The following is a 57,671-nucleotide window of genomic DNA, read 5'->3' on the forward strand; positions in this document are numbered from 1 at the left end:
TTCATCTTGATCGTCTTCGCCTGCTCGTCGGTGAGCAGCGAAGCGTCGAACCTGTCCCACGGAATGTCCTTCTCCATGTCCCAGCGGACGGCTTCGAGCGACCTGTAAAGTTCCGGATAAAGCATGGTGTTCATGATGGTCCCACCCCTGTTCTGCGCAATGCGACTTCTCTAAACGTGACTGTTGCCGCGCAAGCGCGCCACGCGCGCTTTTTGCAGCCAAGACTGTAATTTTACGCGGGAAACCGGCCCGCCGGACGCCGATTCCTCGTCCGGCAGCCAGGCGGCCGCGTTGCCGCCGTTGGGCATGCCGCCACCCGCTCCGTTCGGACGAAGCCGGCCGCGCTTGCCTGAGTGGGGGCCGGCGCTGGCCGGCTCGTTGGCGCGCCCGTCCCCTGCCCCAGGCGGGTGCCCCGAAAGGTCCCCGTGCGGATGCCGGATCGGCGGGCTGCTCGATATGGTGTATACGGCGGCGGCCATGATAGCACGCGTGCATGACGGTTCCGAGACGCCCGCCCGGTCGCGTGCCGCCAACCAAGGTGCGGCGATCGGTCGCGGCCGACCGTCGCGAAAACACAACCTGACAGTACGCCTGCGCGTGTCAGACCCGCATTTCGCCGGTCGCGAGGCCGTCTTCGGGCGGCGTGCCGGCCGCCGGCGCGCTGCCGCCGTCCGCATGCGCGATCCAGTCGGCGAGTGTCTCCCGCTGCGCCCGGCCGTCGCGGTAGCCGAGCTCGATCAGCTCGCGCGTGAACGCCTCCTCGAACAGCAGGTAACTGGCGAACGACGCGCCGGCCGGCTGGCTGCCGCCGATCGCACCGAGCAGCCCGCGCATCGTCGCCGGCATCTGCTTCAGGTGCTTCGCGGCAATCAGCTCGATGCGCTCGGACGGCGCGATCGCGAGCACGTCGACGTGCCGCCAGCCGCTGTCGACTTCGACCTGGTGCGGCAGGTGCTCGATCATCCGGTTGATGTGCTCGATCCGTTCGATGTCCGAGCCGATCGAGTCGAGGAACACGCTCGCGAGCACCTGCTGGCCGATCTGCGCGAGCGTCGGATAGCCGCGTGCCCGGCCCGCGCCGTTCGCGGCCGGAATCTCGGGCCGCGGATCGGCCGCGCCGATGACGACGATCCGGTGCGCGCCGAAGTGGATCGCCGGCGACAGCGGCGCGATCTGCCGGATCGAGCCGTCGCCGAAGTACTCGATCTGCCCGTCGAGCACGAGCGGCACGGCCGGGAACACGAACGGAATGGCCGACGACGCGAGCAGGTGCGACGCCGACAGGTCGACGAGCCGCGCGGTGCGTTGCGCGCGCCGCCACGCCTGGATCGGCTCGGCGGCCTGGTAGAACGTGAGATGCCGGCCGCTCGAATAGCTGAGCGCGGTGATCGCGAGCGCGTGCAGCAGGCGCGCCTCCAGCATCTGCTCGATCCGGTGAAAGCTCAGCTCGCGCTGCAGCAGGTGCGCGAGCGGCGTGTTGTCGAGCAGCCCGCGCGGCGAGCGGCGAGCCGCCCAGCCGAACGTCATCGTCGCGAGCCAGCGCGCGCCGGCGGCCGCGATGCCGAGCCAGTCGGTGCGGTACACGTATTCGGCGCGCAGCGGCTCCCAGAATTCGAGCAGGCGCCGCACGCCATGGGAAAAGTCGTCCGCGTGGCTGGCGATCGACGTCGCGTTGATCGCGCCGGCCGACGAGCCGCACACGACCGCGAACGGCAGCGTGTGCCGCCGCGGATCGGCCTCGCGCGCGATCTCGGCCAGCGCCTTGAGCACGCCGACCTGGTAGGCGGCGCGCGCGCCGCCTCCCATCAGAACGAGCGCGAGTCGCATGATCGACCTGCTACCTGCGCCGCATCACGTCGAGCGCTTCGGCGGACGCGTTTCGGGCGACGAAGCGGCCGCCGCGCGGGCCGCGGCCGAGCCGGACGGCTTCGCACGCTTCGCGGCGGGCTTGCGCGGCGCAGCCGCGGCCGGCTTCGCCGCGGATTCCGGCGCGGCAGCGGCCTGCGGCGACGCGGCGCCCGGCGCGGCAGGCTGCATGCCCGGCTGCGCCATCGCGAGGCTCGCGAGCTGGTTGAATTGCGTCTGCAGCAGGTTCCACCAGCCGGCCGGGTCGAACGGCTGCTGCGCGGGGTCGCCCGCCGGCGCATCCGCATCGGACGCCGCGGCGGCCGATGCCGCAGGGTCGGGCGCGGCCTCGCCCGCCGATGCGGGTTTCGCGGCCTGCGCGGCGGCCACGGCCGCTTCCTCGGCCGCCGACATCGAGCTTTGCGCGAACGCGCCGAACGCGCGCAGCGTCGCGAGCGTCGCGCGCTGCACCTCGAGCGCCTGGATCGCCGACTGCAGCATCCCGAGATTGAGCTTCAGCCACTGCTCGACCGCACGCAGATCGGTGATCCGTTTGTCGAGCTCCTCGACGTTCGTGAGCGGCGCCATCATGTCGGACATGCTCGACAGCGACGGCGGCAGCCCGTGCGCGGCGCCCGGAAACGGCGCCATCCCGCCGAACGGCGACATCCGGATCATGTCCCACATCCGGTCCATCATGTCGGCGGGCTGGAACCCGGCAAAGCCAGCGAAAGGGTTGGCGCCGGAGGTATCGGTCGTCATACGGGCATCCTGGTTGACTGGGGGAGCGAGGCGGCCGCCGTGCGTCGCGCAGCCGCGCGTGGTTCGATCATAGCGCGCACGTCAGAACGGCGCGTCGCCGGGAAACGCGGGCGGGCGCCGCTCGCGCAGCGAACGGATGCCTTCCTGCACGTCGGGCCCCGAAAAACCCATGAATTCGAGCGCGAGCGACGTATCGAAGGTCGGCCCGGCGGTGCGCAGCCAGTTGTTCAGCGCGTACTTGGTCCAGCGGATCGCCGACTGCGACCCGTGCGCGAGCCGCTCGGCCACTTCGTATGCCTTCGGCAGCAGGTCGGCCGGCTCGACCGCGAGCGAGACCAGCCCGATCCGCTCGGCCTCCTCGCCGCTCACGGGCTCGCACAGCATCAGGTAGTACTTCGCCTTCGCCATCCCGCACAGCAGCGGCCACACGATCGCCGCGTGGTCGCCGGCCGCGACGCCGAGCCGCGTGTGGCCGTCGATGATGCGCGCGTCCTTCGCGGCGATCGAGATGTCGGCGAGCAGCCCGGCGACGAGCCCCGCGCCGACGGCCGGGCCATGCATCGCCGACACGATCGGCTTGCTGCAGTTGATCACGTTGTAGACGAGGTCGCGCGCCTCGCGCCATACGCGGGCGCGCACGTCGAAATCGTTCGCCATGTCCTCGACGAGCGCGAGATCGCCGCCCGCCGAAAAGCCCTTGCCTTCGCCGCGGATCACCGCGACGCGCGTGTCGGGATCGCGATCGACGTCGCGCCAGATGTCGGCGAGCTCGCGATGCATGCGGGCGTTCGCGGTCGCGAGGCCGCTGCGGTTCGCGCCCTCGCCGCTCATCACGATGTCGAGCACGCCATGATCGCGGCGCGTCACCTTCAATGCTTCGTAACCGCCGTACGCGGCAAGATCGGCCATCTGCTGCTCCTTGTTCGACGTGCTCGAACGCTTGAATCGAGTGTAGCCAAGCCCGCGCGGTCAAACATCGGGCGAAACCCGGCGCGCGGGCCGAAGCCGGGTTTCGCCGCTGCGTGGCGTGCGCCGCGCGGCTTATGCCGCGCCGTCGGGCGGGGCGACCGACTGCTCGATCGCGCCGAAGATCGACTTGCCGGCCGCGTCGAACATCTCGATGCGCACGGTATCGCCGTAGCGCATGAATTCGGTCTGCGGCGCGCCGTGCTCGATCGTCTCGAGGCAACGCTTCTCGGCGATGCAGCAGTAGCCGCGCTTCGCGTCCTTGTTCGATACCGTGCCGGAGCCGACGATCGAGCCGGCACGCAGGTTGCGCGTCTTCGCCGCGTGCGCGATCAGCTGGCCGAAGTGGAACACCATGTCGGTGCCGGCGTCGGGCTGGCCGACCTTCTTGCCGTTCCAGTGGACGATCATCGGGCGGTGCACGCGGCCCGCGCGCCACTCGTCGCCGAGCTCGTCGGGCGTGACGGCGACCGGCGCGAACGCGGTGGCCGGCTTGCTCTGGAAGAAGCCGAAGCCCTTCGCGAGTTCGGCCGGAATCAGGTTGCGCAGCGACACGTCGTTTGCGAGCGTGACGAGCCGCACGGCCTTCAGCGCGTCGTCGGGCGACACGCTCATCGGCACGTCGCCGGTGATCACCGCGACTTCCGCCTCGAAATCGATGCCCCATTCCTCCGACGGGCACACGACGTCGTCGCGCGGCCCCAGGAAATCGTCGCTGCCGCCCTGGTACATCAGCGGATCGGTCCAGAACTCGGGCGGCATCTCGGCACCGCGCGCGCGGCGCACCAGCTCGACGTGGTTCACGTACGCGGAGCCGTCGGCCCACTGGAACGCGCGCGGCAGCGGCGCCATGCAGTCGGCCGGATCGAATGCGAACGCGTTGCGCGCGCGGCCGTGGTTCAGCGCGTCGTACAGGTCGCGCAGTTGCGGCGCGTAGAACGCCCAGTCGTCGAGGACGCGCTGCAGCGTCGGCGCGATCGCATCGGCAATCGCCGCGGTGTGCAGGTCGCGCGACACGACGATCAGCTGGCCGTCGCGCGTGCCGTCCTTCAGCGAAGCAAGTTTCATAGGGGATTGGCCGTTTTAGTGACGATGGAGGGAATCTATTTTACGATGGTGAATCCATGCGGCGCGCGATGATGACGCACGCCGTTTTCGCCCCGTTTCCCGACGCATTTTCGCGCACCCGTTGCCCATGCCCGCCAGCCCGCTTCCCGACGACGATCTCGCCGACTCCGATACCGACGACGCCGCGTCCGGCGACCACGGCGAGAAGGTCCGTTCCGGCATCCAGTCGATCGAGGTCGGCTTCCGCCTGCTCGACGTGCTGACGAGCGAGCCGCGCGCGATGATGCTGCGCGATCTCGCGCAGCGCGCGGGCATGAGTCCGGCGAAGGCGCACCGCTATCTGGTCAGCTTCTCGCGGCTCGGCGTCGTGTCGCAGGATCCCGTCTCGGGCCGCTACGAGCTGGGCGGCTTCGCGTTGCAGATGGGCCTCGCGCGGCTCGCGCGCGTCGACGGCGTGAAGCTCGCGCGGATCGCGCTGACCGAATTCCGCGATCGCCTCGACCAGACGGTCGGCATCGCGGTATGGGGCAACCAGGGGCCGACGATCGTGCACTGGATGGAATCGAGCCATCCGGCGAAGGCGTCGCTGAAGCTCGGCGACGTGATGCCGCTGCTCGGCTCCGCGACGGGGCTGCTGTTCGCCGCGTACCTGCCGCGCAGCAAGACCGCCGCGATGCTCGAGCGCGAGCTCGCCGATACGCGCCGCTCGCCGCACCACGGCGGCCCGCGCACGCTCGACGAAGTCGAAGCGGTGCTCGCCGACGTGCGCGCGCACCAGGCCGCGCGCGTCGAAGGGATGCTGCTGCCGACGATCCACGCGTTCTGCATGCCGGTGTTCGACGCGGTCGGCGAACTCGCGCTCGCGATCGTCGCGCTCGGCCAGGAAGGCTCGTTCGACATCGCGTGGGGCGGCGAGATCGACACCGCGCTGCGCGCCTGCGCACGGAAACTGTCTTACGAACTCGGCTATAGTCCCGACGCACGCGACGCCTGACGCCTCCGGTTCACGCCACGTCACGCATCGCGAACGCGCGGCGCATCCGGCGGTCCGATTCCTGTGGCGCGCGGCGCGCGCCCGACGTCAAGCAAGCGCCCCGATCCCGTTCCGATGCCCATACAGCCTGCCGACCTTCGCCCGAGTCACGCCCTGCCCCGCCGCTGGTTGCGCGTGGGCGTCGCGCTCGTCGCCGTGCTGGTGCTGCATGCGCTCGCCGGGTTCTGGCTGATGCGCAACCGCGAATCGTTCACGCCGCCGCCGCCCGCGGACATCCCCGTGCAGATCGAATTGCTGAAACCGCAGCCGATCGAGCGCCAGCCGGCGCCGCCGGCGCCGAAGCCGGTCGAACGCCCGGCCGCGCCCAAGGCCGCCGCGCCGCAGGCGGCCCCGCCGAAACCCGCGCCGTCGCGCGAGCCGGTCCTCACGTCGACGCAGACGGCCGAGCACGGCGAACCGCCGGCTGCCGCCGCATCCGCGGCAAGCGGTACGCCGGGCGCCTCGGGCGCACACGCCGCATCGGCCGCCAGCGCCGGCGCCGCGACACCGGGCCCCGCGACGACCGGCGTGAAGTTCGCCGTGCCGCCGTCCGGCGACCTGCAGTACGACACGTTCTACAACGGCATGCAGAACATGATCGGCACGATCCACTGGCGCACCGACGGGCACACCTACGACCTGTCGGTATCGATGCCCGTGCCGTTCGTCGGCCCGTTCACCTATCGCAGCGAAGGCCGCATCGACGCGTTCGGCGTCGCGCCCGACCGTTACGTCGAGAAGCGCGGCAAGCGGCCGGAAGACATCGCGATCTTCAACCGCGAGATCCGCCAGGTCGTGTTCACGCGCACGCCGAACAACGCGCCGCTGCCCGACGGCGTGCAGGACCGCTTCAGCATGCTGATGCAGTTGTCGGGGCTCGTACGCGGCAATCCCGCCGCCTACAAACCGGGCGTCACCCAGCAATTCTTCGTGATCGACAACAACAGCGGCGAGACCTGGCCGATCACCGTGATCGGCGACGAGCAGGTGCAGACGCAGGCCGGCATCGTCGCCGCGCGGCACTTCATGCGCCTGCCGCGCCGCGAAGGCGACACGCGCCGCATCGACATGTGGCTCGCGCCGTCGCTCGGCTGGCTGCCCGCGCGGCTCGTGCAGAGCGAGCCGAACGGTGCGCAGATCGAGCTGCTGTGGCACGGCCGCCTCGCCGCACCGGACGTGCCTGCCGAACCCGCACCGCCAGGCGGCGCAACGAACGCGCCCGCCGCCGCACCGGCCGCCGATGCATCGGCCGCGCCGCCCGCGCCACCTGCGCAAGCGGCACCGCCCGCGACGATGCAACCGCCTGCCTCATCGGCTGTCACACAGTGAACGCGCACGAATCGGCAATTTCGACCGACTACAGATTTCCGAAAAATGGCCGATGACACTCTTTAACAACTATTTCAGTCCACCGGCTCACAATGAGAAACGTTTGATAGACATCGGCTTCTAACCGATACACCCCACGCAAACGGGAGAACGGGGTGTGCAGCGCAAGCCCCTTGAAACCGGCAAGGCTCGCCCCACCTAGGGGACAACAAGGCCAGATGCCACTGCGAAGAGGAGTGCCGCCATGCAAATGATCTACAACAGCCCCAACTACTGCGTCGTCGAATTTGCGCCGCAGGCCGGCCATCACCTGATGAATGCCGGCGGATACGAAATCGTCGACAAGAACGCGCAGCGCGAAATCTTCATCGACGGCGAACTTGCCGAGCGATTCCGCGCGCACGTGAAGCAGCTGATCGAGGATGAACCGTCGCTCGACGAAGTCGACGAATTCCTCGGACAATTCGACAGCCTGATGATGATGCCCGTCGTGCTGCACTGACGACTCGCGGCCCGGCGCGTCGCGCGGCCGGGCCATTCGCCGCGCCCCGCGCGGCGCCGCGTGCACTCCGATCCTGCCCCCGTCCGGTTCGCCGGCGGGGGCTTTCATTTGACGGGCCGTCTTGACGGGCCGTCCGGCCGGCGCGGCGAGCGACGGCGACCGCTTGACGCACCGGCTACAATGACGGTTTTCCGTCTTCGCCGGTCTTTCGCCCATGTCTGCGACTCCTCTCGCCGCTTCCGTCCCGCTCGACGCGCCCTACACGCGCGGCGCCGCCCTGCCCGCGCTGCTGAAATCGCGCATCCTGATCCTCGACGGCGCGATGGGCACGATGATCCAGCGCTACAAGCTCGACGAGGCCGCGTATCGCGGCGAGCGCTTCAAGGATTTCCCGCGCGACATCAAGGGCAACAACGAGCTGCTGTCGCTCACGCAGCCGCAGATCATCCGCGAGATCCACGACCAGTACTTCGCGGCCGGCGCCGACATCGTCGAAACGAACACGTTCGGCGCGACGACCGTCGCGCAGGCCGACTACGGGATGGAAGATCTCGTCGTCGAGATGAACGTCGAATCGGCGAAGCTCGCACGCGAATCGGCCGCGAAATACGCGACGCCGGACAAACCGCGCTTCGTCGCCGGCGCGATCGGGCCGACGCCGAAGACGGCGAGCATCTCGCCGGACGTCAACGATCCGGGCGCGCGCAACGTCACGTTCGACGAGCTGCGCGACGCGTACTACCAGCAGGCGAAGGCGCTGCTCGACGGCGGCGTCGACCTGTTCCTCGTCGAAACGATCTTCGACACGCTGAACGCCAAGGCCGCGCTGTTCGCGCTCGACGAGCTGTTCGAGGACACCGGCGAGCGCCTGCCGATCATGATCTCGGGCACCGTCACCGATGCGTCCGGCCGGATCCTGTCGGGCCAGACGGTAGAAGCGTTCTGGAATTCGCTGCGTCACGCGAAGCCGCTCACGTTCGGCCTGAACTGCGCGCTCGGCGCGGCGCTGATGCGCCCGTACATCGCCGAGCTCGCGAAGCTGTGCGACACCTACGTGTCGTGCTACCCGAACGCGGGCCTGCCGAACCCGATGAGCGACACCGGTTTCGACGAAACCCCCGACGTCACGTCGGGCCTGCTGAAGGAATTCGCGCAGGCCGGGCTCGTGAACCTCGCGGGCGGCTGCTGCGGCACGACGCCCGAGCACATCGCCGAGATCGCGAAGGCGCTCGCCGGCGTGAAGCCGCGCCGCTGGCCGAACCAGTACAGCGACAACGCCTGACCCGACCGCCCCAGTCCTTCATCACCAGAATCCGCACCGCCATGACCGATCACATGATGCGCCTTGCCGGCCTCGAGCCGTTCAACGTCACGCCCGGGACGCTCTTCATCAACGTCGGCGAACGCACCAACGTCACCGGCTCGAAGGCGTTCGCACGGATGATCCTCAACGGCCAGTTCGACGAGGCGCTCGCCGTCGCACGCCAGCAGGTCGAGAACGGCGCGCAGGTGATCGACGTCAACATGGACGAAGCGATGCTCGATTCGAGGGCGGCGATGGTACGCTTCCTCAACCTGATCGCGTCGGAGCCCGACATCGCGCGCGTGCCGATCATGATCGACTCGTCGAAGTGGGACGTGATCGAGGCCGGCCTGAAGTGCGTGCAGGGCAAGGCGATCGTGAACTCGATCTCGCTGAAGGAAGGCGAGGATGCGTTCCGCCACCACGCGAACCTGATCCGCCGCTACGGCGCGGCCGCGGTCGTGATGGCGTTCGACGAAACCGGCCAGGCCGACACCTACGAACGCAAGACCGAGATCTGCAAGCGCTCGTACGACTTCCTCGTGAACGAAGTCGGCTTCCCGCCGGAAGACATCATCTTCGACCCGAACATCTTCGCGGTCGCGACCGGCATCGACGAGCACAACAACTACGCAGTCGACTTCATCGAGGCGACCCGCTGGATCAAGCAGAACCTGCCGTACGCGAAGGTGAGCGGCGGCGTGTCGAACGTGTCGTTCTCGTTCCGCGGCAACGACCCGGTGCGCGAGGCGATCCATACCGTGTTCCTGTATCACGCGATCCAGGCCGGGATGGACATGGGGATCGTGAACGCGGGCCAGCTCGGCGTGTACGCGGATCTCGATCCCGAACTGCGCGAGCGCGTCGAGGACGTGATCCTGAACCGCCGGCCGGATTCCACCGATCGCCTGCTCGAGATCGCCGACAAGTTCAAGACCGGCGCCGCGAAGAAGGAAGAAAACCTCGAATGGCGCAACCAGCCGGTCGAGAAGCGGCTCGCGCATGCGCTCGTGCACGGGATCACGAACTTCATCGTCGAGGACACCGAAGAAGCGCGCGCGAAGATCGCCGCCGCCGGCGGCCGCCCGATCAACGTGATCGAAGGGCCGCTGATGGACGGGATGAACGTCGTCGGCGACCTGTTCGGCCAGGGCAAGATGTTCCTGCCGCAGGTCGTGAAGTCGGCGCGCGTGATGAAGCAGGCGGTCGCCCACCTGATCCCGTTCATCGAGGAAGAAAAGCGCCTGCTCGCGGAAGCGGGCGGCGACGTGCGCGCGAAGGGCAAGATCGTCATCGCGACCGTGAAGGGCGACGTGCACGACATCGGCAAGAACATCGTGTCGGTCGTGCTCCAGTGCAACAACTTCGAAGTGGTCAACATGGGCGTGATGGTCCCGTGCAACGAGATCCTCGCGAAGGCGAAGGTCGAGGGCGCGGACATCATCGGGCTGTCGGGCCTCATCACGCCGAGCCTCGAGGAAATGGCGTACGTCGCGTCCGAAATGCAGCGCGACGACTACTTCCGCGTGAAGAAGATCCCGCTCTTGATCGGCGGCGCCACGACGTCGCGCGTGCACACGGCCGTGAAGATCGCGCCGCACTACGAAGGCCCGGTCGTCTACGTGCCGGACGCGTCGCGCTCGGTGTCGGTCGCGTCGAACCTGCTGTCGGACGAAGGCGCGGCGAAGTACCTCGACGAGCTGAAGTCGGACTACGAACGCATCCGCGACCAGCACGCGAATCGCAAGGCGCAGCCGATGGTCACGCTCGGAGAGGCGCGCGCGAACAAGACCAAGGTCGACTGGGCGAACTACACGCCGGTGAAGCCGAAGTTCATCGGGCGGCGCGTATTCAAGAACTACGACCTGAACGAGCTCGCGAACTACATCGACTGGGGCCCGTTCTTCCAGACCTGGGACCTCGCGGGGCCATACCCGGCGATCCTGAACGACGAGATCGTCGGCGAATCGGCGCGGCGCGTGTTTTCCGACGCGAAGTCGATGCTCGCGCGGCTGATCCAGGGCCGCTGGCTGACCGCGAACGGCGTGATCGCGCTGCTGCCGGCGAACACGGTGAACGACGACGACATCGAGATCTACAGCGACGAGTCGCGCTCGGAAGTGCTGCTCACGTGGCGCAACCTGCGCCAGCAGAGCGTGCGCCCGGTCGTCGACGGCGTGATGCGGCCGAACCGCTCGCTCGCCGATTTCATCGCGCCGAAGGAATCGGGCGTCGCCGACTACATCGGGATGTTCGCGGTGACGGCCGGCCTCGGCGTCGACGCGAAGGAAAAGCAGTTCGAAGCCGACCACGACGACTACAGCGCGATCATGCTGAAGGCGCTCGCCGACCGTTTCGCGGAAGCGTTCGCGGAAGCGATGCACGCACGCGTGCGGCGCGAGCTGTGGGGCTACGCGAGCGGCGAGACGCTCGACAACGACGCGCTGATCGCCGAGAAGTACGCAGGCATCCGCCCGGCGCCCGGCTACCCGGCCTGCCCCGACCACCTCGTGAAACGCGACATGTTCGACGTGCTGCACGCGGACGAGATCGGCATGAGCGTGACGGATTCGCTGGCGATGCTGCCGGCGGCGAGCGTGTCGGGCTTCTACCTCGCGCATCCGGACAGCCGCTATTTCTCGGTCGGCAAAATCGGGCAGGATCAGCTCGAGGACTACGCGCAGCGCATGGCGCTGTCGCTCGACGACGCGCGCCGCGCGCTCGCGCCGCAGCTCTGATCGATGCAAACGAGAGGCCCGGCCTCCTTTTGATCAGACAAAAGAAAAAGCCCGCTCGAAAGCGGGCTTTTTCGTGTCTGGCGAACCTGTCGACCCGCCCGGCAAGGAAGCTCAGAAGCCCCAGTGCACGTCGGCCTGACCGGCCTTCGCCTCGCGCAGCATCGTCAGGAACGGCGCGACGCGCTGGGCCAGGCTCGGCGGCACTTCGTGGTGCGCGTGGTCGGCTTCGTCCTCGTGGAAATGGCCGGCGTGCTCCGCACGCTCCTGCTTCGCCTGCGCGACCGCGCCTTCCAGCTTGGCGATCGCGTGGTCCAGTTCGTCGTGCGTGATCACACCGCGCTCGCCCAGCTGCTTGCCGACGAGACCCAGCACATACACGGCGAAATCCTTCAGCACGTCGAGATCCTGTGCCGCCTTGCTCTTGAACGTAATCATGACAATTCCCTTTTCATCTTGTTGTGCCTGCGCGGCGCGGTTGGGGAACGCCGACAGACCGGCGTCCGGCCTCGCGGACGCGGGCCGCCTGAGCGGCATATTAGCACCTGTTAAAATTCTGCGATCCCTGAAACGCGCGCTTAAAAAGCGCGCCGGCGGCCCGGCGTTTCCGGCCGCCACCAACGAAGCCTTCTACCAGCATGCTGCCAGCACACAAACAGACCCTCGAAGCCCTGCTCGCGGATAGCGTCAAGCAGGTCGCACACGCGCTGAAAGGCGCCGACGCGGCATTCGTCGCCCCGGCCATCACGCTGGAGCGCCCGAAGGTCGCCGCGCACGGCGACGTCGCGTGCAACGTCGCGATGCAGCTCGCGAAGCCGCTCGGCACGAACCCGCGCCAGCTCGCCGAACGGATCGTCGCCGCACTCACCGCGCAGCCGGCCGCGCAAGGCCTCGTCGAAGCCGCCGAGATCGCCGGCCCCGGCTTCATCAACCTGCGCCTGTCGGCCGCCGCGAAACAGGCGGTGATCGCCGCCGTGTTCGACCAGGGCCGCGCGTTCGGCACGTCGGATCGCGAGAAGGGCAAGCGGGTGCTGCTCGAATTCGTGTCGGCCAATCCGACGGGCCCGCTGCACGTCGGCCACGGCCGCCAGGCCGCGCTCGGCGACGTGCTCGCGAACGTGATCGCGAGCCAGGGCTACACGGTGCACCGCGAGTTCTACTACAACGACGCGGGCGTGCAGATCGGCAACCTGGCGATCTCGACGCAGGCGCGCGCCCGCGGCCTGAAGCCGGGCGACGCGGGCTGGCCGGAAGCCGCGTACAACGGCGAGTACATCGCCGACATCGCGCGCGACTACCTGAACGGCGAAACGGTCGCCGCATCGGACGGCGAGCCGGTCAAGGGCGCGGGCGACGTCGAGGATCTCGACGCGATCCGCAAGTTCGCGGTCACGTACCTGCGTCGCGAGCAGGACATGGACCTGCAGGCATTCGGCGTGAAGTTCGACCAGTACTACCTCGAATCGTCGCTGTACAGCGAAGGCCGCGTCGAGAAGACGGTCGACGCGCTGGTCAAGGCCGGGATGACCTACGAGCAGGACGGCGCGCTGTGGCTGCGCACGACCGACGAAGGTGACGACAAGGATCGCGTGATGCGCAAGTCGGACGGCACGTACACGTACTTCGTGCCGGACGTCGCGTATCACGTGACGAAGTGGGAGCGCGGCTTCACGAAGGTGATCAACATCCAGGGTTCGGACCACCACGGCACGATCGCGCGCGTGCGCGCCGGCCTGCAGGGGCTGCACATCGGGATCCCGAAGGGCTATCCCGACTACGTGCTGCACAAGATGGTCACCGTGATGCGCGACGGCCAGGAAGTGAAGATCTCGAAGCGCGCGGGCAGCTACGTGACGGTGCGCGACCTGATCGAATGGTCGGGCGGCGCGGCGCCGGGCCAGGAAGCGGCGCCCGACCTGATCGACGAGGCGACCATCACGCGCGGCCGCGACGCGGTGCGTTTCTTCCTGATCTCGCGCAAGGCCGATACCGAGTTCGTGTTCGACATCGACCTCGCGCTGAAACAGAACGACGAGAACCCGGTCTATTACGTGCAGTACGCGCATGCGCGGATCTGCTCGGTGCTCAACGAACTGAAGTCGCGCTACAACGTCGACGTCGCGCAACTGCCGGGCGCCGACCTGTCGCAACTGACCAGCGCGCAAGCGGCATCGCTGATGCAGAAGCTGGCCGAGTACCCGGACATGCTCACGCACGCGGCGAACGAGCTCGCGCCGCACGCGGTCGCGTTCTACCTGCGCGATCTCGCTGGCGAATTCCACTCGTTCTACAATGCGGAGCGCGTGCTGGTCGACGACGAAGCGCCGCGCAATGCGCGCGCCGCGCTGCTCGCCGCGACCCGGCAGGTGCTCGAGAACGGCCTGGCAGTGCTCGGCGTATCCGCGCCCGCCAAGATGTAACGGATGTCAGCGCGGCCCGAACCGGGCCGCGAATGGCCGCGGCAGCGCCCGCCGCCGGATGCCCGTCATCGGATGCCCGCCGTCGGATGCCCGTCGCAGCCTTTTCACGATTCTTTTTGCAGGTGACTCAAGCAATGGCACAACCACGCCGCACTTCGAAACAATCGAAACAAGCCGGAGGAACATTTCTTGGAATCGTGCTGGGCCTGATCGTCGGCCTCGCGATCGCCGTGGTGGTGGCGCTCTACATCACGCGTTCGCCGTCGCCGTTCGTGTCGAAGGTCGCGCCGCCGCCGGCCGACAACGGCGCGAGCCAGCCGCAGCAGTTCGACCCGAATCGCGCGCTGCAGGGCAAGACGCCCGGCCAGCCGGTGCCGCAGGCCGCGCAGCCCGCACCGCCGAACACCGCGCCCGGCCAGGCCGCGAACCAGACCCAGGGCGGCCTGCTGCCCGAGCCGCAGATCGTCGAAGTGCCGCCGTCGGGTAACACGAACGGCGCCACCGGCTCGAGCAACACCGCGTCGAACACGCCGTCGTCGGGCAACGGCGTCGCCGTCGCACCGAAGCCGGCCGACACCACGCCGCCGCCGAAGAAGACGCAACAGGCGCAGCAACAGCAGCAAGGCGGCGAGGACGACCTCGCGCGCTTCGCCGCGCAGAAGCAGGCGCAGCAAGCCGCCGCGCAAAAGCAGCAACAGCAGCAGGCCGCGAACACGCCGAAGCCGACGTCGTCGGCCACGGCCGCGGCGGCCGCGAAGCCGCCGACCGCGAACGACGCGAACACCGGCTACTTCCTGCAGGTCGGTGCGTACAAGACGGAAGGCGATGCCGAGCAGCAGCGTGCGCGCCTCGGCTTCCAGGGCTTCGAATCGAAGGTGTCGAAACGCGACGTCAGCGGCGTGACCTATTTCCGCGTGCGCGTCGGTCCGTTCTCGAAGTTCGAGGATATGAACTCGGCCCGTCAGCGCCTGTCCGATGCAGGTGTCGACACGGCGGTGATCCGCTTCACGAAGCAGTAAGCAGCCGGCCGCACCCACGCAGAACCCGTTACGTTTCGTAACCCGAGCAACCGATTCGACGTCCACAACATGAAAAAACTGCTTAGCACGCTCCTTCTGTCCCTCGGCCTGGCTGCCGGCCTGGCCCAGGCGACGCCCGCCGCACCGGTGTCCGGCAAGGACTTCGAGGTGATGAAGTCGCCGCAGCCGGTGTCCGCGCCGGCCGGCAAGGTCGAGGTGATCGAGTTCTTCTGGTACGGCTGCCCGCACTGCTACGAATTCGAGCCGACGATCGAGGCCTGGGTGAAGAAACAGGGCAACAACATCGACTTCAAGCGCGTGCCGGTCGCTTTCCGTGACGATTTCCTCCCGCACTCGAAGCTGTTCTATGCGGTGTCCGCACTCGGCATCTCCGAGAAGGTCACGCCGGCGATCTTCAACGCGATCCACAAGCAGAAGAACTACCTGCTGACGCCGCAGGCGCAGGCCGATTTCCTGGCCACGCAGGGCGTCGACAAGAAGAAGTTCATGGACGCGTACAACTCGTTCAGCGTGCAGGGCGAAGTGAACCAGTCGGCCAAGCTGCTGAAGGACTACGCGATCGACGGCGTGCCGACGGTTGTCGTCCAGGGCAAGTACAAGACGGGCCCGGCTTACACGAACAGCATCCCGGGTACCGCCCAGGTGCTCGACTTTCTCGTGAAGCAGGTCCAGGACAAGAAGCTCTGATCCCCGCCCGCGCGTCGGCATGACTACTCCGCTGAAGGTCTTCATCACCGGCGCGTCGAGCGGCCTCGGCCTCGCGATGGCCGAGGAATACGCCCGCCAGGGCGCCACGCTCGCGCTCGTCGCGCGACGCACCGATGCACTCGATGCGTTCGCGCGGCGTTTCCCGACGCTGTCCGTCTCCGTCTATTCCGCCGACGTGCGCGACGCCGATGCGCTCGCAACGGCCGCCGCATCGTTCATCGCCGCGCACGGCTGCCCCGACGTCGTGATCGCGAACGCGGGCATCAGCCAGGGCGCCGTCACCGGCCAGGGCGATCTCGCGGCGTTCCGCGACGTGATGGACATCAACTACTACGGGATGGTCGCGACGTTCGAGCCGTTCGTCGGCCCGATGACGGCCGCGCGCCACGGCACGCTGGTCGGCGTCGCGAGCGTCGCCGGCGTGCGCGGACTGCCCGGCTCCGGCGCGTACAGCGCGTCGAAATCGGCCGCGATCAAGTATCTCGAGGCGTTGCGCGTCGAACTGCGCCCGGCCGGCGTCAGCGTCGTGACGATCGCGCCCGGCTACATTCGCACGCCGATGACCGCGCACAACCCGTACCGGATGCCGTTCCTGATGGACGCCGACCGCTTCGCCGCGCGCGCGGCACGCGCGATCGCCCGGCAGCACGCGTTCCGCGTGATTCCGTGGCAAATGGGTGTCGTCGCGAAGGTGCTGCACGTGCTGCCGCGCTGGCTGTACGATCGCCTGTTCGAAAAGGCGCCGCGCAAGCCGAAGGCCGGCGCGCACTGACGATCCGCCGAGACGGCCCGCGCGATGTACGCCGGGCCTTCTCGCTGCGCCGACGCGTCGACGCGCCGGTTTGGCGACGCCTTCCACGGCCTATTCGCCACGTCCGCCGCATGCTTCGACGCGCTGACCCCGCCATCTCCGTCGTCCGCCTTCCCGCCTTCCCGCCGCTTCAGCCGCACCTTCCGCTGCATCGACACCCGTTCCGTCGCGAACGCAGCCGTTTTTCGGTCAATTCGCCGCGTTCCGGCGCCTTTTTTCACGCGTCGCGCGCTTTGACGGTATGCTATTCGCCAGCCGCGCCGGCCCTGCCTGCTTCCGGGCCGCGCCTGCCTCCGTCATCCAGCGAAAAACACGCGCCACGTGGGAGATCCTATGCACGTCAAGCTGTTCGCCGCGGCCGCCGTCGCCGCCGCCCTTGCCGCCCCCGGCCTCGCCGCCGCCAAACCGCTCACCGTCTGCACGGAATCGAGCCCGGACGGTTTCGACGTCGTGCAGTACAACTCGCTCGTCACGACCAACGCATCGGCCGACGTGATCTTCAACACGCTCGTGTCCTACGACGAAGCCACGAAGAAGGTCGTGCCAGCGCTCGCCGACAAATGGGAAACGAGCGCCGACGGCCTCACGTACACGTTCCACCTGCGCCCGAACGTCGCGTTCCAGACCACCGACTATTTCAAGCCGGGCCGCCCGCTCGACGCGGACGACGTCGTGTTCACGTTCACGCGGATGCTCGACGATGCGAATCCGTGGCACAAGGTGGCCGGCGCGAGCGGCTTCCCGCACGCGCAGTCGATGGGCCTCGTGAAGCTCGTGAAGTCGGTCACGAAAGTCGACGACAGCACGGTGAAGTTCGTGCTGAACGAACCGAACGCGACGTTCGTGCCGATCCTGACGATGGGCTTCGCGTCGATCTACTCGGCCGAGTACGCGGACCAGCTGCTGAAGGCCGGCAAGCAGGCCGACCTGAACGCGAAGCCGGTCGGCACCGGCCCGTTCGTGCTGAAGAGCTATACGAAGGACGCGCTGATCCGCTACGACGCGAATCCGACGTACTGGGGCACGAAGCCGAAGGTCGACCGGCTGATCTACGCGATCACGCCCGACCCGTCGGTGCGCCTGCAGAAGGTGAAGGCCGGCGAATGCCAGATCGCGCTGTCGCCGAAGCCGCAGGACGTGCTCGCCGCGAAGGGCGAAAGCGCGCTGAAGGTCGTGCAGACGCCCGCGTTCATGACCGCATTCGTCGCGTTGAACACGCAGAAGAAGCCGCTCGACAACGACAAGGTGCGCGAGGCGCTGAATCTCGCGTTCGACCGCGCAACCTACCTGAAGGTCGTGTTCGACAATACCGCGACGGCCGCGAACAACCCGTATCCGCCGAACACGTGGAGCTACGCGAAGGACGTCGCGCCGTATGCGTACGATCCCGCGAAGGCGAAACAGTTGCTCGCGCAGGCCGGCTTCCCGAACGGTTTCTCGACGACCATCTGGACGCGCCCGACCGGCAGCGTGCTGAACCCGAACCCGAAGGTCGGCGCGGAACTGCTGCAGGCCGACCTCGCGAAGATCGGCGTGAAGGCCGAGGTCAAGGTGATCGAATGGGGCGAGCTGATCAAGCAGGCGAAGCTCGGCCAGCATGACATGCTGTTCATGGGCTGGGCCGGCGACAACGGCGATCCGGACAACTACCTGTCGCCGCTGTTCAGTTGCAACGCGGTGAAGTCGGGCATCAACTTCGCGCGCTTCTGCGATGCGCAGCTCGACAAGCTGATCGCCGACGGCAAGTCGACCGCCGACCAGGCCAAGCGCGCGAAGCTGTACGAAAGCGCGCAGAAGATCATCCACGACCAGGCGCTGTGGATCCCGCTCGGCTACCCGACCGCGGCCGCGCTCACGCGCACGAACGTGAGCGGCTATCGCGTCAGTCCGTTCGGGCGGCAGAATTTCACGACGGTCGCCGTGCAGTAACGCGACCCGCGCGCGTGGCGCGCAAGCGACGGTGCGTCGGGCCGTCGCTTGCGGCCCGCGCGCCGCGCTTGCTACACTGCGCGCTCATTCCTCATACCGGACGCCAGCCAAAGTGAATAACTAAGCCTTCCCGAAATGTTTTCGCCGCCGTGCCACGCACGCCGCGCGCGAAGGTCTTCACGCATTTTCGGAGGTGCTTATGGCTGCTGCCACGCCGACCGGCGCGCTCGTCGCGCTTCATCACGTTTCCTTCCGCTTCGACGACGGCGTCACGCTGTTCGATTCGCTCGACCTGTCCATCGACCGCACGCCGACCGGCATCGTCGGCCGCAACGGCGTCGGCAAGAGCCTGCTCGCGCAATTGATCGCGGGCCGCCGCGCGCCGAGTGCGGGTGCCATCGAGCGGCATACGCAGGTCGTCTACGTCGCGCAGCAGCACGACCGCGACGACACGGCGGCCGCCCCGCGGACCGTCGCGCAGATCGCCGCGCTCGATGCGCCGCTCGGCGCGCTCGATGCGCCGCTCGGCGCGCTCGCGCGTCTCGCCGACGGCCGCGCGGCGCCGCACGACTTCGAGCTGATCGGCGATCGCTGGGATCTCGCGGAGCGGCTGCGCACCGCGCTCGACGCGGCCGGCCTGCACGACGTCCACGCCGACACGCCCGCGCATACGCTGAGCGGCGGCCAGCTCGCGCGCGTCGCGCTGATCGGCGCGCTGCTGTCGGACGCCGGCCTGCTCGTGCTCGACGAACCGACCAACCATCTCGACGCACCGGGCCGCGCATGGCTGCGCGCGGCGCTCGACGGCTGGCGCGGCGGAGTCGTCGTCGTGAGCCACGACCGCGCGCTGCTCGCCGGCGTGCAACGCATCGTCGAGCTGACGCCGCACGGTGCACGCTCGTACGGCGGCAACTACGCGCTCTACCGCGCGCAACGCGACGCGCAACAGGACGCCGCGCAAGCGGCGCTCGACCACGCGCGCACCGAGCGCGGGCGCGTGCGGCGCAGGCTCGAACAGGAACACGACACGATCCAGCGTCACGCGGCCGCGTCGCTGCGCGGCGCGAAGACGGCCAACCTGTCGTCGATGGCGAAACAGCGCCGCAAGGGTGCGGCGCGCAGCATCATGGGACAGGTCCGGCGCCATCAGGACGATTTCAAGACAACGCTCGACGAACGCGTGCAGCACTCGGCCGCGCGCGTCGACGCCGCGGCGCCCGTGCTGGTATCGCTGCCGGGCACCGAGGTCAGCGCACGCCGCCAACTGTTCACGCTCGAACGCGCGCAACTGCCGTGGTGCGTCGCGGGCGACGCCGACGCGATCACGTGGTCGGCGAGCGGCGCGGTGCGCATCGCGCTGACGGGCCCGAACGGCTGCGGCAAGTCGACGTTGCTGAGGATGCTCGCGGGCGAACTGGCGCCGCGCTCGGGCACCTGCACGACGCACGTGAGCGCCGCGTATCTCGACCAGCGGCTCGCGCTGCTGGACCCGGCGCGCTCGATCGTCGAGCAGTTGCGCCTGCTCGATACGCCGCTTGCCGAAGGCGACCTGCGCAGCCGCCTCGCGCTGCTGCAACTCGACGCGACACGGGCGACGCAACCGGCGCGGCAACTGAGCGGCGGCGAACGGCTGAAGGCCGCGCTCGCGTGTGCGTTGTGGCGCGGCACGCCCGCGCAACTGCTGCTGCTCGACGAGCCGACCAATCACCTCGATCTCGAATCGGTGCGCGCGATCGAAGCGGCGCTGGCCGGCTTCCCGGGTGCGATCGTGGTTGCGTCGCACGACGCCGCGTTTCTCGCGGCGCTCGAGCCGACACACACGATGCAGTGGCAGCGCGACGGGTGGCACTACGAACCCGTCGCGTAAGGAGAACGAAGCAGTCTCAGTGGGCGGTACGGAACCGCAGCACGCCGTCGTCGCCCTGCTCGCGCACGAGTTCGCCCGCGAGCCACAGCAGGTTCAGGTGCGCGAGCGCCTCGCCGAGCGCGAACGTCATCTGGTGGATGTCGAGCTCGCGGCGGCGGAACATGATCGGCACGATGTCGGCCGCGCTCCGCGGCTGCTCCGCGCACGCGACACGCACTTCGGCCAGGCGCGCATCGTGATGTTCGCGCAGTTGCGCGATGCGCGTGCGCACGCCGCGAAACGGCTTGCCGTGCGACGGCAGCACGAGCGTGTCGGGCGCCATCGTCTCGTAGCGGCCGAGCGATTCGAGGTACAACGCGAGCGGGTTCGCTTCCGGTTCGAGGTCGAACACCGACACGTTCGTCGAGATGCGCGGCAGCACCATGTCGCCGGAAATCAGCACGCCGTCCGCTTCGCTGTGGAGCGCGCAATGTTCAGGCGAATGGCCGAAGCCGGTGACGACGCGCCACGTGCGCGCGCCGATCGCGACCGCGTCGCCTTCGCGCAGGCGCCGGTAGCGCGGCGGCACGGCCGGCACGAGATCCGAGTAATAGCTGCGGCGGTTGCGCAGCTTGTCGAGCGCGGCCGGATCGGTCAGCCCGTGGCGCGCGAAGTGATCGGCGGCGGCCGCGCCGCCCGCGTTCGAGCCGTTACCGGCCGCCATCAGGCAGCCGAACAGGTATTCGCCGAGCGTCATCCACAGCCGCACGTTCCAGCGGCCCTTGTCGCCGCCTTCGCACAGCCAGTTCGCGAGGCCGAAGTGATCGGGGTGGCAGTGCGTGACGAGTACGCGCAGCACGGGCAGGCCGTCGAGATGCGTGTCGAAGATCTGCTCCCAGTGCGTGCGGATCGCGTCCGACGCGATCCCGCAGTCGACGATCGTCCAGCCAGCCTGCCCGTCGATCTCGTCGCGCAGCAGCCAGAGATTGATGTGATCGAGCGAGAACGGCAGCGGCATGCGCAGCCAGCGCACGCCGGGCGCGACCTCGAACGTGTCGCCCGGGGCGGGCAGCGTATCGGCGAAGGGGTAGTCGAGTTGGTGTTCCAGGGCGTTCATCGGTGGGGCGTCTCGTCGTTATCGGTGCGAATGCGTGCCGGCGGCAGCGCGCGGCGGGCGGTGCGTCGATTCTATCGCCGTCGCGCGAAACAGGTGCCCGACGAGCATCGGCCCGCCAGAAAAAAGTTCGTGTCAGAATCGGTCCCGTACCCGCATCTTTACGCGAAGATGCATCGAACGGCGCCCAACGGCGATCAACACGCCGATTGACGGCCGTTCGCGCGCCACCGCGAAAGTCATTGAAACGCCGACTTGGGCGCTAAAATGGCGAGTGCTTACAGCCCCTTGAACGAGCCTGCACGCGATGAATCACTTCCCCAAACTGCTGTCGTCGCAGATCGGTTTCGACGTCGCGCAGACGATGCTCGAATACTTCGATCGCCATTACCGGATCTTCCGCGAAGCGGCGGTCGATGCGAAGACGCTGTTCGAGCGCGGCGACTGGCACGGGCTGCAGCGGCTCGCGCGCGAGCGGATCACGTCGTACGACGATCGCGTGAAGGAATGCGTCGAGGTGCTGGAAGACGAGTACGACGCGGAGAACATCGACGACGAAGTGTGGCAGCAGATCAAGCTGCACTACATCGGGCTGCTCACGTCGCACCGCCAGCCCGAGTGCGCGGAAACCTTCTTCAATTCGGTGTGCTGCAAGATCCTGCACCGCTCGTATTTCAACAACGATTTCATCTTCGTGCGCCCGGCGATCTCGACCGAGTACCTCGAGAACGACGAGCCGGCCGCGAAGCCGACCTACCGCGCGTACTACCCGGGCACCGACGGGCTCGCGGTCACGCTCGAGCGCATCGTCACGAACTTCCAGCTCGAGCCGGCGTTCGAGGATCTCGCGCGCGACATCGGCTGCGTGATGCAGGCGATCGACGACGAATTCGGCCACTTCGACGAAGCGCCGAATTTCCAGATCCACGTGCTGTCGTCGCTGTTCTTCCGCAACAAGAGCGCATACATCGTCGGCCGCATCATCAACGCCGACCGCGTGCTGCCGTTCGCCGTGCCGATCCGCCACGTGCGCCCGGGCCTGCTCGCGCTCGACACCGTGCTGCTGCGCCGCGACCTGCTGCAGATCATCTTCAGCTTCTCGCATTCGTACTTCCTCGTCGACATGGGCGTGCCGTCCGCGTACGTGGATTTCCTCTGCACGATCATGCCGGGCAAGCCGAAGGCCGAGATCTACACGTCGGTCGGGCTGCAGAAGCAGGGCAAGAACCTGTTCTACCGCGACCTGCTGCACCACCTGTCGCATTCGAGCGACCGCTTCATCGTCGCGCCCGGGATCAAGGGCCTCGTGATGCTCGTGTTCACGCTGCCGTCGTTCCCGTACGTGTTCAAGATCATCAAGGACCACTTCCCGCCGCCGAAGGACACGACGCGCGCGCAGATCATGGAGAAGTACCAGCTCGTGAAGCGCCACGACCGCCTCGGGCGGATGGCCGACACGCTCGAGTATTCGAGCGTCGCGCTGCCGCTCGCGCGGCTCGATCACGCGCTCGTGCGCGAACTCGAGAAGGAAGTGCCGTCGCTGCTCGAATACGAGGACGACAAGCTCGTGATCAAGCACCTGTACATCGAGCGCCGGATGACGCCGCTCAACCTGTACCTGCAGAACGGCACCGACGCGGACGTCGAGCATGGCGTGAAGGAATACGGCAACGCGGTGAAGGAGCTGATGAAGGCCAACATCTTTCCGGGCGACATGCTGTACAAGAACTTCGGCGTCACGCGCCACGGCCGCGTCGTGTTCTACGACTACGACGAGATCGAGTACCTGACCGACTGCAACGTGCGGCGCGTGCCGCCGCCGCGCAACGAGGAAGACGAGCTGTCCGGCGAACCGTGGTATACCGTCGGCCCGCACGACATCTTTCCGGAGACCTACGGACCGTTCCTGCTCGGCGACCCGCGCGTGCGCGACGTCTTCATGAAGCATCACGCGGACTTTTTCGATCCCGCGCTGTGGCAGGCGAGCAAGGACAAGCTGATGCAGGGCGAGTTGCCCGATTTTTATCCGTACGACGCAGCGCTGCGCTTTTGCGTGCGCTACCCCGCGCGCTTCGGCGCGACGGACCGGAACGACGGCGAAGGCGACGCGCAGCGTGCCGCCTGACGCCGGCAACACCGCAATCATGATCGACCCGATTTCCGCCAACGGAATCCACACCGATGACTACCCAAGACAATCCGCTTTCACATCTGTTCGACAACAACGATGCCTGGGTCAAGCGCCAGCTCGCCGACGATCCCGATTTCTTCGCACGGCTCGCCGACCAGCAGGCGCCGGAATATCTGTGGATCGGCTGCTCTGATTCGCGCGTGCCGGCCAACCAGATCATCGGCCTGCCGCCGGGCGAGGTGTTCGTCCACCGCAACATCGCGAACGTCGTCGTGCACAGTGACCTGAACTGCCTGTCGGTAATCCAGTTCGCGGTCGACATCCTGCGCGTGAAGCACATCATGGTCGTCGGCCACTACGGCTGCTCGGGCGTGAACGCGGCGCTGCACAACCGCCGCGTCGGCCTCGCGGACAACTGGCTGCATCACGTGCAGGACGTGCGCGAGCGCCATGCGGCGCTGCTCGACGAATGGCCGGTCGGCGAAGCGCGCTACCGCCGCCTGATCGAGCTGAATTCGATCGAACAGGTCGTCAACGTGTGCCGCACGACGATCGTCAACGACGCATGGGCGCGCGGCCAGTCGCTGACCGTGCACGGGCTCGTGTACGGCGTGCACGACGGCCGGATGCGCAACCTCGGGATGGCCGTGTCGAACTTCGACGCGCTCGACGAGACCTACCGGCGCTGCGTGGCGGCGCTGACCGTACGCGGCCAGCATGCGCCCGACAACGACATGGTCGCGGCGGACGCCGCGCAGATCGACGGCGTCGCGCAGGCGGTCGCCGCCACGCTCAAGCCGTGCGACGACGCGCAGTAACGTGCAATGACACGCCAGCCGCCCGACGGCGGCTGCCGCGCGGGCGCAGCGCGCATCGAACGGATCTGACACCGGCACTGCCACGGCGGCGCCAACCCAAGGAGCGACGGGCATGAAAACCGTATTGATCGTCGGTGCATCGCGCGGCCTCGGCCGCGAATTCGTCCGGCAATACCGGCGCGACGGCTGGAACGTGATCGCCACCGCGCGCGACGCGGCGTCGCTCGACGCGTTGCGCGCGCTCGGCGCGCAGCCGCATGCGCTCGACATCGCGCAGCCCGAGCAGATCGCGGCGCTCGGCTGGAAGCTCGACGGCGAGCGGCTCGATGCGGCCGTGCTGGTGTCGGGCGTGTACGGGCCGCGCACCGAAGGCGTCGAGACGATCACCGCCGAGGATTTCGACGCGGTGATGCATACGAACGTGCGCGGGCCGATGCAGTTGCTGCCGATCCTGCTGCCGCTCGTCGAGGACGCGCGCGGCGTGCTGGCCGTCGTGTCGAGCCGGATGGGCAGCATCGCCGAGGCGACCGGCACGACGGGCTGGCTGTACCGCGCGAGCAAGGCCGCGCTGAACGACGCGCTGCGCATCGCGTCGCTGCAGACGCGCCATGCCGCGTGCATTTCGCTGCATCCCGGCTGGGTGCGCACCGACATGGGCGGCGCGCAAGCCGCGATCGATCCGGAAACGAGCGTGACCGGCATGCGTCGCGTCATCGCCGAATCCGCTTCGGACGTGTCCCAGGCGAACGGCCGGTTCTTCCAGTACGACGGCATCGAGCTCAGTTGGTGAGCGGCGCCGGCAACCGGGCGTTGTTAATTCACATTCCGCATGATTTTGAACCGACCTGACGCGTGCCCGTGCGGCGGCGCGTCCCCCGCGCGCACCGGCACAGCGCCGGCGCCGCGCTATGCGGCCTGCTGCGGCCGCTTCATCGACGGCGGCGAAGCCGCCCCGACCGCGCTCGAATTGATGCGTTCGCGGTACAGCGCGTACGTGCTGGGCGCGACCGCTTACCTGCGCGCGACGTGGGCCGCGCGCACCTGCCCGCCCGATCTCGACGTCGACCCTGAAGCGCCGGACGCGCCGCGTTGGCTGGGCCTCGCGGTCAAACACCACACGCCGCTCGACGACCGGCATGCGGAGGTCGAATTCGTGGCCCGCTACAAGGTCGGCGGACGCGCGTACCGGCTCCACGAGACGAGCCGCTTCGAGCGCGACGAGCACGGATCCTGGCGCTATGTCGACGGCGAAGTAAGTGAACGCTGACAAATAGTTGCCATGTCAGACGCCGGGTAATTCCCGCATTGCACAACCCGATTTTGTCGGGCTACGATGGCCTCGAATTGGTCATGTTGCATGGCAGGGCTTACGGATGGCGTTCAGCAAGGTATTGGTGGGATGGATGGCGGCCTGTGCGCTGTCGGCCGCTCAGGCCGGTACGCTGCCGAGCGCCAATACGGGTGCCGGCGCCAGCGGATCGCTCGCCCATGCCGGGCACTTCGACTACGCCGACGCGAACCTGCCGCAGGTCGCCGCCGACCTCAACGAGCAGGTCCTGCGCATTCCGGCCGACGCGTCGGGCGCCGTCACGCTCGAGGCGACGCTTTTCAAGCCGAACGGCCCCGGCCCGTTCCCGCTCGTCGTCTTCAACCACGGTAAAAATACCGGCGATCTCCATCTGCAGCCGCGCAGCCGGCCGCTCGCGTTCGCGCGCGAATTCGTGCGCCGCGGCTATGCGGTGATCGCGCCGAATCGCCAGGGCTTCGCCGGTTCGGACGGCACGTACCGGCAGGAAGGCTGCAACGTCGGCAAGAACGGCCTCGCGCAGGCCGCCGACGTCGATGCGACGGTGCGCTACATGTCGCGCCAGCCGTACGTCGATGCGTCGCGCATCGTCGTCGCCGGCACGTCGCACGGCGGCCTCGTGTCGATCGCATACGGCACCGAAGCCGCAGCGGGCGTACGCGGCATCATCAACTTCTCCGGCGGGCTGCGCCAGGACCTGTGCGACGGCTGGCAGCGCAACCTCGTCGATGCGTTCGACCAGTACGGCGCGCATACCGCCGTGCGGTCGCTGTGGCTGTACGGCGACAACGATTCGGTGTGGACGCCCGCGCTCGTCGCGCAAATGCACGACGCATACGTGTCGCACGGCACGCAGGCGCAGTTCATCGATTTCGGCCGCTACAAGGACGACGCGCACCGGCTGATCGTCGATCGCGACGGCGTGCCCGTGTGGTGGCCGGCCGTGCACGCGTTCCTCGCCGAACTGAATCTGCCGACCGCGGTGCGCTATGCGGTCGCGGACCCGCGCGAACCGAAGGCCACCGGCTATGCGTCGATCGATGCGGTCAACGCGGTGCCCTACGTCGACGAAGCGGGCCGCGAAGGCTATCGCCGCTTCCTGAACCAGCATCCGAGCCGCGCGTTCGCGGTGTCGTCGGAAGGCGCGTGGTCATGGGCCGAAGGCGGCGACGACCCCATGGCGCTCGCGCTCGACAACTGCGCGAAGCAAGGTGCGGGCGCGTGCCGGCTGTATGCGGTCAACGACCGCGTCGTGTGGAGCGACAACGCGACGCAGACGGCCGACAACGGCGACGATCACCCCCGCGACGTCGATACGCGCGCATTGGCTTCGCGCTGACGCGCGGCCGTCTTTCCCCTCGCTTCGCGCCCCCCGGGCCATTCACGATTAGCGCGGCGCTCCGCCGCCTGCTCGTCAAATCGAGCGCAAACCGCGTAACGCTCGTTTTGACGAGCAATCGGCTTGAATTCGCGCCGGCATGATCTATGATGATCGTTATTTCGATCACAATCGACTTAATGATCGATTTTACGAGCATGAAGGTCAATCAAACTGCAGCCGCCAGCCCAGCCGCCCTCGCGGAAGCTGCGCGCGTTGGAGAAGCACTCGCCCGTCTGCGCATCTCGCGGCGCGTTCAGCAGAACGAGGCGGCCACCCGCGCCGGGCTCTCGCGCAATACCGCCTATCGCATCGAAAAAGGCGACCCTGGCGTCGCGCTGGGGCAGTGGCTTCGGTATCTCGAGGCGATTGCGCCGGGAACCACCCTGCTGGAACTACTCTCCGGAACAGACCCGTCGCTCAAGACACAGGCTGCCCGAGAACGTAGTCGACGCGTACGATCGCTCACGGACAACGAACTCAAGGATCTTGATTTCTGATGGTCGCCGTCGTCAAAAGACTCGCCGTGTTCGCCTATCTCGACGATGACTGGGCACCCGCCGGCCTGCTTCAAATGACCGAAGACGGCGCAGATCTGCAGGCATCGAGCTTCGCATACGGCTTGCGCTATATCGACCGGCCCAACGCCATCGAAATCGACCCGGTGAGCCTGAGTCTCGCGAGAAAGAACGAGATACGCGGCAAGATGAACTTCCCGACGGGCGGGTTGACGCAATTCGCGGTATTCGCGACGCCGCGCCCGATGCATGGGGGCGACGCGTCATCGAAGCCAAACTCAAAGTCAGGGCCAACACGCTGCCCGAATCCACCTATCTTCTCCACGCAGGCAGTCAGCGGATCGGTGCGCTCGATATCCGGGAGAATCTGGACACCCCTCCGGGCCCGCAAGCCGGCAACGGCCTGCACAGCCTCGAGTATCTGATCGATTCGGCCGCACGCATCGAGGAAGGCGAGCCCGTGCCAGCCGAACTCGAAGCCATCTTCGTACAGGGCAGCGGTCTCGGCGGCGCCCGGCCAAAGGCTGCGGTGCGGGACGAAAACGGCGTGCTTTGGCTGGCCAAATTCCCGAGTCGTAGCGACCGGTTGAACGTGGCGGTCATCGAAGAGGCCACGCTTCGTCTTGCGGCCCGGTGCGGCATTCGGGTCCCACCCACCCGCATCGTCGACGTTGGCGGCCGACAAGTCATGTTGATCCGCCGATTCGATCGGTACTGGACTCACCCCGAGTTCGAAGCCCTTCGAGGGGACGACGCGCTATATCCGCCCCCCCGTGCCGGGGCAACCGAGCGAAGAGTGCCCTTCGCGAGCGCATTAACGCTGGTCGGTTGTTCCGAGATGGAATCGATCGAGAAAAGTTATCAGGATGTGGCTCACGCGATCCGGCAGCATGGGCACGTGGACGCCATTCGAGCCGACAACAGGGAACTGTTCAAGCGGATGGTCTTCAACATCCTCGTGAGCAACGACGACGACCATTTGCGCAATCACGGATTCATTCGCGACCCGCGTCTTCCAGGCTGGCGCCTTAGCCCGTTATACGATGTTCTGCCCCGTCCGAGCAGTGCACACGAGCGCTATCTGCACCTCGGCATCGGGCCGCAGGGCCGGCTCGCCACACTGGACAACGCGTTCAGTGCCCGGGATGCATTCGGCCTTTCGAAGGCAGACGCCGGACTCGCGATTGCGGAAGTCTGGCAACCGACACGCGAATGGAAGACGTGGTTCGAAGAGCATGGCGTGCCTGACAAGGAAGTCGACAAGATTGCGCCGGCGTTCCGTCACATCGACCACGTAGCCGACGCAGCACTTCGCAAGGCATTGCCCTGAACCTGCCCGCTCGATTTCGTTCAGTCGTCCAGCCTTGTCCCCACTGATCGGGACAATCCGCGAAGCACGGCCGCCCCTCGCCGCCGCACACACCGCGCCACCATCGTTCCCCCTATTTCCCCGCCGGGCCGCGCCCGTCCCACGATTTTTTTCGTCGGGGGGTGTCACTCGAACGTCGTCATCTGCGCGCATTTCGCCCGATCCGCCGCGTTCCGTCCCGAGCACCGGCGAACTGCGCCGAACTCCCGCCCCATAAGGCTTTGCGGCGTTTGTAACCGCTAGTGCAACGTCCGGCGGAACACGCTAATCTCTGCGCGTTTCGTGTTCCGCCGCGCGGCATCCCGTCGATGCCGCGCGGCCGTTTTACCCCCGGAGTCGCCTTGAGTACGCCAGCCACCGACGACTGGGTCGCGCGCAGCCTGCGCGCGGTCTGGCATCCCTGCACCCAGATGAAGCATCACGAGCGCCTGCCGCTCGTCCCCGTCGCGCGCGGCGCGGGCGTGTGGCTGTACGACCGCGACGGCCGCCGCTACTTCGACGCGATCAGCTCGTGGTGGGTCAACCTGTTCGGCCATGCGAACCCGGACATCAACGCGGCGCTGAAGGACCAGCTCGACACGCTCGAGCACGCGATGCTCGCCGGCTGCACGCATGAACCGGCGATCGAACTCGCCGAACGGCTGCATGCGCTCACCGCGCGCACGCTCGGCCATGCGTTCTTCGCGTCGGACGGCGCGTCGGCCGTCGAGATCGCGCTGAAGATGAGCTTCCACGCGTGGCGCAACCGCGGCCGCGCGAACAAGCAGGAATTCGTCTGCGTCGCGAACAGCTATCACGGCGAGACGATCGGCGCGCTCGGCGTGACCGACGTCGCGCTGTTCAAGGATGCGTACGACCCGCTGATCCGCCACGCGCACGTGGTCGCGTCGCCCGATGCGCGCGGCGCGCTGCCGGGCGAGACGGCCGCCGACGTCGCGGGCCGCGCGCTCGCGGACGTGCGGCGCCTGTTCGTCGAACGCGGCGACCGGATCGCCGCGCTGATCGTCGAGCCGCTCGTGCAGTGCGCGGCCGGCATGGCGATGCACGATCCGTCGTATGTGCGCGGGCTGCGCGCGCTGTGCGACGAATTCGGCGTGCACCTGATCGCCGACGAGATCGCGGTCGGCTGCGGCCGCACGGGCACCTTCTTCGCATGCGAGCAGGCCGGCGTCTGGCCCGATTTCATGTGCCTGTCGAAAGGCATCAGCGGCGGCTACCTGCCGCTGTCGCTCGTGCTCACGCGCGACGACGTGTTCGCGGCGTTCTACGACGACGACACGACGCGCGGCTTCCTGCACTCGCATTCGTACACGGGCAACCCGCTCGCGTGCCGCGCGGCCGTTGCAACGCTCGATCTGTTCGCGCGCGACGACGTGCTCGCGAGCAACGCCCGCAAATCGGCGACGCTGCGCGCGGCGCTCGCGCCGCTCGGCGCGCATCCGCACGTGCGCCACCTGCGCGAGCGCGGCACGCTGTTCGCATTCGACGTCGCGCTCGACGGCGACGCGGCGCGCGGTTTCTCGCGGCGCTTCTTCGAACAGGCGCTCGCGCGCGAACTGCTGCTGCGCCCGATCGGCACGACCGTGTACCTGATGCCGCCGTACGTGATGAGCGACGACGACATCGCGTGGCTCGCGCAACACACGCGCGACACGCTCGACGCCACGCTGGAGGACCTCCGCCGATGAGCCTGCTCGACACCCTGCAGCGCGGCCTCGCCGACCTCGACGCCCAAGGGCTGCGCCGCGTGCGCCGCATCGCCGACACCGCGTGCGACGCGCGCATGACCGTGGACGGCCGCGAGATCGTCGGCTTCGCGAGCAACGACTACCTCGGCCTCGCCGCGCATCCGGCGCTCGTCGCCGCGTTCGCGCAAGGCGCGCAGCGCTACGGCTCCGGCAGCGGCGGCTCGCATCTGCTCGGCGGGCATTCGCGTGCGCATGCCCGGCTCGAGGACGAACTCGCCGGTTTCGCGGGCGGTTTCTCCGATGCGCCGCGCGCGCTGTACTTCAGCACCGGCTACATGGCGAACCTCGCCGCGATGACGGCGCTCGCCGGCAAGGGCGCGACGATCTTTTCCGACGCCCTGAACCACGCATCGCTGATCGACGGCATGCGGCTGTCGCGCGCGAACGTGCAAGTCTATCCGCACGCCGATACGGCCGCGCTCGCCGCGCTGCTCGACGCGTCGGATGCCGAAACGAAGCTGATCGTCAGCGATACCGTGTTCAGCATGGACGGCGACGTCGCACCGCTCGCCGAACTCGTCGCGCTGGCCGAACGCCATCGCGCGTGGCTCGTCGTCGACGACGCGCACGGCTTCGGCGTGCTCGGCCCGCAGGGTCGCGGCGCGCTCGCGGCCGCCGCGCTGCGTTCGCCGCATCTCGTGTACGTCGGCACGCTCGGCAAGGCGGCCGGTGTCGCCGGCGCGTTCGTGATCGCGCATGAAACCGTGATCGAATGGCTGATCCAGCGCGCGCGCAGCTACATCTTCACGACGGCCGCGCCGCCGGCCGTCGCGCATGCGGTCTCGGCGAGCCTGAAGCTGATCGCGGGCGACGAAGGCGACGCGCGCCGCGCGCACCTCGCCGCGCTGATCGAACGCACGCGCGCGCTGCTGCGCAACACGCGCTGGCAGCCGGTCGATTCGCATACGGCCGTGCAGCCGCTCGTGATCGGCAGCAACGACGCGACGCTCGCGGCGATGCGCGCGCTCGACGCGCACGGCCTGTGGGTGCCCGCGATCCGGCCGCCGACGGTGCCGGCCGGCACGTCGCGGCTGCGCGTATCGCTGTCGGCCGCGCATTCGTTCGACGATCTCGCGCGGCTCGAAGCCGCGTTGATCGAAGCCAGCGAGGCAGCCGCATGACCGCCGCCCCGCTTTCCGTCTTCGTCACCGGCACCGACACCGAAATCGGCAAGACCTTCGTGTCGGCCGCGATGCTGCACGGCTTCGCGCGGCACGGGCTGCGCGCGGCCGCGCTGAAGCCGGTCGCGGCCGGCGCGTACGAACGCGACGGCGTGTGGCGCAACGAGGATGCCGATCAGCTCGACGCCGCCGCGAACGTCGCGCTGCCGCCCGAGCTGCGCACGCCGTTCCTGCTGAAAGCGCCGGCCGCGCCGCACATCGTCGCCGCGCAGGAAGGCGTGACGCTCGACCTCGACACGATCGTCGCGTGCCATCGCGACGCGCTGACGCGCGCGGACGTCGTCGTCGTCGAAGGCGTCGGCGGCTTTCGCGTGCCGCTGAACGACACGCAGGACACCGCCGATCTCGCGGTCGCGCTCGGCCTGCCCGTCGTGCTCGTCGTCGGCGTCCGGCTCGGCTGCATCAGCCATGCGCTGCTGACGGCCGACGCGATTCGCGCACGCGGCCTCACGCTCGCGGGCTGGGTCGCGAACCACGTCGACCCGGCCATGTCGTTCGCCGACGAGAACGTCGCGACGATCCGCGACTGGCTCGCGCGCGAGCACCGCGCGCCGCTCGTCGGCCGCATCGCGCACATGACGCCGGCCGCCCCCGAATCCGCCGCGGCGATGCTCGACATCGCCGCGCTCGTCGAGTCGCTGCGCGCCGCGCGGCATTGACCCGACCGATCCCCCCATCCCGCCCAGGACAGGAAAACGAAATGACCCAAGCCCAGACCGCCGCCGTGCAACCCGACGCGATTCCCGTTGCCGCACCGGCCCCGCAACGCTGGCGCGTCGCCGACGTCGTCGCGCTGTTCGAGTTGCCGTTCAACGACCTGATGTTCCGCGCGCAGCAGGTGCATCGCGAGCACTTCGACGCGAACGCGGTGCAGTTGTCGACGCTGCTGTCGATCAAGACGGGCGGCTGCGAGGAAGATTGCGGCTACTGCTCGCAATCGTCGCATCACGACACGGGCCTGAAGGCCGAGAAGCTGATGGACGTCGACGCGGTGCTCGACGCCGCGCGCGCGGCGAAGGCGAACGGCGCGAGCCGCTTCTGCATGGGCGCCGCGTGGCGCAACCCGAAGGAGCGTCACATGCCGGCGCTGACCGAGATGGTGCGCGGCGTGAAGGAACTCGGCCTCGAAACCTGCATGACGCTCGGCATGCTCGAGGACGAACAGGCGCAGCAGCTCGCCGACGCGGGCCTCGACTACTACAACCACAATCTCGACACGTCGCCGGAGTTCTACGGACAGGTGATCTCGACGCGCACGTACCAGGATCGTCTCGACACGCTCGACCGCGTGCGCGATGCGGGCATCAACGTGTGCTGCGGCGGCATCATCGGGATGGGCGAATCGCGCCGCGAGCGCGCGGGCCTGATCTCGCAGCTCGCGAATCTGAATCCGTATCCGGAATCGGTGCCGATCAACAACCTCGTCGCGATCGAAGGCACGCCGCTCGAAGGCACCGCGCCGCTCGATCCGTTCGAGTTCGTGCGCACGATCGCGGTCGCGCGCATCACGATGCCGAAGGCGGTCGTGCGCCTGTCGGCCGGGCGCGAGCAGCTCGACGACGCGATGCAGGCAATGTGCTTCCTCGCCGGTGCGAACTCGATGTTCTACGGCGACCAACTGCTGACGACGAGCAACCCGCAGACGCAGCGCGACCGCGCGCTGTTCGAGCGCCTCGGCATCCGCGCGAGCCAGGCCGATGCGCTGGCGGAAAACGCGTAAGCGGTCACGGCCGGCGCGCCGCGCCCGCCAATGAAAAAGCCGGGGCATGCCCCGGCTTTTCTTCATCCGATCGTCTGCACCGGATTGCCCTGCGCGTCGCGGATCACCGTCTTCTCCACCCGCCAGCGCACGCCATCGAGCCCGTCGATCGCATACTCGCCGGCGCGCGGCTTCAGCGTGCGCGCAAGCGCCTGCACCGCCGCATCGGTGAGCCGCAACGTCAGCGTGCCGTCTTCGTCGGTCGCGCCGTTCGCGTCGCCGCGCACGAACCGCACCGCGCCGTCGTGACCGACGAGGCGAAACGGCCGGTCGAACGGCAGCCGCAGCGGCAGCAGCGTGACGAGTTCGTCGACCTGTCGCGCGCCGACGGTGATCTCGATCACCGGCGCGCGCAGCAGCCGCTTGCGGGTTTCCCAGCCGAGCACGTCGGTGAACAGATAGGCGCTCGCCGAGCCGTCGCGCTGCGTCCCCGCGTCGACCTGCTCGCGCACGTCGGCGCGTTCGAGCAGCGACGCGCGGCCGAGATCGGTCACCCACAGCGGCATGTGCGGCAGCAGCGTGTCGAGCAACGCGCGCGTGCGCCAGCGCTTCGCGGCGCGTTCCTCGTCGAGCGTCAGCCCGACGACCTGCAGGAACGCGAGACGGCCGTGCGGCGTGTCGATCGCCGGCAGTTCCGGATCGAACGCGAAGCCCATCGAGCAGAGCGCCGTATCGGTATCGAGCGCGATCGGGCCGTTGGCCGTCATCCAGTGGCCGTCGTCGAACGCGTTGCCGCTCCGGAACACGTAGCGTGCGAGATTCTGCAGGAAGCTGAACACCCAGTGCGGCGGTTCGTCGTCGCCGGCCGCGCACGCCACGCGCATCGTCAACTCGAAGCCGAAGCCGCTGACGGCCGGATCGTCCGACTCCTTCGCATACAGCTCGCTCAGCCCGTACGTGACGAAATGCCAGTGCGGTACGGGTTCCGCGCGCTGCCACGCGCTGATCCCGTCGAGCGGATCGGGGCCGCCGAGCCGCCACTTGACCAGCGTGCCGTAGTGCTTCGGCGCCTGGCCCGGATAAAGGCGCGCGAGCGCAGCGTCGATCGCGTCCCAGCCAGGCGCGGCATCGTCGTCCGCGCCGTCATGCGTATCGTGCGTGGCGTCCGTCATGTGGCCCGCTCTCCCCGGTGATGTCGTGTTTTATGGTGTCGGTACGTGCGTCACACGTGCGACGTCGCGCCGTCGAGCGCCGCGCGCACGCGTTCGACGCGCTGCGCGTCGATGGGCGCCAGCACTTCGCCGCGCGGTCGCACGCCCGAGCCGAAATGCACCGCGCGCACGCCGGTGGCGCGCACGAAATCGCCGACCGCCTCGATCGTGAGCCCCGAGCCGGCCAACACCGTGCAGGTCGTGCCCGCCGCCTGCCGCACGAGCCGCGTGATCGTCGCGACCGCGTCGAGCACCGACGGATGGCCGCCCGACGTCAGCACGGACGTGACGGCCGGCACGCGCAGCAGCGCGTCGAACGCGGCGTTCAGATCGCGCGCGACGTCGAACGCGCGGTGGAACGTGAGCGCGCGCCCGTCCGCGGCGGCCGCGACGCGGGCCAGCGCGCCGAGATCGACGTCGCCGCGCGCGTCGAGCGCGCCGAACACGACGCCGTTCGCGCCGGCGGCGACGGCCGCCCGCACGTCGCGCTCGATCGCGCGCAGGTCGTCGGCGTCATAGACGAACGAGCGGCTGTGCGGACGCACGATCACGTTGACGGGAATCGGCACGGCGGCCACGACGGCCTCGATCAGCCCGACGCTCGGCGTCAGCCCGCCTTCGGTGATCGCGGTCACGAGTTCGAGGCGGTCGGCGCCCGCGCGGGCGGCGGCCTTCGCATCGCCGACGGTCGTGGCGATCACTTCGAGGAGGACGGAAGAAGCGGCGTGTCGGTTCATGGGCGGCCCGCGAATCGTCTGGACAATTCGCGCATCCTAGCCGAGCCGCGCGACGGACGCCAGCGTGCCGGCGGCCGCATACGTCGGCCGCGTGCGTCGGCCGCGTGCGTCGGCCGCGTGCGTCGGTCGCGTGCGTTGGTCGCGTGCGTCGGTCATATCTCGGTTGCGTACGTCAGCCGCGTATGTCGGCCGCATATGTCGTTTACGTACGTCAGCCGCGTATTTCAGCCGCGCCGCACGAGCCAGATGCCGACGAGCGCGGACAACGCCGTCACCGCGGTACCCGGCATGAACCGGAACATGTGCGCGTCGAAGTACGCGCCCTGCTGCTGCATCACGTCGACGATCGCCGGTGTGAGCAGGAGCATCGTCCAGCCCACCATCCCGAGCGCGGTGGTCGCGGCCGCGACGAGCAGCACGATGCCCGCGCCGCGCGCACGCGGCCGGAATACACCGGCAAACGCGCCCGCGAAGAGCAGCACGGCCGACACCGCGAACAGCACGGCGACGAATACGGCCGTCGCGCCCGTCTGCCCGACTTTCAGGAACGCGGCCATTTGCGCGGCAAGCACGCAGAAGCCGGCGATCGAGAACAGCACGATCGCCAGCGCGTTGCGCACGACGCTCACGCAACGGCCTGCCGGAAATACGCGGTCGCGGGGCGCCGGAACAGCAGGTAGACGAACAGCGCGAACAGCAGGACGCCCGGGATCAGCACCGGGAGCATCGACGCCGGCATGTTGATCAATGAGAACGCGATGCCGAACACGAACGTCACGACATAGGCGTTGCGCGACCATTCGCGCCCCTTGAGGATCGCGATGCCGATCACGACGTGCGCGGCTTCGATGATCATGCTGATGCCGAACGTCGCCCAGACGGGCAGCAGGTAGTGCGACATCAGCGCCTGGGTCGTCGGCATGCCGATCGAGAACGGCGTGTAGACGCAGGTGATCGCGTTGGTCACGATGATGATCCACGCGAGGATGGTCAGCGAAATCGGTCTTTTCATGGTGTTTTCCTTTTTATATTCGCCGCCATGGTGGCCCCCGGGACGGCGCGCGCACGGTCACGACGGCCGCGCTCGCGCCATTGTCGGGGAACCGCACGGCGAACGCAACGGACGTCCCCGCGCCGTCGCTCGCCGCATCCGGACCGCGTGCCGCTAGGCGGCCTGCTCGTCGTCGTCGCTCCAGTCGATGTCGCCGCACAGCACGCGCTGCGCATCGCCGACGCGCACGGCCACCGACAGCGTCACGCACGGCTGCGCCTCGTTGATCGACAGGTACGGCCGCGTGACCTGCACGCGCCCCGGTTCGGCGATCGCCGAGCGGAAATACGGCCGGCGCAGCCAGTTCGCGCCCTGCGCGTCCGCCAGCGGCGAAAAGCGCGCCTCGGCCAGCGCGCGATCGGCGCGCAGTACGACGTTGCGGCCCGACTGCCGGCCCTGCGCGTCGAGCAGGAAGCAGCGCGCAGCCGCGTCGAGCGCGAGGAAGTTCCAGCACACCTCGTCGAGCGGCTCGCCGGCCTCGAGACGCTCGGCCGCCCGTTCGAACGCGCGCAGGTACGGCGCGAGCCGCTGCGTGTCGCGCCGCTCGCGCGCTTCGGTCTGCTGACGAAAGCGCTCGGTCAGCTCGCCGATGCAGCCGGTCGCGGTCGCGCTGTCGGGCAGCCCCGGCGCCGGCCGGCCGAAGTAGTAGCCTTGCACGAAATCGGCCTCGCACGACAGCGCGATCTGCGCTTCGTGCTCGGTCTCGATCCCTTCGACGAGCACCAGCTTGCCGGCCTCGTGCAACAGCGTCACGAGCCCGTGCAGGATCGCGGTGAGCCCCGTGCGATGTGCCGCGTGCGACAACATGATCCGGTCGAGCTTCACGATGTCCGGGTTCAGCTGCCAGATCCGCTCGAGGTTCGAATGGCCCGCGCCGAAATCGTCGAGCGCGATCAGGAAACCGTGCGTGCGGAACTCGCGCACGGCCTCCGCGAGCCGCTCGACGTCCTCCGCGCGCTGTTCGAGCACTTCGAGCACGATGCGCCGCGGCGGCATGCCGAGCCGCTTCAGGTTCGCGAGCAGCGCGGCCGCCTGGAACGAATCCGTGAGCACGCCCGGATGGACGTTGAGAAACAGCCACTCGCGCTCCGCGCCGAGCAACGCGAAGTTCTCCAGATGCAGCGCCTGCGCGAGCCGGTCGAGCTGCAGCAGCTCGCCGCGGCGAGCGGCTTCGCCGAACACGTCGAGCGGCGACACGGCGCGGTCGAGCGAATCGTGCGCGCGCAGCAGCGCCTCGTAGCCGACCGCACGCTGGTGCGACAGGCTGAATATCGGCTGGAATACGGTCGTGAGCGTCAGGTCGCGGTGCTGCGTCGCGAGCCGTTCTAAGCCGGAGCTCATCTCCCGCTCGAACCGGTACGGCGACGCGGCGGCCGGACGCTCCTGTTGCACGATCGTCATGCCCTTCTCCTGGTGATGCAGTCGAACGCGACGTCCGGCGAAACGGACGACGAACGGGACGGCGCGCGCAATGTCATGGTTGGACCCTCGGTTGCCCGGCTCGGGCCGGGCGGCTTGCTCACCTTCAAGCAAGCTCCGTGCAAGGTGCGCGGAACCCATGCGCCGCACGGCCGCGCCGGGCCGTCGCACCATCGTGGCGCAGCGCCGGCGCACCATTTTCGTGCGCACGCACCGGCCGCTCGAGCGCATCCGTCACGTCGGCACGCTACACTCCGTACGACCGTTTCATTCTGCCTCTCCGCCGTATCGATGGAAATCGTCTTCACAGTCCTGATCCTGCTGCTGACCGTCGCGCTGTCCGGCGCCGTCACGCGCCTCCTGCCGTTGCAACTGCCGCTGCCGCTGATGCAGATCGCGTTCGGCGCGATGCTCGCGTGGCCGAAGCTGAACCTGCACGTCACGTTCGACCCCGAAATCTTCATGCTGTTGTTCATTCCGCCGCTGCTGTTCGCGGACGGCTGGCGAATTCCCAAACGCGAGCTTTACCTGCAGCGCCGCGCGATCCTGATGCTCGCGTTCGGGCTCGTGTTCATGACGGTACTCGCAGTCGGCTACTTCGCGCATTGGCTGATTCCCGAGTTGCCGCTGCCGATCGCGTTCGCGCTCGCGGCGGTGCTGTCGCCGACCGATGCGGTCGCGCTGTCCGGCATCGCAGGCAAGGGGCGCATTCCGCCGCAACTGATGCACATCCTCGAAGGCGAGGCGCTGATGAACGACGCGTCGGGCCTCGTCGCGCTGAAGTTCGCGATCGCGGCCGCGCTGACCGGCGTGTTCTCGCTGCGCGCCGCATCGGTCACGTTCGTGATCGTCGCGGCCGGCGGGCTCGCGACGGGCGCGCTCGTCGCGTGGCTGTTCAGCGCGCTGTCGACGCGCTTCCTGAATGCCGAGCAGGAGGGCGATCCGGCCCCCGGCATCGTGATGACGCTGCTGGTGCCGTTCGCGGCCTACCTGTTCGCCGAGCACCTCGACCTGTCGGGCGTGCTCGCGGCCGTGTCGGCCGGGATGATGATGAACTACACGAGCTTCTCGCGTAAAAGCACCGTCGCGTCGCGCGTGCGCGCCGAAAGCACGTGGGCGATGATCGAGTTCGTGTTCAACGGCATGGTGTTCATCATGCTCGGGCTGCAGTTGCCGCACATCATCGGCCGCGCGCTCGTCGACGCGCACCATACGAGCGACGCGCTGGTCGGCCGCATGATCTTCAACGTGTGCGCGATGATGCTCGCGCTGTATGCGATCCGCTTCCTGTGGGTGTGGCTGCTGCGCTGGTTCGCGAGCCGCCGCGCCGCGCGCCACGGCCTCGCCGGCACGATGGCCGGCGTGCGCACGATCGCGGTGATGACGGTTGGCGGCGTGCGCGGCGCGGTCACGCTCGCCGGCGTGCTGTCGATCCCGGTCGCGCTGTCCGACGGCGCGCCGCTGCCGGGCCGCGACACCGCGGTCTTCATCGCATCGGCCGTGATCCTGGGCTCGCTGATCGTCGCGGTGATCGGCCTGCCGCTGCTGCTGCGCGGCGTGCGCTCGACGCGCAACCCGCTCGGCGACGAGGAGCGCCTCGCACGCTCGGCCGCCGCGCAGGCCGCGATCCGCGCGGTCGATTCGTCGCACGACGCGATCTCGGCCGATCTCGACGAATCGGGCGCGGCACGCTGCGCGGACATCTCCGCACGCGTGATGGACCAGTACCGCCGCCGGCTGGCCGCGCTGGCCGAAGACGGCCCCACGCCGCGCGCGCAAGCGCAGCAGGCCGAAACGATGGAGCTGCAGATGCGGATCGCGGCCGTGCGCGCGGAACGCTCGGCGCTGTATCGGCTGCGCAGCGACAGCAAGATTTCCGACGAGACGCTGACGAAGCTGCTTCGCGAGATCGACCTGTCCGAAACCGCGCTGTCGACGCGCAAGAAAGGCATTCTCTGAGCGACCGGCCGCGGCCTGCGCGCCGCCGCCCGCGGGCATGAAAAAACGGCGACGCATCGGCGTCGCCGTTCTCGCCTCCGCTCGCGATCGCGTTACTTCGCGACGACGACCGGAATCCCCTTCAGCATCCCCGCGCCCTTCATCTCGTCGAGCGCGTGCTGCACGGCCGCGCTCGTCGCCGCGTCGATACCGAGCTGCAACGCGAGCTCGCGTTCCGCGCGCTTCACGCCGGCGAGGTTACGCACCTTCACGTGGCCGAAGCCGCGCACGCGCGCGTGCAGGTCGGCCAGTTGCACGACCTGCGCCGCATTGCCGGGCGTCATCGCGGCGAACGCACGCGCGAGCGTGGTCTCGTAGTCGTCGGCCAGCGCGCGCTCCATCCTGCGCTCGACCGTGCGGCCGAACGGATCGAGCCACGTGCCGCGCAGGCTGCGCACGCGCGCCAGCATGCCGAGCACCGGCCACATCCACTGGCCGAACACGCGCTTCTTCGGCGTGCCGCCGTCGCTGCCGGCCTTCGCGACCGTCGGCGGCGCCAGATTGAACTTCACGCGGTACGCGTGGCCCGGCACGCCTTCGAACTGCGCTTCGAGCGCCGTGCGGAACGCGTCGTCCGTGTACAGCCGTGCGACTTCGTATTCGTCCTTCACCGCGAGCAGCCGGTAGAACGTCGTCGCGACCGCGCGCGTGAGCGCGTCGTCGCCCTTCGCGCGCGCCGCGTTCACCAGCGCACGGTAGCGCTCGACGTAGCGCGCGCCGCCGTATGCGTCGAGGCGCGCTTCGCGATCGGCGATCAGCTCGGCGAGCGTCTCCGGCGCGGCGTGGGCGGCCACCGCATGTCGCGCGTTCCACAACGCGTCGAGGCCCGCCGCGTCGCCGGCCGCCATCCGGCCGATCGAGAACGCGAGCTTGTTCATCGGCACCGCGACGTTGTTCAGCTCGATCGCGCGCATCATCGCGGCGAGCGACACCGGTACGAGACCGAGCTGCCACGCGTAGCCGAGCATCAGGATGTTCGCGCCGATCGAATCGCCCAAGAACTTCGCGGCGAGCGCCTGCGCGTCGCAGCTCGACAGGTAGCCGTCGCCGGCCGCGTGGCGCATCTTCTCGAGCAGCGCATCCGCGTGCAGGTTCGCGTCGGGGTTCTGCACGAACGACGCATTCGGGATCCGGTGCGTGTTGACGACGATTCGCGAACGCGCGTGACGCACCGTCTGCAGCGCTTCGGCGCTTGCGCCCACGACCATGTCGCACGCGAGCAGCACGTCGGCCTGCTGCGTGTCGATGCGCACCTGGTTCAGCCAGCGGTCGCTGGACGCGATCCGCACGAACGACAGCACCGAGCCGCCCTTCTGCGCGAAGCCCATGAAGTCGAGCACCGATGCGCTCTTGCCTTCGAGGTGCGCGGCCATGCTGATCAGCGCGCCGACCGTCACGACGCCGGTGCCGCCGACGCCCGTCACGAGCATGTCGAACGGCGCCGCGTCGAGATGCGTCGCCGGCACCGGCAACGCGTCGACGCGCGCGGCGAGCGCCGCTTCGTCGAATGCGGCGCCGGCCGCCTTCTTCAGCGCCGCGCCTTCGACCGTCACGAAGCTCGGGCAGAAGCCGTTCACGCACGAATAGTCCTTGTTGCACGACGACTGGTCGATGCGGCGCTTGCGGCCGAGCGGCGTTTCGAGCGGCTCGACCGACAGGCAGTTCGACTGCACGCCGCAGTCGCCGCAGCCTTCGCACACCGCGTCGTTGATGAACAGGCGCTTGTCCGGGTCGGGGAATTCGCCTTTCTTGCGGCGGCGGCGCTTCTCGGCCGCGCAGGTCTGGTCGTAGATCAGCACGGTGACGCCCGGCGTCTCGCGCAATTCGCGCTGCACCGCGTCGAGTTCGCTGCGGTGATGGAACGTCGTGCCGGCCGGGAACTGCCCGTGATGGCCGTCGTACTTCTGCGGCTCGTCGGACACCACGACGAAGCGCGACACGCCTTCGGCCTCGACCTGCCGCGCGATCTGCGGCACCGAGATGCTGCCGTCGACCGGCTGGCCGCCCGTCATCGCGACCGCGTCGTTGTAGAGGATCTTGTACGTGATGTTCGCTTTCGCGGCGACCGCCTGGCGGATCGCGAGGATGCCCGAGTGGAAGTAGGTGCCGTCGCCGAGGTTCTGGAACACGTGCTTCGTGTTCGTGAACATCGCGTGCGCGGCCCAGTCGACGCCCTCGCCGCCCATCTGGATCAGCCCGGTCGTGTCGCGTTCCATCCACGACGCCATGAAGTGGCAGCCGATGCCGGCCTGCGCGATCGAGCCTTCCGGCACCTTCGTCGACGTGTTGTGCGGGCAGCCCGAGCAGAAGTACGGCGTGCGCTTCACCGCATCGGCCTCGTTCGACAGGATCTGCGGCGCGACGAGATCGACGACGCGCTCGCGGCGGTCGAGCGCCGGCTTGTGCCGTGCGAGCCAGTCGGCGAACACCGGCAGGATGCGCGACGGACGCAGTTCGCCGAGCTCGGACAGCAGGCACGCGCCGGCCGCGTCGTGCTTGCCGAGCACGCGCGGGCGCGCGCCTTCGGCACGGTTGTACAGGTAGTCCTTGATCTGCTGCTCGATGACGGGGCCCTTCTCCTCGATCACCAGCACTTCGGCGAGCCCGTCGACGAAGGTCTCGAGCCGCGTCATTTCGAGCGGATACGACAGGCCGACCTTGTAGATCCGCACGCCGGCCGCGTCGAGATCGGCGACCGTCAGGTCGAGGCGGCGCAGCGCTTCCATCAGGTCGAGGTGCGCCTTGCCGCAGGTGACGATCCCGACGTTCGCGTGCGCGCTCGGCGCGATCCACTTGTCGATGCTGTTGACGCGCGCGAAGTGGCGGACAGCGTCGAGCTTCGCCGCGAGGCGCGCCTCGATCGTGAGGCTCGGCAGGTCGGGCCAGCGGTTGTGCAGGCCGCCCGCGGGCGGCGTGAATCCTGCCGGCGCCGGCCAGCGCGTCTGCAACGCATCGAGGTCGACGGTCGAGCCCGACTCGACCGTTTCCGAGATCGCCTTGAAGCCGACCCACGCGCCCGAATAGCGCGACAGCGCCCAGCCGTACAGGCCGAATTCGAGCATGTCGGCGATGTTCGACGGGTTCACGACCGGCATGTGCCACGCCATCATCGCGAAGTCGCTCTGGTGCGGCATCGACGACGACACGCAGCCATGGTCGTCGCCCGCGACGACCAGCACGCCGCCGTGCGGCGACGAACCGTACGCGTTGCCGTGCTTCAGCGCGTCGCCCGCGCGATCGACGCCCGGGCCCTTGCCGTACCACATCGCATACACGCCCTCGACCGTGCGCTCGGGGTCGGCCTCGACCCGCTGCGTGCCGAGCACGGCCGTGCCGCCGAGTTCCTCGTTGATCGCGGGCAGGAAGCGCACGCCGCTCGCGTCGAGCAGTTTCTTCGCCTTCCACAGCTGCTGATCGACCATGCCGAGCGGCGAGCCGCGGTAGCCGCTGACGAAGCCGGCTGTGTTCAGCCCCTGCTCGACGTCGGCCGCGCGCTGCATCAGCAGCAGGCGGATCAGCGCCTGCGTGCCGGTCAGGAAGATCCGGCCGCGCGTCGCGGTCAGGTTGTCGGTCAGGCGGTAGTCGGACAGGGCAGGCGTGCCGTCGACGGGCAGGCGGGCGGTCATGGGGGGAGTCTCCGGATTGTGCTGTTCTGGGCCGTGCGCGGCGGGGCGTCGGATGACGCGCCGGTGCCGGCAGCGAATGGCTCTATTTTTTCGCGCGCCGCCGAGAATGTTTTTCCTCATCTTGCTCGGACCGGCGCGCAGCGAGAAAAACTGCGCAGCTTTTGGCCGACATTTGAGAGAGTTTTCGCGCGGGCGGCGGGAGCGCGGTGGGTGATGCGTCGGGGGGCGGTCGAGGCTCGGGTGGAAAAGCCGGCGCAGGTCGCAAGGGGCGCCGCCCGACCGGCGATCGGCGCGCGAACCCCGCCCGACAAGGGTTTCGGCGGCATCGGCCGTCGCCCTCACCATTGAAATGCACAGCGTTCCGAGTGGCCGGAAGCGACGGATGTCCACAACGCCGCCCCCTTCGGCTGATCGGGTTCGCGCGCTCACCGTTCGATTGCACAGCATTTCGAGTGGCGTCGGAGCCGGGATGTCCACATCCGAATCGACACGCGGGACGCTCGGGCAACGGCGCTCACCGTTGAAATTCACAGCGTGGCGAGTGGGTCGCGGCGATGGATATCCACATCGGAAATCGCGGGGTTTCGTCGGTCCTCTGCTTGCGCTCACCGCTCGAATACACAGCGCCGAGCGTGGGTTTGGAGGGCGAATGTCCTCGCCGGATCCCGCATGCCGCGCGATTGCCGGATCGCACTCACCGTTGAAATACACAGCGCTTCGAGTGCTTGACCGGGACGGATGCTCCCGCCTGAACACGCAGGCCACGCGATTGCCGACGCACTCTCACCATTGATATACACAGGGGTTTGACTGACTGTGGTGGCAGTTGTCCATGTGCGGATCCACGTTGCCTCCCGGCCATCCGCGCACCCTCACCGTTGAAAACCACAGCGCTTCGAGTGATCGACCGGGCCGGATGCCCTCGCTTGAACACGCAGGCCATGCGATTTCCGACTCACTCTCACCGTTGATATACACAGGGACTCGACTGGCCGCGGTGGCGGTTGTCCACGCCCGGATCCACGTTGCCTCCTGGCCATCCGGGCACTCTCACCGTTGAAAACCACAGCGATTCGAGTGATTGACCGGCCGCATGCCCTCGCCTGAGCACGCAGGCCATGCGATTGCCGACGCACTCTCACCATTGATATACACAGGGACTCAACTGGCTGTGGTGGCGGTTGTCCACGTGCGGATCCACGTTGCCTCCTGGCCATCCGGGCACTCTCACCGTTGAAAACCACAGCGTCTCGAGTGATGGAGTGGGCCGGACGTCCTCGCCTGAACACGCAGGCCACGCGATTGCCGACCCACTCTCACCGTTGATATACACAGGGACTCGACTGGCTGCGGTGGCAGTTGTCCACGGGCGGATCCGCGTTGCCTCCCGGCCATCCGGGCACTCTCACCGTTGAAAACCACAGCGCTTCGAGTGATGGAGCGGGCCGGATATCCACATAGACGAGCGTTCTCCGATCGATAACCGCCGCGCCTCTCGAGGGACGCCAACGACCGGCGGTCCATACTGGAAGCGGCTCGTCACGCGATCAGGCACCGATGCTCACCGTCGAGATACACAGTGCCCAGAGTCGTTTCGGCGGACGGATGTCCACACGGCAATGCGCGTAGCCGTTGCTCGCAATCTGGCTCCTCGGCCTGACAGGAACATCGCTTCGCGTGGCGTCGGCGGTCGAACGGCCGCATCCTGAAGGGCGACGCGCCGATCGCGGGCTCACGCTCACCATTGAATTGCACAGCGCGCAGCGTCGCTGGAGCAAGCGGACAAGCGCGTCGAAATCCGCGCGTTGCGTACCACGCCGCGGCGCTCACCGTTAGAATGCACAGCCGTTCGATAGGGGGCCGGAGCCGGATATCGACATCGCCCGGCCCGCATGCCCGGGGGCGGATACGCGCGCCATCGGCTAGAATGCGCGTCGCCTTGCACGGCGACACTGGCCCGAGACCCGCGCCGTTGCAGGCGCGCAGCCGGATCGGTCGCGGCACTCACCATTGAATTTCACAGCATTTCGCTTCGTCCGGACGCGAGTTGTCCACAACCCGTTTCATGTATCGCGCAGCATCCGGTCACCTCACCAGTGAAAACCACAGGGCGCCGAGTCGTTTCGACGCGCGGATATCCACAACCCGGGGCGCGACCGGATCTTCATCTGCCGGTCGACGGACGCCTTGACGCACGAAATTCCGGAAAAGCCGCAAAGGCTTGTCCGGACGGCCTCGACGGCACACTCACCGTTCGATTGCACAGCGTTTCGAGTGGCCTTGGCGACGTGTTGTCCACATCCCGTCGACGCTGCTTCGTCGCGCCGGCACGCCCGGGCGACGTTATTCCGCGATCGACCGGATGATCTTCGCCGGATTGCCGCCGACCAGCGTATTCGGCGGCACGTCCCGCGTGACGACAGCCGCGGCCGCGACGACCGCGTTCTCGCCGATCGTCACGCCGCCGATGATCGTCGCCCCCGCGCCGATCCACACGTTCCGCCCGATCACGATCGGCTTCGCGACCACGCAGTCGCGTCGCCGCGACGGCTCGACCGGATGACCGGACGTGATGAGGCTGACGTTCGGGCCGATCATCACGTCGTCGCCGATCTCGAGTCCGCCCAGGTCGTAAAACGTGCAGTTCTGGTTGACGAACACGTTGCGCCCGAGCTTCATGCCGGCGCCGCCCGTCGCATGGAACGGCGGGATCAGCACGAAACCGTCGTCCACCTGCGTGCCGATCAGTTCGCCGAACAATGCGCGCACGTCCGCCGCATCGTCGAACGTCAGGCGGTTGAGCCGCGCGGTGATCGCCATCGCCCGTTTGATCTCGGCCACCATGGCCGCCGATTCGGGTGTCCTGCGCGGAATGATCGTGGTGCGATCGTCGTTTGCCATGCGTGACGGGTCTCCATTAGGTGCGGGGTTTGCGCGATGCGTCGGCGAATCGCGGGCGAGCGGCCGATTGCGTTGCCGCGTGCGCGGAGGCAGCGGATTGGGCCCGGCACATTGTAGTGATGCCGCTTTTTCGCCGGGATTTTCTGAAGGCTCCGTGAATAACTAGTTTCTGTATAACTAGTTATTCACGGAGCCCTTGTCCCATAAGGTTTCATCGCGTCTTCCGCCCTTTACCGCATGCAACCGACTCGAACGCCCCTAGCCGGGCGCCCCTAGCCGGTCCCCTGTCCCAACCTCCCGCGCTCGGGTACGCTTGAGCCTCCACCGGATCGACACCTGCACCCAAACGCGGAGGCGCGATGAAGCTCTACTACTGGCCGAAGACCCGGGCATTCCGGGCGCTGTGGATGCTCGAGGAAATCGGTGTGGTGTACGAACTCGTGCCGGTCGATCTGCGCTCGCACGAACAGGGCAGCGATGCGTTCGTGCAGGTCAACCCGATGGCCAAGCTGCCCGCGCTCGACGACGGCGGCGCCCCGTTCGCCGAATCGGGCGCCGTGCTGCTCTATCTCGCCGATCGCTGCCCCGCTGCCGGCCTCGGCATCGCCCCCGACGATCCACTGCGCGGCCGTTTCCTCCAGTGGATGTTCTTCACGCCGACCTGCCTCGAACCGGCGATGGCCGAGAAATTCACCGGCGCGTCGGGCAATCCGGTCGCGTTCGGCTGGGGCAACATCGCGCGCGTGCAGCGTGCCCTCGCGCAAGCGCTCGCCCACAGTCGCTGGCTCGTCGGCGAGCGCTTCACCGCGGCCGACCTGCTGCTCGCGAGCACGCTGAAGATCGCGTTCGACGCGCATCTGCTGCCGCATGAAGGCGTGCTCGGCGACTACGTCGCGCGCGCCGAGGACCGCGACGCGTTCCGCCGCGCGGTCGCGATCGAACGGCGCGAGGCGGCGCGTCTGCTGCACGCGTGACGCGCACCGGGGCGGCGCCCCGCCGCCGTCGATCACGTCTGCGCGGCCGGCCCCGGCGGCGACGCGTCCGCGTCGATCGCCACGCCCGGCGAACCGCGCGCGTCCGTGTCGACGTCGATCGGCACGACGTCGTGAAAATGCGTGTAATCGATGTGCGTGATGCCGTCCTCGTCGTGCATCAGGTCGACATAGCGGTGGCGCCAGCGGATCTCGCCATGCGCCCATGCATGACGCGCCTGCATGACCTGCGCGGTGGTCTCGTCCGAGCCCTCGATCGTGATCAACAGTTGCGCGTCGCGCGCGGCGAGCGATTCGGGCGTCTCGCCGAACAGCGCGCTCGACTCGTCGATCACGTGCATCAGGTTCCAGCCGAGCAGGAAGATCGGATGCTCGTTGCGCACGAGCGGCAGGTCGTGAATCTTGCGCAGCGAATAGCCCTCGTGCGTGCCTTCGACGCGCATCAGCCGCAGCTTCGCCTGTGCCTCGGCAATCACGTTCTGGCGAGCATTCGCGGCGCGCACCATCAGCGTCATCCGGCCGTTCAGCGGCCGCACGATCGCGTAGCGCGCGAACAGGATCTTCGCCTGCGGCCGCGAAAAACGCGCGAACACGAGCCCCGTGGCCAGCGCGATACCCGACATCCCGACGAAGATCTCGAACGTCGCGACGAGGTGCGCATAAACCGTCTGCGGATGCATGTCGCCGTAGCCGACGGTCGCGAGCGTCTCGACGCTGAAGAAGAACGCGCCGCCGAAGCCGGCCGGCGACTGGTTCGCGATCGGCGCATGGCCGAGCAGGTAGAGCGTCGCGAAACCGCCGTTGAGCAGCAGGAACAGGACCGCGAGCGACAGGAAGAACACGGGCCAGCTCACCGTCAGCGCACGGTGATAGAAATCGCGCCAGCCGAGCGGCGGCATCCCGTACGCGATCACCGGGCGGGTGCCCGACCAGATCTTGCGGCCACGGCCGCGGGAGGCTGGGGAGGACGAATCGACGTTCATCGCGCGGCGCCGGTTGCAGGGAGGCGATGAGCGTAGCACGCGCGGCAGCGGCCGGGAATGCGGAGCAGTTCGGAACGGAAACCCGCCGCGCAGCCGCGAAAAAAAACCGGCCGCACGAGCGGCCGGCTGGGTCGTCGTGCGGGCTCGCGCGCGGCGCCCGCCGCGATCACTTCCGGTCGACGATCACCTGGTCGAACGTGCCGCCGTCGGCGAAATGGGTCTTCTGCGCGTTCGCCCAGCTGCCGAAGACCTGCTCGACGCTGAACGTCTTCAGCGGCTTGAACTCGGCCGCATGTTTCTTCAACACGGCCGCGTCGCGCGGGCGCAGATGGTGCTGCGCGATGATCTCCTGCGCTTGCGGCGTGTACAGGTAGTCGAGATACGCCTGCGCGACCTTGCGCGTGCCTTTCTTGTCGACCACCTTGTCGACGACGGCGACGGGCGGCTCCGCGAGGATGCTCGCCGACGGATACACGGCGTCGAACTGCGCGCCCGACGCGCCCGTGTCCATCAGCGCGACCTCGTTCTCGAACGTGACGAGCACGTCGCCGATGCCGCGCTGCGTGAACGTCGTCGTCGCGCCGCGGCCGCCCGAATCGAGCACCGGCACGTTGCGGAAGATCGCCTTCTCGAAGTCGAGCGCCTGCTGGTCGGTCGCACCCTTCTGCTTCTGGAAGCCCCAGGCGGCGAGATACGCATAGCGGCCGTTGCCCGACGTCTTCGGGTTCGCGATGATCACCTGGACGCCCGGCTTCGCGAGATCGCTCCAGTCCTTGATCGCCTTCGGGTTGCCCTTGCGCACGAGGAACACCATCGTCGTCGAGTACGGCGAACTGTTGTCGGGGAAGCGCGCGCGCCAGTCCTTCGGCAGCAACTGGCCGCGCTCGGCGAGCAGGTCGATGTCGTTCGGCTGGTTCATCGTCACGACGTCGGCCTGCAGCCCCTGCAGCACCGACAGCGCCTGCGCGCTCGACGCGCCGTGCGACTGCTTGATCGTGACCGTCTCGCCGGTCTTCTGCTTGTAGGCGGCGGCAAAGCTCGCGTTGATGTCCTTGTACAGCTCGCGCGTCACGTCGTACGACACGTTCAGGATCGACGTGTCCGCCTGCGCGGCCGTCGCCGCCACGACCAACGCCGCCGCCGCGCCCGTGTGCAGCCAGCGGCCGATCCGCTTGATGCTTGCCATCGTGATATGCCCCGTTTCCAGTGGTGGTGAATGTGCGTGACCGCACGCGTACGCGCCGTCATCGAAACGTAAGCGGGCATTCTAGCGGCCGGGCGCATCGCGCCTTCCAATCAGTCGTGAAAAGCAAATCTCGAATCCTGCTAAACGACGGCCGGGTCTCGCGCGCCCTGCCGCCCCGGTGTTAAGATCGCCGCTCAGCCCACTCACGGTTCATCCATGTCCGCTACCCTGCGCTCGCCCTCGATCCTCGCCGCCGTCGCGGCAGGTGCGCGCGCGGCCGGGCTGAAACTGAAAAAACGACTCCTCGACTGACGGGGACGTCGCGTCCCGTCAGGCGAATGCCGGACGGGATGCCCGCAGGTCGTTTCTTTCTCCTTGCACGCACGCCTCGCTCCGGCATCGCGCCGGCGGAACGGTCCCTTCCCACTCCGTTTCCACCATGAGGCTTTGCATGAACACACGTTTCGAAGGTATCTGGCTGCCGATCGTCACGCCGTTCCACCACGGCGAGGTCGATCACGCGGCGCTCGCGCGGCTTGCGCACCGTTATGCGGCCGCCGGCATCGCAGGCTTCGTCGCGGGCGCGACGACCGGTGAAGGCGTGCTGCTCGACGCGCGCGAACAGGACGCGGTGTTCGCGACGCTGCGCGACGCGGCGCCCGCGCTGCCGATCGTCGTCGGGCTGACCGCGAGCGCGACGCATTTCGCGGCCGCCCGCGCGCGGGAACTCGCGGCGCTGCGCCCCGACGGGCTGCTCGTCACGCCGCCCGTCTACGTGCGGCCGACGCAGGACGGCATCCGCCGCCATGTCGAGGCGATCGCCGCCGCGGCCGACCTGCCCGTGCTCGTCTACAACATCCCGTACCGCACCGGCGTGAACGTCGAACTGGACACGCTGCAGGCGCTCGCGCGCGATCCGCGCGTCGCGGGCATCAAGGAATGCGGCGGCACGCTCGACCGGATGAGCCGGCTCGTGCACGACACGCCGCTCGCGATCCTGTCCGGCGACGACAACCAGAACTTCGCGGCGATGTGCGCGGGCGCGCACGGCGCGATCGCGAGCAGCGCGCACGTGCTGCCCGAATGGCATGTGCGGATTCATGCGTGGCTGCGCGACGGGCGGCTCGCCGACGCGCGGCGCCTGTCGGTCGCGCTGCAGCCGCTCGTCGCGGCGCTGTTCGCGGAACCGAACCCGGCGCCGGTGAAGGCCGTGCTCGCCGCACAAGGGTGGTGCGAGGACGAGTTGCGGCTGCCGTTCGTGCCGGCGAGCGACGGGTTGCGGGAGAGGCTGGGCAGGCTCCGTGCGGCGCTCGAGGAAATCGAACCGCACGCTGCGGCTGTATGAACGGCCGGTCATGCATCGGGGGCCGGCGACCGCCGGCCTCCCGCCTGGCAGATTGTTTCAGACTGTCAGAACCACAGACATGCCGTACCGGGCGAGATGCCCATCGGCGGTGACGAGCCGCAAGGGTTCATGCTGGGCCTGCGCAACGAGCAGCCGATCGAACGGGTCGCGATGATGGCTCGGCAAGTTGCGTACGGCCGCCCCGTGTACGGCCCGGACCGGCAGTTCGCGGAACCCGCTCGCCCGAAGCACGCGAACTAGCCGATCCACGTCGACATCGAGCTTCCCCAAGCCGGCCTTGATCGCGGCTTCCCAGATACTCGCGCTGCTGACGAACCGCTCGTCGGCATCCGCGATCAGCCTGCGTGCTCGGGCGCTGAGCTTCGGGTCATCGGTCACGCTCCACAAGAAGATGTGCGTATCGAGCAGCAACCGCATCAGCGCCCTTCGAAAGCAGCCAGCACGTCGTCGGGCAGCGGTGCGTCGAAGTCGTCCGCGATCCGAACCTGACCTTGCAGGAGACCGAACCGAACGGGCCGTTTGACGGATACGGACCGATCCCCGGATGCTGGCGGGTTCGAGATCGCGGTTTCCTTGCCGGAAATCGAAACGTCGACTTGTTGCGATGGATCGGCCGTGGTGCCGGGGATATTTGCGCGTTGCATGATGACCTCCGCTTTGGATGCCACCACTGTATTCAAGTCGGCCCGAACGATCCATTCAGCCGAATGGGGGATGCCTGCAGGATCTCGGCGGCTCGTCACGCCGCGAGCGCTACGCCGCCCTCCTCCGTCGCGCCCCGCACCGCCTGCGTCACGATCCGTGCAAGCCGGTCGACCGTCGGGGTCGCCGACGACGTGCGCCGCAGCAGGATCAGCGGCAGGCTCGGCAGCGCCGGCAGCCCGCACGACGCGGCATCGAGCACGCGCACCGAAGCCGGCAACCCGTAATGCGAGCGCACCGTCAGCCCGAGCCCCGCCGCCGCGGCCGCCCATAGCCCGGCCAGGCTCGGCGTCGTGAACGCGACGCGCCACGGCACGCCGGCACGATCGAGCGCATCGGTCGCCGCGCCGAAGAACCGGCACGGCCGGTCGAACACGACGAGCGGCAACGGCTCGCCCGTCGCCCGCACCGCACGATCGCCAGGTTCGCCGGCGCCGCCTTCCCCGCCCGCGTCCCCGCCGCCGCCCGGCACACCGAAACCACCGCCCGCCGCCGCGCCGATCCATTGCATCGGCACCTGCGCGATCGCTTCGCCGTCGATCCCCGCCCGCGACACGAGCGCCGCCGACGCCGGATCGCCCCACACGAGCGCCAGATCGAGCTGGTTCGCATCGAGCCGGTCGAGCAGCTCGGCGTTGCGCGCCACGCGCGCCTCGATCTTCACCTTCGGATGCGCACGCGCGAACCGCCCGAGCACGTCCGGCAGGATCGCCTCGCCGAAATCCTCCTGCAGCCCGACCCGTACCCAGCCGTCGAGCTTCACGCCGCGCACGGCCGCGGCCGCCTCGTCGTTCAGCTCGATGATCCGCCGCGCGTAGCGCAGCATCGCGTCGCCGGCGTCGGTCAGCGCGAGCCCGCGCCCGGCTTTCACGAACAGCGGCGTGCCGGCCTGCTCCTCGAGCTTGCGGATCTGCGCGCTCACCGCCGACGACGAGCGCGCGACACGGTCCGCCGCCTTCGCGAAACTGCCGAGATCCACGCCCGCGACGAGGCTGCGCAGCGCCGCGACGTCGAAGTTGGGCCGCGCCAGCGCGGCATCGGCCATCGCGAGCGGCTCGCCGCCGTCGCGCGGAATATCTTGTCCGGGCATCTCAATCATCCTGTTTCATCGAACGATTCATCCAAAACTTTCCGATTTTCAGGATGAATGTAGGCCGCCAGACTGTGCACGTCAACCTCGAACCGGGCCTGCCGTCATGGATACCTCGTGCATCGCTTCCCCCTCTTCGCCTGCCCGCGACGTGCGCGGGCCGGCCCATCGCTGGCGCGTGCTGGCCGCCGGCGTCGCCGCCAACATGAGCTTTTCGGCCGCCGCGGCCGGCATTCCGACCACGGCCGTGTGGATGCGCGCCGCCTACCATCTGGACAACGGCGCACTCGGTCTCGTGCTCGGCGCGCTCGGCTTCGGCGTCGCGCTGTCCGAGCTGCCGTGGGGCATCGCCGCCGACCGCTTCGGCGACCGCCGCGTGCTGCTGACCGGGCTCGTCGCGACGGCCGCGATGCTCGTGCTGATGGTGGGCACGATCGTTCCGACCGCGCACGCGGCGCCGCCGCTGATGCGCGTCGTCGCGGCGATGGCCTGCGTCGGCCTGCTCGGCGGCAGCGTGAACGGCTCGAGCGGGCGCGCGGTAATGCGCTGGTTCGGCGAGCGCGAACGCGGGCTCGCGATGAGCATCCGCCAGACGGCCGTGCCGCTCGGTGGCGGCCTCGGCGCGGCGCTGCTGCCGTCGCTTGCATCGCACGCGGGATTCGCTGCGGTCTATGGCGCGCTGATGCTGCTGTGCGCGGGTTCGGCCGCGCTCACGTGGCGCTGGCTGCACGAGCCGCCCGACGTGCCCCGTGTCGCGCAACCGGTCTTCGCGCAGGCGGCCCTGACGCAGGCGACCCCGACGCAGTCGCGCCTCACGCAGGCGGCCCACGGACAGTCGGCGCCGTCGCAGTCCGCCGCGCAATCGCCTGCGCATCCATCCGCACGCCCCGCGCGCAGCCCGCTCGCGAGCGGGCCCGTGTGGCGCATCGTGCTCGGCATCGGCCTGCTGTGCGCGCCGCAATTCGCGGTGCTCACGTTCGCGACGGTGTTCCTGCACGACTTCGGCCGGCTCGGTCTTGCCGGCATCAGCGCGGCGATGGTCGCGCTGCAGCTCGGCGCGATGGCGATGCGCGTCTGGAGCGGCCGCCATACCGACCGGCACGGCAACCGGCGCGCGTACCTGCGCGGTTCCGTGCTCGTCGCGGCCGGGTCGTTCGCGCTGCTCGCGGCGGCGACGGCCGGCAGCCCGCAGGTGCCGCTCGCCGCGATCGTCGCGATTCTCGTGTTCGCCGGCATCTGCGTGTCGGCATGGCACGGCGTCGCGTACACGGAGCTGGCGACGCTCGCGGGCGCGAACCACGCGGGCACCGCGCTCGGGATGGCGAACACGATCGTCTATCTCGGGCTGTTCGCGACGCCGCTCGCGATTCCGCCGCTGCTCGCCGCGAGTTCGTGGAGCGTGGTGTGGCTCGCGGCGGCGTCGATCGCGGGCGCGACCTATCCGCTGTTCGCGGTGAGATAGCCGCCGCCCGTTCCCCCCGTTTCGCGCGGGCGGCGCGGCGAAGATGCCGGCACCCGCGCCCCCGTCAGACCGCCTCGCGCGCCAGCGCACGCCGCGCGGCCGGCCGTTCGGCCTCGCGCTGCGCATGGGCAGTCCATGCGGGATGTCGCGTCATGTCGAGCCCGATCGCGACGCCCCAGCGATACAGCACGAGCAGGAACGGATCGACGATCGAATGCGCGCCCGGTTCGGCCCACGTGCGGCCGTCGGCCAGCAGGGCTTCGATCGACGCGTTCGCGGCCTCGATCGTGCTGCGTCCCTGCGCGCTGATCGCGCCGTGCAGCGCCGGATCGTCGATGAAGCGGCCCGGCCGCCACAGCGCGCCGTAGCCGACGCCATGCACCCAGCCGACCAGCCAGGCGAGCCATTCGTGGCAGCGCGCCTCGCGCAGCGGATCGCCGAGTGGCAGCAATTGCGCATCCGGGTAACGGCGCGCGAGATACGTGAGGATCGCCGGCGTTTCGGTCAGCACACGCGGTTCGCCCGGAATCGCGAGCACGGGCACGCGCGCCTTCGCGTTGATCGCGAGGTAGCGCGCTTCGAGGTTCTGCCGCTCCTTCACCGAGACGATCTCGATGTCGAACGGCGCGCCGGTTTCCTCCAGCGCGATGTGGGCGGCGAGCGAGCAGGCGCCCGGCGAAAGATAGAGACGATAGGCGTTCATGGTGGTATGGCCCGACGGGGCTGTGGAAGACGGAGCCGAGTGTAGGAACGCGTGCCGATGCGCGGCAAACGATGAATTGTCGTGCTCGGACATTAGTGTTACTAATACCCGCATGCGACGCATCCATCTCCCTCCGCTGCAGACGCTGCGCGCGTTCGAGACCGCCGTGCGGCTGCAGAGCTTCACGCGCGCGGCCGACGCGCTCGCGCTCACGCAGGGCGCGGTCAGCCAGCACATCCGCGCGCTCGAGGCGCAGCTCGGCTATCCGCTTTTCACGCGCGAGCGCAACGGCGCGACGCCGACGCACGCCGCGCATGCGCTCGCGCTGCAGGTGCGCCAGGGCCTGAGCGTGCTCGAACGCGCGTTCGAGCCGACGCTCGCGGTGCGCCGCCGCCCGCGCACCTGCGACGTGACGTTGAACGTGAGCGTGCTGCCGAGCGTCGCCGAGCGCTGGCTCGCGCCGCGCCTGCCGCGCTTCGCGGCCGCGCATCCGCACATTTCGATTGCGCTGCATCCGGACGTGGCGCTCGCGCCGCTGCGCAAGCGCGACCGCATCGACGTCGCGCTGCGCTACGGGCCGGGCACGTGGCCCGGCGTCGTCGCCGAGAAGCTGATGAACGAGACGATCTTTCCGGTCGCGAGCCCCGCCTACCGCAATCGCGACGGCATCGTGCCGCGCACGCCGGCCGACCTCGTGCGCGCGACGCTGCTGCGCCATCCCGCGCAGCCGTGGGAACCGTGGTTCCAGGCCGCGCGGCTCGACCTCACTGAATCCGCGCGCGCGCCGCGCTTCACCGATGCGAACGCGTTGATCGATGCCGCGCTGAAGGGGCGCGGCGTCGCGCTCGCGCGCCGCTCGCTGATCGAGCCCGAGCTCGCGGCCGGCACGCTCGTGCGCGTATCGACGGTGCGCATCACCGACGTGTACGCGCACTACGTCGTGTGGCGCCCCGGCCATCAGCATGAAGCGGCGATCCGCACCTGGCTCGACTGGCTGCGCAGCGAAGTGCGGCGCAGGACGCCGCGACGCTGACGCCGCCTGCCGGCACGCTCACGCGCGCGTCGGCGGCACGACCTTGTCGAGCGTGATCGGCAGATCGCGCACCCGCACGCCGGTCGCGTGATAGACCGCATTCGCGATCGCGGCCGGCACGCCGGTGATGCCGATCTCGCCGATGCCGCGAATGCCGAGCGAATTGAAATGCGTGTCGCTTTCGTCGACGAAACTCACGTCGAGCTCGCCGATGTCCGCGTTCACGGGGACGTGATATTCGGCGAGGTTCGCGTTCGTGAAGCGGCCGTGCCGCACGTCGAGATGCGAGCCCTCCTCGAGCGCGGTGCCGAACCCCCACACCATCCCGCCGATCAACTGGCTGCGCGCCGTCTTCGCGTTGAGCACGCTGCCGACGCTGTAGACGCCGACGATGCGCGGTACGCGAAGCGTGCCGAGCGCGGCATCGACGTGCACTTCGGCAAACACCGCGCCGAACGAATGGGATGCATAGCGCGACTTCTCGTCGCCCGGCTTCGTCGTCGCCTGCGCGTCGATCGGCCGGCCGCCGGCGCGCGCGATCACCGCCGCGGCCGGGTCGCGCCGCGACGGGTCGCCGCGCTGCACGACCCAGCCGTCGTCGATCGTCACGTCGTCGGCCGCGGCGCCGTGCAGCGGCGACCCCGGATCGGCGATCGCCAGCGCGATCAGCTTCGCGCGCGCCTGCCGCGCGGCCTCGCGCACGGCCGGCGCCACGCTCGCCGCCGACTGCGAGCCGCCCGACACCGGCGCGCGCGGCAGGCTGGAATCGCCGAGCACGAAGCGCACGTTCTGCGGCGCGAAGCCGAGCGCGTCGGCCGCGACCTGCGTCATCACCGTGTAGGTTCCGGTGCCGATGTCCTGCGTGCCCGACGCGACTTCGGCCGTGCCGTCCGGCAAGATGCGCGCCCGCGCGGACGCTTCGCTGCGGTTGGCCGGATAGGTGGCGGCCGCCATCCCGAGGCCGATCAGCGTGTGGCCGTCTCGCATCGTGCGCGGCGCGCCGGTGCGGCGCGACCAGCCGAAGCGCCGCGCGCCGAGCGCGTAGCACTCGCGCAGCTTGTTGCTCGACCACGGCTTGCCGTCCTGCGGATCGACCTGCGCGTAATTCGCGAGCCGCAGCGCGACCGGGTCCATGCCGAGCCGCCACGCGAGCTCGTCCATCGCCGATTCCAGCGCGAACGAGCCGGACGCCTCGCCGGGTGCGCGCATGAACGTCGGCGTGCCGACGTTCAGCGACACGATCCGGTGCGTGGTCGCCTGGTTCGGCACCGCGTACATGATCCGCGCAGGCATCCCGCACATTTCCGTCCAGTCCTCGAACGTCGACGTCGTGACGATCGAGTCGTGACGCATCGCGGTCAACGTTCCGTCCCGGCGTGCGGCCAACACGACGCGCTGTTCGGTGAGCGGCCGACCGCCGACCGGGCCGAACATCTGCGGCCGCGTCAGCGCAAGGCGAACCGGGCGCCCCGCCTGCTTCGCGGCCATCGCGCACAACGACACGTGCGACCACGACGAACCCTTGCCGCCGAAGCCGCCGCCGAGGAACGGCGAAATCACGCGCACCTGTTCCGGCGCAATGCCGAACACGGCGGCCACCGCCGCGCTCGCGCCCGACACGCCCTGCGTCGCATCGTGCAGCGTGAGCGTCG

48 protein-coding genes and 1 pseudogene (1 of these 49 running past the window's edge) are annotated in these 57,671 nt (G+C 68.6%); 28 read left to right on the top strand and 21 right to left on the bottom strand.

The annotated features are described in order from the left end of the window. The 5 genes and pseudogenes from WT53_RS33485 to WT53_RS13120 all read right to left on the bottom strand — a co-directional run. Positions 1 to 134 (bottom strand): annotated as a pseudogene (locus tag WT53_RS33485) (ferritin-like domain-containing protein); the annotation flags it as partial. A gap of 466 nt (positions 135 to 600) precedes the next feature. Next, complete coding sequence (locus WT53_RS13105) at positions 601 to 1,827, bottom strand: patatin-like phospholipase family protein (protein ID WP_059506346.1); 1,227 nt, start codon at positions 1,825 to 1,827, stop codon at positions 601 to 603. Between the two features lie 24 nt (positions 1,828 to 1,851). Then, positions 1,852 to 2,607, bottom strand: coding sequence for a PhaM family polyhydroxyalkanoate granule multifunctional regulatory protein (locus WT53_RS13110; RefSeq protein WP_060260236.1), 756 nt, complete (start codon positions 2,605 to 2,607; stop codon positions 1,852 to 1,854). 81 nt (positions 2,608 to 2,688) lie between these two features. Then, positions 2,689 to 3,516 carry an enoyl-CoA hydratase/isomerase family protein gene (locus tag WT53_RS13115; protein WP_006495425.1) on the bottom strand — a complete coding sequence of 276 codons (828 nt, stop codon included), beginning with the start codon at positions 3,514 to 3,516 and terminating at the stop codon, positions 2,689 to 2,691. A 132-nt stretch (positions 3,517 to 3,648) separates the two neighbouring features. Further along, positions 3,649 to 4,641 (bottom strand): fumarylacetoacetate hydrolase family protein, encoded by a 993-nt coding sequence (locus WT53_RS13120; RefSeq protein WP_034208505.1) that lies wholly within the window; start codon positions 4,639 to 4,641, stop codon positions 3,649 to 3,651. Between the two features lie 127 nt (positions 4,642 to 4,768). Between WT53_RS13120 and WT53_RS13125 the strand changes: the two genes are divergently transcribed. From WT53_RS13125 to metH, 5 genes are all read left to right on the top strand, one after another. Further along, positions 4,769 to 5,635: an IclR family transcriptional regulator gene (locus tag WT53_RS13125; protein WP_034208506.1), complete on the top strand. Its 867-nt coding sequence runs from the start codon at positions 4,769 to 4,771 to the stop codon at positions 5,633 to 5,635. Positions 5,636 to 5,749: 114 nt separating this feature from the next. Continuing rightward, positions 5,750 to 7,003, top strand: a complete 1,254-nt coding sequence (locus tag WT53_RS13130; RefSeq protein ID WP_060260243.1) for a DUF3108 domain-containing protein — start codon at positions 5,750 to 5,752, stop codon at positions 7,001 to 7,003. 244 nt (positions 7,004 to 7,247) lie between these two features. Next, complete coding sequence (locus WT53_RS13135; protein WP_006477667.1) at positions 7,248 to 7,505, top strand: DUF3567 domain-containing protein; 258 nt, start codon at positions 7,248 to 7,250, stop codon at positions 7,503 to 7,505. A gap of 214 nt (positions 7,506 to 7,719) precedes the next feature. Next, positions 7,720 to 8,787, top strand: coding sequence for a homocysteine S-methyltransferase family protein (locus tag WT53_RS13140; protein ID WP_059785310.1), 1,068 nt, complete (start codon positions 7,720 to 7,722; stop codon positions 8,785 to 8,787). 41 nt (positions 8,788 to 8,828) lie between these two features. Beyond that, positions 8,829 to 11,546 (top strand): methionine synthase, encoded by a 2,718-nt coding sequence (metH, locus tag WT53_RS13145; protein WP_060260240.1) that lies wholly within the window; start codon positions 8,829 to 8,831, stop codon positions 11,544 to 11,546. Positions 11,547 to 11,657: 111 nt separating this feature from the next. On the opposite strand, the gene WT53_RS13150 is transcribed toward metH, so the two are convergent. Then, entirely contained in the window at positions 11,658 to 11,981 is a 324-nt protein-coding gene (locus tag WT53_RS13150; protein ID WP_006489103.1) for a DUF1840 domain-containing protein, read from the bottom strand. Positions 11,982 to 12,181: 200 nt separating this feature from the next. Between WT53_RS13150 and argS the strand changes: the two genes are divergently transcribed. From argS to WT53_RS13180, 6 genes are all read left to right on the top strand, one after another. Then, complete coding sequence (argS, locus tag WT53_RS13155) at positions 12,182 to 13,963, top strand: arginine--tRNA ligase (RefSeq protein ID WP_034208510.1); 1,782 nt, start codon at positions 12,182 to 12,184, stop codon at positions 13,961 to 13,963. A gap of 134 nt (positions 13,964 to 14,097) precedes the next feature. After that, positions 14,098 to 14,982: an SPOR domain-containing protein gene (locus tag WT53_RS13160; protein ID WP_034208511.1), complete on the top strand. Its 885-nt coding sequence runs from the start codon at positions 14,098 to 14,100 to the stop codon at positions 14,980 to 14,982. A gap of 69 nt (positions 14,983 to 15,051) precedes the next feature. After that, complete coding sequence (locus WT53_RS13165) at positions 15,052 to 15,690, top strand: thiol:disulfide interchange protein DsbA/DsbL (protein ID WP_034208512.1); 639 nt, start codon at positions 15,052 to 15,054, stop codon at positions 15,688 to 15,690. A 19-nt stretch (positions 15,691 to 15,709) separates the two neighbouring features. Next, positions 15,710 to 16,483 (top strand): SDR family oxidoreductase, encoded by a 774-nt coding sequence (locus WT53_RS13170; RefSeq protein ID WP_034208513.1) that lies wholly within the window; start codon positions 15,710 to 15,712, stop codon positions 16,481 to 16,483. Positions 16,484 to 16,855: 372 nt separating this feature from the next. After that, on the top strand, positions 16,856 to 18,451 hold the full coding sequence (locus tag WT53_RS13175; RefSeq protein WP_034208514.1) for an ABC transporter substrate-binding protein: 1,596 nt from the start codon (positions 16,856 to 16,858) through the stop codon (positions 18,449 to 18,451). Positions 18,452 to 18,650: 199 nt separating this feature from the next. Continuing rightward, positions 18,651 to 20,318 carry an ABC-F family ATP-binding cassette domain-containing protein gene (locus WT53_RS13180; protein WP_034208515.1) on the top strand — a complete coding sequence of 556 codons (1,668 nt, stop codon included), beginning with the start codon at positions 18,651 to 18,653 and terminating at the stop codon, positions 20,316 to 20,318. Between the two features lie 16 nt (positions 20,319 to 20,334). On the opposite strand, the gene WT53_RS13185 is transcribed toward WT53_RS13180, so the two are convergent. Then, a complete protein-coding gene (locus tag WT53_RS13185) occupies positions 20,335 to 21,414 on the bottom strand; it encodes an MBL fold metallo-hydrolase (RefSeq protein WP_034208516.1) in 1,080 nt (359 codons plus the stop codon). Between the two features lie 304 nt (positions 21,415 to 21,718). On the opposite strand from WT53_RS13185, the gene aceK reads away from it, so the two are divergent. The 12 genes from aceK to bioB all read left to right on the top strand — a co-directional run bounded on the left by aceK (position 21,719) and on the right by bioB (position 33,580). Further along, positions 21,719 to 23,536 (top strand): bifunctional isocitrate dehydrogenase kinase/phosphatase, encoded by a 1,818-nt coding sequence (gene aceK / locus WT53_RS13195; protein ID WP_034208517.1) that lies wholly within the window; start codon positions 21,719 to 21,721, stop codon positions 23,534 to 23,536. Positions 23,537 to 23,592: 56 nt separating this feature from the next. Next, positions 23,593 to 24,360 carry a carbonate dehydratase gene (can, locus tag WT53_RS13200; protein WP_034208518.1) on the top strand — a complete coding sequence of 256 codons (768 nt, stop codon included), beginning with the start codon at positions 23,593 to 23,595 and terminating at the stop codon, positions 24,358 to 24,360. Positions 24,361 to 24,472: 112 nt separating this feature from the next. Beyond that, positions 24,473 to 25,150 carry an SDR family oxidoreductase gene (locus tag WT53_RS13205; protein WP_034208519.1) on the top strand — a complete coding sequence of 226 codons (678 nt, stop codon included), beginning with the start codon at positions 24,473 to 24,475 and terminating at the stop codon, positions 25,148 to 25,150. Between the two features lie 39 nt (positions 25,151 to 25,189). Continuing rightward, positions 25,190 to 25,627, top strand: a complete 438-nt coding sequence (locus WT53_RS13210; protein ID WP_034208520.1) for a YchJ family protein — start codon at positions 25,190 to 25,192, stop codon at positions 25,625 to 25,627. A gap of 106 nt (positions 25,628 to 25,733) precedes the next feature. Then, entirely contained in the window at positions 25,734 to 27,005 is a 1,272-nt protein-coding gene (locus tag WT53_RS13215) for a dienelactone hydrolase family protein (RefSeq protein WP_034208521.1), read from the top strand. Between the two features lie 146 nt (positions 27,006 to 27,151). After that, positions 27,152 to 27,544 (top strand): helix-turn-helix domain-containing protein, encoded by a 393-nt coding sequence (locus tag WT53_RS13220; RefSeq protein WP_230624935.1) that lies wholly within the window; start codon positions 27,152 to 27,154, stop codon positions 27,542 to 27,544. After that, on the top strand, positions 27,544 to 27,987 hold the full coding sequence (locus WT53_RS33840; RefSeq protein ID WP_159086708.1) for a hypothetical protein: 444 nt from the start codon (positions 27,544 to 27,546) through the stop codon (positions 27,985 to 27,987). Before WT53_RS13220 ends, WT53_RS33840 begins: the two co-directional genes overlap by 1 nt. Positions 27,988 to 28,022: 35 nt before the next feature. Next, the gene (locus WT53_RS13225; RefSeq protein WP_179949019.1) at positions 28,023 to 28,892 is read left to right on the top strand and encodes a type II toxin-antitoxin system HipA family toxin; all 870 of its coding nucleotides are present in this window, start codon (positions 28,023 to 28,025) and stop codon (positions 28,890 to 28,892) included. Between the two features lie 380 nt (positions 28,893 to 29,272). Next, the gene (gene bioA / locus WT53_RS13230; protein ID WP_179949020.1) at positions 29,273 to 30,619 is read left to right on the top strand and encodes an adenosylmethionine--8-amino-7-oxononanoate transaminase; all 1,347 of its coding nucleotides are present in this window, start codon (positions 29,273 to 29,275) and stop codon (positions 30,617 to 30,619) included. Next, entirely contained in the window at positions 30,616 to 31,800 is a 1,185-nt protein-coding gene (bioF, locus tag WT53_RS13235; protein WP_034208523.1) for an 8-amino-7-oxononanoate synthase, read from the top strand. Before bioA ends, bioF begins: the two co-directional genes overlap by 4 nt. Then, positions 31,797 to 32,519: a dethiobiotin synthase gene (gene bioD / locus WT53_RS13240; RefSeq protein WP_034208524.1), complete on the top strand. Its 723-nt coding sequence runs from the start codon at positions 31,797 to 31,799 to the stop codon at positions 32,517 to 32,519. The genes bioF and bioD overlap by 4 nt, the downstream gene beginning before the upstream one ends. Before the next feature lie 41 nt (positions 32,520 to 32,560). Further along, positions 32,561 to 33,580 (top strand): biotin synthase BioB, encoded by a 1,020-nt coding sequence (gene bioB, locus WT53_RS13245; protein WP_034208525.1) that lies wholly within the window; start codon positions 32,561 to 32,563, stop codon positions 33,578 to 33,580. A gap of 62 nt (positions 33,581 to 33,642) precedes the next feature. On the opposite strand, the gene WT53_RS13250 is transcribed toward bioB, so the two are convergent. From WT53_RS13250 to WT53_RS13270, 5 genes are all read right to left on the bottom strand, one after another. Beyond that, on the bottom strand, positions 33,643 to 34,731 hold the full coding sequence (locus WT53_RS13250) for a suppressor of fused domain protein (RefSeq protein WP_034208526.1): 1,089 nt from the start codon (positions 34,729 to 34,731) through the stop codon (positions 33,643 to 33,645). Positions 34,732 to 34,781: 50 nt separating this feature from the next. Continuing rightward, positions 34,782 to 35,507: a copper homeostasis protein CutC gene (locus tag WT53_RS13255; RefSeq protein WP_034208527.1), complete on the bottom strand. Its 726-nt coding sequence runs from the start codon at positions 35,505 to 35,507 to the stop codon at positions 34,782 to 34,784. A gap of 224 nt (positions 35,508 to 35,731) precedes the next feature. Further along, a complete protein-coding gene (locus WT53_RS13260; protein ID WP_034208528.1) occupies positions 35,732 to 36,136 on the bottom strand; it encodes a hypothetical protein in 405 nt (134 codons plus the stop codon). After that, on the bottom strand, positions 36,133 to 36,519 hold the full coding sequence (locus WT53_RS13265; protein WP_034208529.1) for a hypothetical protein: 387 nt from the start codon (positions 36,517 to 36,519) through the stop codon (positions 36,133 to 36,135). Before WT53_RS13265 ends, WT53_RS13260 begins: the two co-directional genes overlap by 4 nt. Positions 36,520 to 36,672: 153 nt before the next feature. Beyond that, positions 36,673 to 37,959 (bottom strand): EAL domain-containing protein, encoded by a 1,287-nt coding sequence (locus WT53_RS13270; protein ID WP_034208530.1) that lies wholly within the window; start codon positions 37,957 to 37,959, stop codon positions 36,673 to 36,675. A 309-nt stretch (positions 37,960 to 38,268) separates the two neighbouring features. Here WT53_RS13270 and WT53_RS13275 point away from each other — a divergent pair, with 309 nt between their 5' ends. Further along, positions 38,269 to 39,936 carry a Na+/H+ antiporter gene (locus tag WT53_RS13275; protein WP_034208531.1) on the top strand — a complete coding sequence of 556 codons (1,668 nt, stop codon included), beginning with the start codon at positions 38,269 to 38,271 and terminating at the stop codon, positions 39,934 to 39,936. A 92-nt stretch (positions 39,937 to 40,028) separates the two neighbouring features. Here the strand turns inward: WT53_RS13275 and WT53_RS13280 are convergent, their stop codons facing one another. Together WT53_RS13280 and WT53_RS13285 are read right to left on the bottom strand one after the other, a co-directional pair. Beyond that, complete coding sequence (locus tag WT53_RS13280; protein ID WP_059821965.1) at positions 40,029 to 43,601, bottom strand: indolepyruvate ferredoxin oxidoreductase family protein; 3,573 nt, start codon at positions 43,599 to 43,601, stop codon at positions 40,029 to 40,031. A gap of 2,343 nt (positions 43,602 to 45,944) precedes the next feature. After that, on the bottom strand, positions 45,945 to 46,502 hold the full coding sequence (locus WT53_RS13285) for a DapH/DapD/GlmU-related protein (protein ID WP_034208532.1): 558 nt from the start codon (positions 46,500 to 46,502) through the stop codon (positions 45,945 to 45,947). A gap of 359 nt (positions 46,503 to 46,861) precedes the next feature. Between WT53_RS13285 and WT53_RS13290 the strand changes: the two genes are divergently transcribed. Further along, positions 46,862 to 47,476 (top strand): glutathione S-transferase family protein, encoded by a 615-nt coding sequence (locus tag WT53_RS13290; protein ID WP_034208533.1) that lies wholly within the window; start codon positions 46,862 to 46,864, stop codon positions 47,474 to 47,476. Between the two features lie 32 nt (positions 47,477 to 47,508). On the opposite strand, the gene WT53_RS13295 is transcribed toward WT53_RS13290, so the two are convergent. Beyond that, on the bottom strand, positions 47,509 to 48,477 hold the full coding sequence (locus tag WT53_RS13295) for an ion channel (protein WP_034208534.1): 969 nt from the start codon (positions 48,475 to 48,477) through the stop codon (positions 47,509 to 47,511). Between the two features lie 166 nt (positions 48,478 to 48,643). Then, positions 48,644 to 49,663: a sulfate ABC transporter substrate-binding protein gene (locus tag WT53_RS13300; RefSeq protein ID WP_034208535.1), complete on the bottom strand. Its 1,020-nt coding sequence runs from the start codon at positions 49,661 to 49,663 to the stop codon at positions 48,644 to 48,646. Between the two features lie 451 nt (positions 49,664 to 50,114). Here WT53_RS13300 and dapA point away from each other — a divergent pair, with 451 nt between their 5' ends. After that, positions 50,115 to 51,008: a 4-hydroxy-tetrahydrodipicolinate synthase gene (gene dapA, locus WT53_RS13305; protein WP_034208536.1), complete on the top strand. Its 894-nt coding sequence runs from the start codon at positions 50,115 to 50,117 to the stop codon at positions 51,006 to 51,008. 57 nt (positions 51,009 to 51,065) lie between these two features. Here the strand turns inward: dapA and WT53_RS13310 are convergent, their stop codons facing one another. The 3 genes from WT53_RS13310 to WT53_RS13320 form a co-directional block, all read right to left on the bottom strand. After that, entirely contained in the window at positions 51,066 to 51,446 is a 381-nt protein-coding gene (locus WT53_RS13310) for a type II toxin-antitoxin system VapC family toxin (RefSeq protein WP_034208537.1), read from the bottom strand. Then, complete coding sequence (locus tag WT53_RS13315) at positions 51,446 to 51,673, bottom strand: hypothetical protein (protein ID WP_034208538.1); 228 nt, start codon at positions 51,671 to 51,673, stop codon at positions 51,446 to 51,448. The genes WT53_RS13310 and WT53_RS13315 overlap by 1 nt, the downstream gene beginning before the upstream one ends. Before the next feature lie 95 nt (positions 51,674 to 51,768). After that, positions 51,769 to 52,821, bottom strand: coding sequence for a LysR substrate-binding domain-containing protein (locus WT53_RS13320; RefSeq protein ID WP_034208539.1), 1,053 nt, complete (start codon positions 52,819 to 52,821; stop codon positions 51,769 to 51,771). A gap of 106 nt (positions 52,822 to 52,927) precedes the next feature. Between WT53_RS13320 and WT53_RS13325 the strand changes: the two genes are divergently transcribed. Then, entirely contained in the window at positions 52,928 to 54,283 is a 1,356-nt protein-coding gene (locus WT53_RS13325) for an MFS transporter (RefSeq protein WP_034208540.1), read from the top strand. A gap of 64 nt (positions 54,284 to 54,347) precedes the next feature. Here the strand turns inward: WT53_RS13325 and WT53_RS13330 are convergent, their stop codons facing one another. Further along, positions 54,348 to 54,986, bottom strand: coding sequence for a glutathione S-transferase family protein (locus WT53_RS13330; protein ID WP_034208541.1), 639 nt, complete (start codon positions 54,984 to 54,986; stop codon positions 54,348 to 54,350). A gap of 112 nt (positions 54,987 to 55,098) precedes the next feature. Between WT53_RS13330 and WT53_RS13335 the strand changes: the two genes are divergently transcribed. Further along, positions 55,099 to 56,019: a LysR substrate-binding domain-containing protein gene (locus WT53_RS13335; protein WP_034208542.1), complete on the top strand. Its 921-nt coding sequence runs from the start codon at positions 55,099 to 55,101 to the stop codon at positions 56,017 to 56,019. Positions 56,020 to 56,037: 18 nt separating this feature from the next. Here WT53_RS13335 and WT53_RS13340 read toward each other — a convergent pair whose 3' ends face one another. Next, positions 56,038 to 57,671, bottom strand: partial view of a xanthine dehydrogenase family protein molybdopterin-binding subunit gene (locus WT53_RS13340; protein ID WP_034208543.1) — the 3' portion only. It continues 592 nt past the right edge of the window; the window shows 1,634 of its 2,226 coding nt (coding positions 593-2,226); its start codon lies off the right edge, out of view; it ends in the stop codon at positions 56,038 to 56,040.

The organism is Burkholderia sp. MSMB2157WGS (assembly GCF_001532755.1).
GTDB lineage: Bacteria > Pseudomonadota > Gammaproteobacteria > Burkholderiales > Burkholderiaceae > Burkholderia.

What these genes read in the sequence shown, in the direction of transcription:
- WT53_RS13135 (WP_006477667.1), top strand. Translation starts at nt 7,248, where the DNA reads ATGCAAATGATCTACAACAGCCCCAACTACTGCGTCGTCGAATTTGCG.
- WT53_RS13150 (WP_006489103.1), bottom strand. Translation starts at nt 11,981, where the DNA reads ATGATTACGTTCAAGAGCAAGGCGGCACAGGATCTCGACGTGCTGAAG.
- WT53_RS13280 (WP_059821965.1), bottom strand. Translation starts at nt 43,601, where the DNA reads ATGACCGCCCGCCTGCCCGTCGACGGCACGCCTGCCCTGTCCGACTAC.
- WT53_RS13215 (WP_034208521.1), top strand. Translation starts at nt 25,734, where the DNA reads ATGGCGTTCAGCAAGGTATTGGTGGGATGGATGGCGGCCTGTGCGCTG.
- bioD (WP_034208524.1), top strand. Translation starts at nt 31,797, where the DNA reads ATGACCGCCGCCCCGCTTTCCGTCTTCGTCACCGGCACCGACACCGAA.
- WT53_RS13175 (WP_034208514.1), top strand. Translation starts at nt 16,856, where the DNA reads ATGCACGTCAAGCTGTTCGCCGCGGCCGCCGTCGCCGCCGCCCTTGCC.
- WT53_RS33840 (WP_159086708.1), top strand. Translation starts at nt 27,544, where the DNA reads ATGGTCGCCGTCGTCAAAAGACTCGCCGTGTTCGCCTATCTCGACGAT.
- WT53_RS13330 (WP_034208541.1), bottom strand. Translation starts at nt 54,986, where the DNA reads ATGAACGCCTATCGTCTCTATCTTTCGCCGGGCGCCTGCTCGCTCGCC.
- WT53_RS13210 (WP_034208520.1), top strand. Translation starts at nt 25,190, where the DNA reads ATGATTTTGAACCGACCTGACGCGTGCCCGTGCGGCGGCGCGTCCCCC.
- WT53_RS13110 (WP_060260236.1), bottom strand. Translation starts at nt 2,607, where the DNA reads ATGACGACCGATACCTCCGGCGCCAACCCTTTCGCTGGCTTTGCCGGG.
- WT53_RS13295 (WP_034208534.1), bottom strand. Translation starts at nt 48,477, where the DNA reads ATGAACGTCGATTCGTCCTCCCCAGCCTCCCGCGGCCGTGGCCGCAAG.
- WT53_RS13325 (WP_034208540.1), top strand. Translation starts at nt 52,928, where the DNA reads ATGGATACCTCGTGCATCGCTTCCCCCTCTTCGCCTGCCCGCGACGTG.
- WT53_RS13120 (WP_034208505.1), bottom strand. Translation starts at nt 4,641, where the DNA reads ATGAAACTTGCTTCGCTGAAGGACGGCACGCGCGACGGCCAGCTGATC.
- WT53_RS13125 (WP_034208506.1), top strand. Translation starts at nt 4,769, where the DNA reads ATGCCCGCCAGCCCGCTTCCCGACGACGATCTCGCCGACTCCGATACC.
- WT53_RS13335 (WP_034208542.1), top strand. Translation starts at nt 55,099, where the DNA reads ATGCGACGCATCCATCTCCCTCCGCTGCAGACGCTGCGCGCGTTCGAG.
- WT53_RS13315 (WP_034208538.1), bottom strand. Translation starts at nt 51,673, where the DNA reads ATGCAACGCGCAAATATCCCCGGCACCACGGCCGATCCATCGCAACAA.
- WT53_RS13180 (WP_034208515.1), top strand. Translation starts at nt 18,651, where the DNA reads ATGGCTGCTGCCACGCCGACCGGCGCGCTCGTCGCGCTTCATCACGTT.
- WT53_RS13265 (WP_034208529.1), bottom strand. Translation starts at nt 36,519, where the DNA reads ATGAAAAGACCGATTTCGCTGACCATCCTCGCGTGGATCATCATCGTG.
- WT53_RS13115 (WP_006495425.1), bottom strand. Translation starts at nt 3,516, where the DNA reads ATGGCCGATCTTGCCGCGTACGGCGGTTACGAAGCATTGAAGGTGACG.
- WT53_RS13255 (WP_034208527.1), bottom strand. Translation starts at nt 35,507, where the DNA reads ATGAACCGACACGCCGCTTCTTCCGTCCTCCTCGAAGTGATCGCCACG.
- WT53_RS13220 (WP_230624935.1), top strand. Translation starts at nt 27,152, where the DNA reads ATGATGATCGTTATTTCGATCACAATCGACTTAATGATCGATTTTACG.
- WT53_RS13270 (WP_034208530.1), bottom strand. Translation starts at nt 37,959, where the DNA reads ATGACGATCGTGCAACAGGAGCGTCCGGCCGCCGCGTCGCCGTACCGG.
- can (WP_034208518.1), top strand. Translation starts at nt 23,593, where the DNA reads ATGACTACCCAAGACAATCCGCTTTCACATCTGTTCGACAACAACGAT.
- WT53_RS13275 (WP_034208531.1), top strand. Translation starts at nt 38,269, where the DNA reads ATGGAAATCGTCTTCACAGTCCTGATCCTGCTGCTGACCGTCGCGCTG.
- argS (WP_034208510.1), top strand. Translation starts at nt 12,182, where the DNA reads ATGCTGCCAGCACACAAACAGACCCTCGAAGCCCTGCTCGCGGATAGC.
- WT53_RS13320 (WP_034208539.1), bottom strand. Translation starts at nt 52,821, where the DNA reads ATGCCCGGACAAGATATTCCGCGCGACGGCGGCGAGCCGCTCGCGATG.
- WT53_RS13140 (WP_059785310.1), top strand. Translation starts at nt 7,720, where the DNA reads ATGTCTGCGACTCCTCTCGCCGCTTCCGTCCCGCTCGACGCGCCCTAC.
- bioF (WP_034208523.1), top strand. Translation starts at nt 30,616, where the DNA reads ATGAGCCTGCTCGACACCCTGCAGCGCGGCCTCGCCGACCTCGACGCC.
- WT53_RS13185 (WP_034208516.1), bottom strand. Translation starts at nt 21,414, where the DNA reads ATGAACGCCCTGGAACACCAACTCGACTACCCCTTCGCCGATACGCTG.
- dapA (WP_034208536.1), top strand. Translation starts at nt 50,115, where the DNA reads ATGAACACACGTTTCGAAGGTATCTGGCTGCCGATCGTCACGCCGTTC.
- WT53_RS13205 (WP_034208519.1), top strand. Translation starts at nt 24,473, where the DNA reads ATGAAAACCGTATTGATCGTCGGTGCATCGCGCGGCCTCGGCCGCGAA.
- WT53_RS13285 (WP_034208532.1), bottom strand. Translation starts at nt 46,502, where the DNA reads ATGGCAAACGACGATCGCACCACGATCATTCCGCGCAGGACACCCGAA.
- bioB (WP_034208525.1), top strand. Translation starts at nt 32,561, where the DNA reads ATGACCCAAGCCCAGACCGCCGCCGTGCAACCCGACGCGATTCCCGTT.
- WT53_RS13165 (WP_034208512.1), top strand. Translation starts at nt 15,052, where the DNA reads ATGAAAAAACTGCTTAGCACGCTCCTTCTGTCCCTCGGCCTGGCTGCC.
- WT53_RS13250 (WP_034208526.1), bottom strand. Translation starts at nt 34,731, where the DNA reads ATGACGGACGCCACGCACGATACGCATGACGGCGCGGACGACGATGCC.
- WT53_RS13160 (WP_034208511.1), top strand. Translation starts at nt 14,098, where the DNA reads ATGGCACAACCACGCCGCACTTCGAAACAATCGAAACAAGCCGGAGGA.
- WT53_RS13130 (WP_060260243.1), top strand. Translation starts at nt 5,750, where the DNA reads ATGCCCATACAGCCTGCCGACCTTCGCCCGAGTCACGCCCTGCCCCGC.
- WT53_RS13300 (WP_034208535.1), bottom strand. Translation starts at nt 49,663, where the DNA reads ATGGCAAGCATCAAGCGGATCGGCCGCTGGCTGCACACGGGCGCGGCG.
- WT53_RS13290 (WP_034208533.1), top strand. Translation starts at nt 46,862, where the DNA reads ATGAAGCTCTACTACTGGCCGAAGACCCGGGCATTCCGGGCGCTGTGG.
- WT53_RS13170 (WP_034208513.1), top strand. Translation starts at nt 15,710, where the DNA reads ATGACTACTCCGCTGAAGGTCTTCATCACCGGCGCGTCGAGCGGCCTC.
- aceK (WP_034208517.1), top strand. Translation starts at nt 21,719, where the DNA reads ATGAATCACTTCCCCAAACTGCTGTCGTCGCAGATCGGTTTCGACGTC.
- metH (WP_060260240.1), top strand. Translation starts at nt 8,829, where the DNA reads ATGACCGATCACATGATGCGCCTTGCCGGCCTCGAGCCGTTCAACGTC.
- WT53_RS13310 (WP_034208537.1), bottom strand. Translation starts at nt 51,446, where the DNA reads ATGCGGTTGCTGCTCGATACGCACATCTTCTTGTGGAGCGTGACCGAT.
- WT53_RS13105 (WP_059506346.1), bottom strand. Translation starts at nt 1,827, where the DNA reads ATGCGACTCGCGCTCGTTCTGATGGGAGGCGGCGCGCGCGCCGCCTAC.